The organism is Kitasatospora cineracea (assembly GCF_003751605.1).
In the GTDB taxonomy this organism is placed as follows: domain Bacteria; phylum Actinomycetota; class Actinomycetes; order Streptomycetales; family Streptomycetaceae; genus Kitasatospora; species Kitasatospora cineracea.
In genome coordinates this window covers 1-56,590 of the sequence record NZ_RJVJ01000005.1, presented here as the reverse complement: position 1 = coordinate 56,590, position 56,590 = coordinate 1, and the positions used below count along the sequence as shown (strand labels likewise).

Genomic DNA, 56,590 nt, shown 5'->3' with positions numbered 1-56,590 from the left:
GAACGTCAGTCATCCGGGCAGGCTACCGGCCGGCACTGACAGCCCCTCAGCGCGCCCCCGCCCAGGCCAGCAGGTGGTCCACCGACCACGCCGTGATCACCCGTTCCGCGTCCAGGCCGAGTTCCGCGGCCCGTTCGCAGCCGTCGATCTGCCGGTCCAGCTGGCCGGGCGCGTGCGCGTCGGTGTCGACGGCGAACAGGCAGCCCAGGTCGGCGGCGAGGGCGAGCAGGTCGTCGGGCGGGTCCTGGCGGTCGGGGCGGCAGTTGATCTCGACCGCGGTGTCGTGCTCGCGGCAGGCGGTGAAGACGGCCTCGGCGTCGAACGCGGACGGCGGGCGGGGCTTGTCGCCGAGCCGCCGGCCGGTGCAGTGGCCCAGGACGTCGACCAGCGGGCTGCGGACGGCGGCGAGCAGGCGGTGGGTCATCGCGTCGGGTTCCGTCCGCAGTTCGGAGTGGACCGAGGCGACCACCACGTCGAGACGGCCGAGCAGGTCCTCGTCCTGGTCGAGCCCGCCGTCGGGGAGGACGTCGCACTCGATGCCGGTGAGCAGCCGGAACGGGGCGAGCCGGCCGTTGAGCTCCTCGACCAGGTCGAGCTGTTCGCGCAGGCGCTCCGCGCTGAGGCCGTGGGCGACGGTGAGGCGGGGCGAGTGGTCGGTGAGGACGGCCCAGTGGTGGCCGAGGGAGCGGGCGGTGCGGGCCATCCGTTCGACCGGGACGGTGCCGTCGGACCAGTCGGAGTGCAGGTGGCAGTCGCCCTGGAGCTTCTCGCGCAGCCGGAGCGCGGCGGCGAAGGGGGCCGGTCCGGCGGCGGCGCGGGCCTCGGTCTCCAGCAGGTACTGGGGGGTGCGGCCGGCGGTGGCGTCGGCGATCACCCGGGCGGTGACGGGGCCGACGCCGGGGAGGCGTTCGGCCTCGGCGGCGGAGACCGGTCCGGGGGGCAGCGCGGCGGCGGCCCCGGCGGCGGCGCGGAACGCCTTGGTCCGGTGGGGGGAGGCCAGTTCGCGCTCCAGCAGGAAGGCGATGCGCTCCAGGGCGGTGACCGGGTCCATGCGGCCAGTCTGCGCGGGGCCGGGCGGGGCCGCACGCGGGCGGGCCCGCCGCCGCCGATCCGCCCGGGCCGATCTGCCCGAGCCCCTTGTTGACAGTCTGTCTCATTGGTTTACTCCTCCTGGAGCCCCCGTCGCCCCCCACCCTCCGGAGCCCGCCCGTGTCCGACACCGCCACCCCGCCGCAGAGCCCCGCCGCCCCGTCCCGGACCGCCGTCCCGCCGCAGGGCGCCGCCCGGCAGCGCAACGCCGACCGCGAGCTCAACGCCGCCCGCCTGCTGCGGGCCTCCGCCAAGCACTCCCACGACCCGCTCACCGAGATCGACTGGTCCGCGCCCCTCGACCCGGACCACTACGCGCTGCCCGCCCACCGCGTCGCGCTCTACGGCACCCCGCTGTGGGAGCGGCTGGACGAGCGGCAGCGGGCGCAGCTGAGCGTGCACCAGTTCGCCTCCACCACGGCCGCCGGGATCTGGTTCGAACTGGTGCTGATGGAGGGCCTGATCCGGCACGTCTACGCGGGCGACCTGACCACCGGGCACGCGCAGTACGCGCTGACCGAGGTCGCCGACGAGTGCCGGCACTCCACCATGTTCGCCCGCTACATCACCGCGACCGGCTACCCGTCGGCCCGGCCGACCCGGCGCGCGGACCGCCTCGGCAAGCTGCACTTCCTGCTCAACGACACCACCATGACCTTCGCCGGGGCGATCTTCGTCGAGGAGTTCACCGACGCGATGCAGCGCGAGATGGTCCGGGACGAGTCGCTGCAGCCGCTGGCCCGCTCGGTGGCCCGGATCCACGTGGTCGAGGAGGCCCGGCACATCGGCTACGCCAAGCCGGAGCTGGAGCGGCGCTGGGCGGCGATGACCCCGGCCCGGCGGGCGGTGTTCCGGCGGGCGCTGGCGCTGCTGGCCCGGCAGTCGGTGGCCGAGATCGTGCACCCGCGGGTGTACGCGCTGGCCGGGCTCGACCCGGCCGAGGCCCGCCGGGCCGCCGCGGCCAACCCGCACTGGCGGCAGGCCCGGGTCGACTGGGCCCGCAAGGCGATGGAGTTCTTCACCGACCTGGGCGTCGTCACCCCGGCCACCGCCCGCCCCTGGCAGCGCGGCGCGCTGCTGCCCTGACCGGACTGCTCCGACCGGACCGACTGCCCCGGCCGGGCCGCCCTGACCGGCCGTCACCTGCGCGCCGCACTCCCGCCGCGGCCCTTCCTGCCGGAGACTCGGAGCGTGGACGACAACGGGATCCGCCTCGGCACCGGCCGCGGCCGGTGGGTGGTGGCGGCGACGGCGCTGGGCTCCGGCATGGCGATGCTGGACGGCACGGTGGTGAACGTGGCGCTGCCGCGGATCGGCGAGGACCTGGGCGCGGGCCTGTCGGCGCTGCAGTGGACGGTCAACGCGTACATGCTGACGCTGGCGGCGCTGATCCTGCTCGGCGGGTCGCTGGGCGACCGGTACGGGCGGCGGCGGGTGTTCTTGCTGGGGGTGTGCTGGTTCGCGCTCGCCTCGGCCGGGTGCGCGGCCGCCCCCAACGTCGAACTGCTGGTGCTGGCACGGGCGTTGCAGGGCGTGGGGGGCGCGCTGCTGACGCCCGGTTCGCTGGCGATGCTGCAGGCGGTGTTCGCCGAGGAGGACCGGGCGGGCGCGGTGGGGGCCTGGTCGGGCCTCGGCGGGGTGGCGGCGGCGGTCGGCCCGTTCCTGGGCGGCTGGCTGGTGGACGGCCCCGGCTGGCGGTGGATCTTCCTGCTGAACCTGCCGCTGGCCGCGGTGGTGGTCGCGGTGACGGCCCGGCACGTGCCGGAGAGCCGGGACGCGGACGCCTCGGGGCGCTTCGACGTGCTGGGCGCGCTGCTCGCGGCGCTGGCCCTGGCCGGGATCACCTACGCGCTGACCGAGGCCGGTGCGGGGCTGACCCCGGGCGCGCTGGCGGCCGGTCTGGCGGGCCTGGCGCTGGCGGGGGCGTTCGTGCTGGTCGAGCACCGCTCGGCGAACCCGATGCTGCCGCTGTCGCTGTTCCGCTCCCGGCTGTTCACCTCGGTCAACCTGGTCACGCTGTGCGTGTACGGGGCGTTCAGCGCGGTGTTCCTGCTGCTGACGGTGCAGTTGCAGATCGTCGCCGGGTTCACGCCGCTGCTATCGGGGGTCGCCCTGGTGCCGATCACCGTGCTGATGCTGCTGTTCTCCGGCCGGGCCGGACGGCTGGGCCGGGCGGTGGGGCCGCGGCTGCCGCTGACGGTGGGGCCGCTGGTGGTGGCCGCCGGGGTGCTGCTGATGCTGCGGATCGGGCCGGACGCGGACTACTGGCTGGACGTGCTGCCCGCGGTCACCGTGCAGGGCGCCGGGATGACGCTGCTGGTCGCCCCGCTGACCGCGACCGTGCTGGCGGCCGTGGACGTCCGCCGGGCCGGCATCGCCTCGGGCGTCAACAACGCGGCCGCCCGCGCGGCCGGCCTGTTCGCGGTCGCCGCGATCCCCCCGCTGGCCGGCCTGACCGGCGACGCCTACCGCGTCCCCGCCGAGGTGGACTCCGCCTTCCGCACCGCGATGCTGATCTGCGCCGCCCTGCTGGCCGCCGGCGCCGCCCTGGCCCTCGCCACCGTCCGCTCCGACGCCCTGGCCCCGCCGCACCCGGTCGCCGAACCCGACTGCGACTGGTACTGCGCCCCGACCACGCCCCCGATCCACCCGGACGATCCCGGGCACCGGGCCGCCTAGGCCCTGTCCGGCCCATCTTGCCGGACAGGGCCTAGTCGGCGGGCGGGCCGTCCGGGTCGGGGTGGCCGGCGCGGGCGAGCAGGCGGGTGGCGGCGCGGTCGGCCGGTGGGGCGCCGAGCAGGGCGAGGGCGCCGAGGGGGAGGAAGAAGGCCAGGAAGAGCAGCAGCGGGAGGAGGCCGGCGGCGGTGCCGGCCAGGAGTCTGGCCAGGGCGCCGGAGAGCAGCAGGTCGGCCGCTCCGCACAGGCCGACGTAGGCGACGCTGATCCCGGCCCTGGGGGCGGCGGCACCGGTGGGGGCGCCGGCCGACTGTTTGGTGGCTCGCATGGCTGGCTCTCCGGTTGTGCTGGGCACCGCCGCCGTCGGCGTCCTCACCGTCCCCGCAGTGACGGACACTTCCGGTGTACCCCGCCCGGCCGCCGCCCGACCCCGACTTCGGGCCGATTCCCTCCCCCGGGCGGCGCGGCGGGCCCCGCCTCCCGCGGAAACCGGGCGCGGCCCGCCCCGGAGGTGTTCCGGGACGGGCCGCGCGGCGGCTGACGGGTCGTCAGAGGATGTCGCCGGGGGCGTACTTGGCGGCCTCCGGGCGGTCCGCGGCGACCTGCTCGATCCGGCGGACGAGCTCGCCGACCTGGGCGGCGGCGGCGCCGGTGAAGGAGAGGCGGTCGGCCAGCAGGGCGTCGAGGGCGGCGCGGTCCAGCGGGATGCGCTCGTCGGCGGCCAGCGCGGGCACCAGGGTGTTCTCGCGGGCGCCCTCGCGCATGGCGAGCGCGGCGGCCACCGCGTGCTCCTTGATGACCTCGTGCGCGGTCTCCCGGCCGACGCCGGCCCGGACCGCGCCCATCAGGACCTTGGTGGTGGCCAGGAACGGCAGGTAGCGGTCCAGTTCGGCCTCGATGACGGCGGGGAAGGCGCCGAACTCGTCGAGGACGGTCAGGAAGGTCTCCAGCAGGCCGTCGAAGGCGAAGAAGGCGTCCGGCAGCGCGACCCGGCGCACCACGGAGCAGGAGACGTCGCCCTCGTTCCACTGGTCGCCGCCGAGCTCGGCGGTCATCGAGGCGTAGCCGCGCAGGATGACGGCCAGGCCGTTGACGCGCTCGCAGGAGCGGGTGTTCATCTTGTGCGGCATCGCCGAGGAGCCGACCTGGCCGGCCTTGAAGCCCTCGGTGACCAGCTCGTGGCCGGCCATCAGGCGGATGGTCTTCGCCAGGCTGGACGGGCCGGCGGCGAGCTGGACGAGGGCGGAGACCACGTCGTAGTCGAGCGAGCGCGGGTAGACCTGGCCGACCGAGGTGAACACGTTCTCGAAGCCGAGGTGGCCGGCCACCCGGCGCTCCAGCTCGGCGAGCTTGTCGGCGTCGCCGCCCAGCAGGTCGAGCATGTCCTGGGCGGTGCCGACCGGGCCCTTGATGCCGCGCAGCGGGTAGCGGGCGATCAGCTCCTCGAGGCGGACGTAGCCGACCAGCACCTCGTCGGCGGCGGTGGCGAAGCGCTTGCCGAGGGTGGTGGCCTGGGCGGCGACGTTGTGCGAGCGGCCGGCCATGACGAGTTCGCCGTACTGGGCGGCGAGACGGCCGAGGCGGACCAGGACGGCCACCGTGCGGTCGCGGACGTGCTCCAGCGACTGGCGGATCTGCAGCTGCTCGACGTTCTCGGTGAGGTCGCGCGAGGTCATGCCCTTGTGGATCTGCTCGTGCCCGGCGAGCTCGGAGAACTCCTCGATCCGGGCCTTCACGTCGTGCCGGGTGACCTTCTCGCGCTCGGCGATGGACGCCAGGTCGACCTGGTCGATCACCCGCTCGTAGTCGGCGATCGCGGTGGGCGGCACCTCGATGCCGAGGTCCTGCTGCGCCTTGAGGACGGCCAGCCACAGGTGGCGCTCCAGGACCACCTTGTGCTCGGGGGACCACAGCTGGGCCAGGGTCGCCGAGGCGTACCGGGAGGCCAGGACATTGGGGATCTTGGGCTTCGCGCTCACGTTTCGCAAGCCTAACAGTCGAGGTCGGGCGAGGACGAAGCGCGTCCGGAAACCGGGATGAGCGCGGCGGGCCCGGCGGGTTAGGGTCCGGGCATGACCAAGCGCACCTTCCGGATCACGGTCCGCGGCTCCTTCGACGCCCTGACGGACGAGCAGCGGGCCGAGTTGCAGGCCGCGGCCGCCGAACACGACGTGCTGCGGGCGGAGTTCACCGAGGAGGGGCACCTGACGTACGACCTGTCGGCGCGCCCGTTCTTCACCTTCCGCTTCCTCGAGCACGGGGAGGCGGAGGAGGACGTGGTGGCGGCGTCGGTGCGGGCCGAGACGGCGGCGGAGCTGTGGCTGACGGACCGCGGGTACGGCTACAAGAACCTGAAGTCGCAGGCGCAGGACATGGCGCTGGCGGCGGTCGGGGCGCGGCAGAAGCAGGAGGCCCGGAAGAAGGGCTGACCTTCGGGGCGGCGGGCGGCCGGCTCAGAACAGGGCGTCCTGTTCGGCGGCGGGGCGGGTCCTGGGGAGCAGGGCCAGGCCCTCGCAGCCGTCGGCGTCGGGTGCGGCGTGCAGCGTCCAGCCGGTGAGCAGGCGGGTGTCGAGCAGCAGCGGGGGGCCGTCGGGCCGGTCGAGGAAGAGGTGGCCGCCGATCGGGCGGCGCAGCCGGCCGGCCAGCCGGGCGCCGTCGGTGAGCGCCTTGACCTGCTGGTAGTGGTCGGGGGCGCCGTCGCCGAGGCCGTAGAGCTCGACCTGGTCGACCACGGGGTGGTCGGCGAGCAGTTCCAGCCGTTCGGGCCCGCGGCCGGGCTCGGCGAGCAGCCGGTGGACGCGGGTGCGGGCGGCCGTGAGCGCGTCGTGCCGCTGCGCGGGGGCGGGCAGGCTCCACCAGGCCGGGTACTTGGCGGCGGCGGGGATCCGCTCGCGGGCCAGTTTGGCGTGCGCGACGGCGAGTTCGGCCCGGCGGACGGCCGGGAGCGGGCCGCGGGCGACGAACGTCCAGGTGAGGGCGGCCTGTTCGAGCAGGCGGACGGTGCCGCGCTCCTCGGCGGTGAGGCCGACCTTGAGCAGGCCGGGGGCGAACCAGGCGAGGTAGAGCCGGTAGTCGCGGCCGTCGTCGAGGATGCGGTCCCGGGCGAGCTGGAGGCCGCGGTCGGCGTTCTGGCAGCTCGGGCACTGGCTGGTGGTGCCCTCGGGGGCGACCTCGGCGCGGTGCGGGCAGGGCCGGTGGCCGCGCTCGGTGTGCGCGCCGGTGCAGCGGCGGGGGCCGGCGATCCGCCAGGCGACGGCCAGGCCGTCGGTGAGCGGCCGGTCGTGGCGCTCGCGGCCGTCGGTGGCGGTGAGGCGGGGCGCGCCGTCCCGCCAGTGCAGCCCGGTGGCGGTCCATCCGTTGCCCTGGTCCTGGTGCATCCGGTGAGCGTACGGCACGCCACCGACAGTCACTGCGGGGGCGGGGTGCAGGGGCGCAGCAGCAGCGGCAGGACCTGGTCACAGAGGCCGGCCAGGGCGGTGCGCTGGTCGGGGTCGAGGCTGTCGAAGGCGGCGCGGGCGCGGGTCATGTCGTCGCGGATCCGGCCGAGCACCTCGCTGCCCTGGTCGGTGATGGTGACGATCTTGACCCGGCGGTCGGCGGCGGCGGCCTCGCGGCGGGCATAGCCGAGCGCCTCGAGGCGGTCGACGATGCCGGTGACGTTGGAGGCGTCGCAGCCGAGGCGGCCGGCCAGGGCGCGCATCGGGACGGGTTCGAGGACCGCCTTGAGCGCCTTGGCCTGCGAGGAGTTGAGGCCGTGGCGGGCCGCGGCGACGGCGTAGTCCTGGAAGTAGGCGGTGCCGACGGCCGCGATCTGTTCCATCAGCTCGGTGGTGGAGGGTGCGGTGCCGGTGGCGCCGGTGCCTGTGGTGCTGCCCATGGCGGTCAGGGTACGCCCATTCGTTTCAGTGACTCCAGTATTGAGTCTGGCAAGTAGTTTGCGGATCCCGTGGACGGCCGGTGGACGCCGTGCCGCCCTCGGAGCACGTGCCGCCCTCAGAGCACCAGACGGTCGAACAGGTGGTGCAGTTCCGCGGCCGGGTCGCTGGTCAGCCCGGTGTGCACGGGGCCGGGCTGGACGACGGCGCTGCGCGGGGCGGTCAGCCAGCGGAAGCGCTGCCCGGCGGTGTCCCGGGCGGCCGGCCCGGCGGCCTCGCCGCCCGCGCAGACCGCCTCGATGCCGCGCAGCGCCCGCCGCACCCCGGCGACGTCGGCCAGCGCGTCCAGGGCGAGCAGCCGGCCCTGGTCGAGGTGGGTGCGGGCGCCCAGGTACTCGGCGCCCCGGCAGTACAGCAGCACCCCGATGTTGACGCACTCGCCGCGCTCGACCCGGGGCACCGCCCGGATCAGCGCGTACTCGTAGTCGTGGGCGGGCCGGTCCTCCATCAGGACGCCACCTCCGGGAGCCAGTCGCGGGGCCCGGCGAGGCGGGCGGTGAGTTGTTCGGTGTACGCGGCGCGGACGTCCGCGGGGGTGGCGAAACCGGGTTCGTCGGCCAGCCAGACGTCGGGGACGGCGGCGACCGCGGCGGGCAGCGCCCGCTCGGCGAGCGCGGCGAGTTCGGCGTCGACGGCGGGCAGGTGGGCGGCGGCGTGCCGCAGCGCGTGGTCGGAGGCGTCGTAGGGCTTGCGGCGCCACTTCTCGGCGCCCGGCCAGCTGTGGTGGAAGATCAGGCTGGCGCCGTGGTCGATCAGCCGCAGGCCGCCGGCCGCGACCAGCAGGTTGGGGTTGCGCCAGGAGCGGTCGACGTTGCCGATCAGGGCGTCGAACCAGAGCACCCGGGCGGCGAAGGCGTCCTCGACCTCGAAGCACAGCGGGTCGAAGTTCAGCGCCCCGGAGACGTACGCCATGCCGAGGTTGGTGCCGCCGCTGGCCCGCATCTGGTCCTGGATCTGCACCTCGGGCTCGCTGCGGGCGAGCACCGGGTCCAGGTCGACCAGGGCGAGTTCGGGCACCGGCAGGCCGAGCCGGCGGCCGAGCTCGCCGGCCAGCACCTCGGCCACCAGCGCCTTGCGGCCCTGGGCCGCGCCGACCCACTTCAGGACGTACAGGCGGCGGTCGTCGGCCTCGATGAGGCCGGGCATCGAACCGCCTTCGCGCAGCGGCGTCGCGTAGCGGACGGCCGTCACCTCGGAGAGCATCCGGACAGCCTAGCGGCCCCGGCGGGGGCATGGTCGCGCGCCCGCCGGGCAGGCGTCCGGCAGCCGTTGGAGATGCACCCGCCGTTACCCCGTGCGAGTGTGGCCAACAGTCGTCCTTGCCACTCACGGACCTGCACACAGTAGGGGATGAAGATGGAACGACCTCGGATCCTGATCGTCGGCGGCGGCTTCGCCGGACTCGAGTGCGCGCGCCGCCTGGAGCGCAAGCTCGCCCCCTCCGAGGCGGAGATCTCCCTGGTCACGCCGTTCTCGTACCAGCTGTACCTGCCGCTGCTGCCGCACGTCGCGGCCGGGGTGCTGACCCCGCAGTCGGTGGCGATCTCGCTGCGGCGCTCGCTGCGGCGCACCCACATCGTGCCGGGCGGGGCGATCGGCATCGATCCGCGGTCGAAGGTCGCCGTGGTCCGCAAGATCACCGACGAGGTGGTCGCGGTGAAGTACGACTACCTGGTGCTCGCGCCGGGCAGCGTCACCCGGACCTTCGACATCCCCGGCCTGCCGGACTACGCGCGCGGCATGAAGACGCTCGCCGAGGCCACCTACATCCGCGACCACGTGATCGCCCAACTCGACCTGGCGTCCGCGTCGATGGACGAGAACGAGCGGGCCTCCCGGCTGCAGTTCGTGGTGGTCGGCGGCGGGTACGCGGGCACCGAGACGGCGGCCTGCCTGCAGCGGCTGACCACGGCGGCGATCCGGCGCTACCCGCGGCTGGACCCGCACCTGATCAAGTGGCACCTGATCGACATCGCCCCGAAGCTGATGCCCGAGCTCGGCGACAAGCTGGGCGTCACGGCGATGGAGATCCTGCGCCGGCGCGGCGTGGACGTGTCGCTGGGCGTGTCGATCGCCGAAGTCGGCCCGGAGACGGTCAAGTTCACCGACGGGCGCACCCTGCCCTGCCGGACCCTGATCTGGACGGCCGGCGTGGCCGCCTCCCCGCTGGTCGGCACGCTGGACGCGGAGACGGTGCGCGGGCGGCTCGCGGTGACCGCGGAGATGCGGGTCCCGCAGTTCGAGGGCGTGTTCGCGCTCGGCGACGCGGCGGCGGTGCCGGACCTGGCCAAGGGCGACGGGGCGGTGTGCCCGCCGACCGCGCAGCACTCGGCCCGGCAGGGCAAGCGGGTCGCCGAGAACCTGGTCGCGGCGCTGCGCAACCAGCCGCTGCAGCCGTACTTCCACAAGGACCTCGGGCTGGTCGTCGACCTCGGCGGCAAGGACGCGGTGTCCAAGCCCCTGGGCGTGGAGCTGCACGGCGCGCCCGCCCAGGCGGTGGCCCGCGGCTACCACGTGATGGCGATGCGCACCAACACCGCGAAGTACCGCACGGCGGCGAACTGGCTGCTGAACGCCACCGCGGGCGACGACTTCGTCCGCACCGGCTTCCTGGCCCGCCAGCCCGCCCGGCTGCGGGACTTCGAGTACACCGACGCGTACCTGTCGCGCGACGAGGTGCGCGAGCACGCGCAGGCGCTGCTGGCCAAGGGCTGAGGCCCGGCGGTGCACGCGAAGGCCCCGCCCGGGGACGTCCGGGCGGGGCCTCGCTCCGCGTTCAGCCCTGGCGGGCCTTGAAGCGCGGGTCCTTCCGGTTGATCACGAAGGTGCGCCCGCGCCGGCGGACCACCTGCGCGCCGGGCTTGGCCTTCAGGGAGCGGAGCGAGTTTCGGACGCGCATGGCGGGATCCTTCCCGGTCGTCTGGTCACTGCGTCCTGCTGCAACCGGGACGGGCCGCCCGCTATTCCTTGCGGACATGACAGTCGCTGGAGGGGGTACGGGTGGCCGGGGCGGAGGCGGGTCAGGTGGATCGGCACGGGGGTCAGGTGAGGCGGGAGTCGGTGGTGGGGGTGGTGGAGAGGGCGGCGGCGAGGTCGGCGGCGAGGGTGGTGGCCTCGGCCGGGGTGAGGGTGGAGACGGTGATCCGCAGGCCGGGCGGGGAGGCGAGGCGGAAGCGGGAGCCGGGGGCGGTGACCCAGCCGCGTTGGAGCAGGGCGGCGGCGGTGGCGGTCTCGTCGGGGACGGGGACCCAGACGTTGAGGCCGCTGACGCCGTGGGCGCGGATGCCGTGGGCGGCCAGGGCGGTGAGCAGGGCCTCGCGGCGGGCCCGGTAGACGGGGGCGGGGTCGGGCGGGTCGCGGCGCAGGGCGAGGACGGCGCGCTGCAGCAGGTGGCTGACCCAGCCGGCGTCCAGGCGCTGGCGGCCCAGGACGCGGGCGACGGTGTCGGCGTTGCCGGTGCTGACGGCGACCCGCAGGTCGGGGGCGAGCGCCTTGGAGGCGGAGCGGACCAGCGTCCAGTGCGTGACGGTGCCGGCGGCCAGCGAGTGGAAGGGCTGGTCGATCAGGTCGTGGCCGTGGTCGTCCTCGATCAGGACGGTGGTGGGGCGCTCGGCCAGGACGGCGCGCAGTTCGGCGGCGCGGGCGGGGGTGAGGGCGGCGCCGGTGGGGTTCTGGGCGCGGCTGGTGACGATCAGGGCGCGGGCGCCGTGGTCGAGGGCGGCGGCGACCGGGCCGGGCAGCGGGCCCTGGTCGTCGACCGGGACGGGGGCGGTGCGCAGGCCGAGGGCGGGCAGCAGGTCGAGCAGGCTGCCCCAGCCCGGGTCCTCGACGGCGACGGTGTCGCCGGGGCGCAGGTGGGCCGAGAGCACTCGGGCGATGGTGTCCAACGCGCCGGAGCAGACGGCGAGTTCGCCGTCGGGGACGCCGTCGGCGCGGAACTCGGCGCGGCACCGGGCGAGCAGTTCGGGCTCGGCGACCGGGTCTCCGTACAGGACGGTGGGCCCGGCGGCCGCGGCGGCCAGGGCGGGGCCGAGCGGGGGCAGCAGGGCCGGGTCGGGGTTGCCGTCCGACAGGTCGCGGGCTCCGGGCGGGACGGGCAGCCGGGCCTGGTCGCGGGGGGTGGTGGCGGGGCGGGGGCGGATCCGGCTGCCGCGCCGCCCGGCGGTCTCGATGACGCCGCGCTCGCGCAGCAGGCGGTAGGCGGCGGCGACGGTGTTGGGGTTCACGCCGAGCTCGCCGGCCAGCTCGCGCAGCGGGGGCAGCGCGCCGCCCGGGGCCAACTGACCTGCGGCGACGGCGCGTTCGACGTCGGCGGCAATCTCGTTGGCCCGCCGCCCGGTGATCCGATACTCTCCTAGCACAAAGAAGATTATGCACTAGTACAGAGGAGTTGTCATGTCGGACAGCCCCGGCGGGTCGTACACCCGCGACGACCTCACCACCCCGACCCGCTCCAAGGAGCGCGCCGCCTGGGACGAGGAGGCGGTGCACGCGGTCCTGGACGCCGGGTACCTGTGCCACCTCGGCTTCGTCCGGGACGGCGCGCCGGTGGTGCTGCCCACCCTGTACGCCCGGGTCGGCCGCCGGCTGTACCTGCACGGCTCCACCGGCAGCCGGCCGCTGCACGGGGCGCGGGGCGAGCGGGGGCTGCCGGTGTGCGTGACGGTGACGCACCTGGACGGGCTGGTGCTGGCCAAGTCCGCCTTCCACCACTCCGTCAACTACCGCTCGGTGGTGGCGCACGGCACCGCCCACCAGGTCACCGACCCCGCGGAGCTGCGGCTGGCGCTGGACGCGATCGTCGACCAGGTGGTGCCGGGCCGCTCCGCCGAGTGCCGGCCGGGCAACGCCAAGGAGCTGGCGGCCACCGCGGTGATCCGGCTGGAGCTGGACCAGGTCTCGGCCAAAACCCGCACCGGCGGCGTCAACGACGAGCCGGAGGACCTCGGCCTGCCGTACTGGGCGGGCGTGCTGCCGGTCGCCCCGGCCTACGGCGCGCCGCTGCCCTCCCCGCACACCGACGTCGAACCGCCGCGCAACGTCCGGGAGCTGGCGTGCTGATCCGGGGCTGGGACCGCGGCGCCGAGGCGGAGTGGCGCCAGTGGCTGGCGGCCGGGCGAGACTTCGGGACGCTGGCCGCCAACGGGCCCGAGGGCCCCGTCCTGGTGCCCACGCACTTCCTGCTGGACGCCGACGCGGGCGAGGTGCTGCTGCACCTGGCCGCCCCCAACCCGCTGTTCGCGGCGGTGCGCACCGACCCGCGCGTGACGCTGGCCGTCACCGACGACTACGCCTTCGCCCCCGGCCGCTGGCGCGGCGCGCCGTACACGCCGACCAGCTACTACGCGTCCGTGCAGTTCTCCTGCACCGCCGAGCCGGTCGACGACCCGGCGGGCAAGGCGGCGATCCTCAACCGGCAGCTGGCGCACTTCCAGCCCGAGTGGCCCACCGACCGGGTCGAGCCCGGCAACGCGTACTGGGCGCAGCTGACCGGCGTGCGCGGACTGCGGCTGACGGTGCGCAAGGTGCGGGCCAAGTTCAAGTACGACGACAAGAAGCCGGTCGAGCTGCAGGGCGAGGTCGCCGAGCGGCTGGCCGGGCGGCACGCGGCCACCGGGAACCCGCAGGACGCCGGGGCGCGGGCCCAGCTGCTGCGGCGGATGGCGGCACGGACGGACCGCCCCGGCCGGTCGTCCGGCTGACGGTCCATCGGTTCTGGCGTGTCGGACGCGCGCGGCGGGGTAGCCGCTGGTCGAATTACCTCTGGATATTTCCGCCCGTACCCGGACGGATCGTCACGTAGGGAGAGACCGCTGGCTACCCAATCCGCCGCCGGGGACGAGCACCTCGGCCATGTGGTGTTCATCTCCGCCGCCGCCGCGATGGGCGGGTTCCTGTTCGGCTACGACAGTGCGGTGATCAACGGCGCGGTCACCGGCATCCAGAAGCACTTCGGGGTGGGCAACGGCGAGACCGCGTTCGTGGTCGCCATCGCCCTGCTCGGCTCGGCGGCCGGCGCGGTGGTGGCCGGCTGGCTCGCCGACCACTACGGGCGGGTGCGCACCATGCTGCTGGCCGCGACGCTGTTCGCCATCAGCGGCGTCGGGTCGATGTTCCCGCCCAGCATCGAGGTGCTCGGGGTGTGGCGCGTGCTCGGCGGCATCGCCATCGGCATCGCCTCGGTGATCGCCCCCACCTACATCGCCGAGGTCGCGCCGACCGCGTACCGGGGCCGGCTGGCCTCCTTCCAGCAGATGGCGATCGTGCTCGGCATCACCGTCTCGCAGCTCGCCAACTGGGCGCTCAACCAGGCCGCCGGCGGCGAGTCCACCAACCACCTGGCGGGCATCCAGGCCTGGCAGTGGATGCTCGGCGTGGAGACCGTGCCCGCCCTCGTCTACGGGCTGATGGCGCTGTCCATCCCCGAGTCGCCGCGCTACCTGATCAGCGACGGGCGCGAGGCGCAGGCCCGCAAGGTGCTCGCCGAGGTCGAGGGCTCGGACGTCGACCTGGACGCCCGGCTCGCCGAGATCCGGCGGGTGCTGCACACCGAGCACAAGCCGCGGCTCAAGGACCTGCTCGGCGGGCGGTTCGGGCTGCTGCCGATCGTCTGGGTCGGCATCGGCGCCTCGGTGTTCCAACAGTTCGTCGGCATCAACGTGATCTTCTACTACTCGTCGTTCCTGTGGCAGTCGGTCGGCATCGACGAGTCCAACTCGCTGCTGATCTCGCTCTCCACCTCGATCGTCAACGTGGTCGGCACCGTGGTCGCCATGCTGCTGGTCGACCGGATCGGCCGCAAACCGCTCGCCCTGGCCGGCTCCGCGGGCATGGCGGTCGCGCTCGGCCTGGCCGCCTGGGCGTTCTCCTTCCGGCACGGCACCGGCGACAGCGCGACCCTGGCCAACGCGTACGCCACCACGGCGCTGGTCGCCGCGCACGTCTTCGTGTTCTGCTTCGCCTTCTCCTGGGGCGTGGTGGTCTGGGTGCTGCTCGGCGAGATGTTCCCCAACCGGATCCGGGCGCTCGCCCTGTCGGTGGCCGCCTCCGCGCAGTGGATCGCCAACTGGGCGATCACCGTCACCTTCCCCAACCTCTCCGACTGGAACCTGTCGGCGACGTACGTCATCTACGCCTGCTTCGCCCTGCTGTCCATCCCGTTCGTGGCCTTCTGCATCAAGGAGACCAAGGGCAAGGCCCTGGAAGAGATGGGCTGAGCGACCCCCGTCGGCCCGCCGACGGAACCGCCCGCGGCGGGTGGCGGCCCCGGTGGCCGCCACCCGCCGCGCCCGGAGTGCCAGTCGAACCCCCGCTGCCCGCCGCGAGCTGCCGCACGCGGCCGTCCCGACGGAGAGGCCATGGGCGCCGCCCGCCAGAACACCAGCTTCCCCGGCCCCGGAAGCACCCTGCACGGCTACCTCGCCCTCCCGCCCGCCGGCACCGGCCCCGGCGTCCTGGTCGTCCAGGAGTGGTGGGGCCTCACCCGGCACGTCGCCGACCTCACCGACCGCTTCGCCGCGGCCGGCTTCGTCGCGCTCGCCCCCGACCTGTACGGCGGCACCGTCACCCACGACCGGGCCGAGGCCGCGAAGATGAAGCGGGCCCTGCCGGTGGACCGGGCCGCCGCCCAACTCTCCGCCGCCGTCGACCACCTGCTCGACCACCCGGCGACGGTCGGCGACGCGATCGGCGCCGTCGGCCTCTGCATGGGCGGCGCCCTCGCCCTCCACCTCGCCACCCGGGAAGGCGACCGGATCGCCGCGGTCGTCCCCTTCTACGGGCTGCCGGACCAGGACCACTCCTACACCGGCCTGACCGCCCACGTCCTCGGCCACTACGGCGAACGGGACGCGTCGCTGCCGGTCGGGACCGTCGACGAGGCCGCGATCCGCATCGGCGAGGCGACCGGGCGCCGACCCGAGATCCACTTCTACCCGGCCGGGCACGCCTTCCTCAACGACGAGAAGACGCCCAGCACGTACGACCCGCTGCAGGCCGAGATCGCCTGGCGGCGCACGGTGAGCTTCCTGTGGGGGCACCTGGGCTGAGCCGCCTCCGACAGGGGGTGCAGGGCGCGCCTCCGGCGGGGAGGGGTGGGGAGGGGAAAAGGGGATCGCCTGGCGGCGCACGGTGAGCTTCCTGTGGGGGCACCTGGGCTGAGCCGCCTCCGACAGGGGGTGCAGGGCGCGCCTCCGGCGGGGAGGGGTGGGGAGGGGAAAAGGGGATCGCCTGGCGGCGCACGGTGAGCTTCCTGTGGGGGCACCTGGGCTGAGCCGCCTCCGACAGGGGGTGCAGGGCGCGCCTCCGGCGGGGAGGGGTGGGGAGGGGAAAAGGGGATCGCCTGGCGGCGCACGGTGAGCTTCCTGTGGGGGCACCTGGGCTGAGAGCCGCCTGCGGCGGGGGTGCGGGGGGGCGCCTCCGGCGAGGGGGGATGGGGTGGGGTGGGGGCGGGTGTGGTGGGGAAAAGCGCTGGACAGGGGGGTGGGGTGGGGTCATGGTCGGGCGGTGATGTTCCTTGATTCGGCCTGGGCCGGGCGTAATTACCGTATTCAGACTGCGGCGACGGTGGTGAGCGGGCTCGGCAATGCGGCTGCGCCGATTGCCACGGCGTTCGCGGTGTTGCACTCGGGGCCGGGTGGGGCAGTGCCGAGGTGGGGTACGTGACGGCGGCTCGGACGGTGCCGTTGGTGGTGCTGTTGCTGGTGGGCGGGGCGGTGGCGGACCGGTTGCCGCGGCACTGGGTGATGGTCGGGGCGAACGTGTTCAACGCCGTCTCGCAGGCGGTGCTGGCGGCGTTGGTGCTGCTGGGGCAGCCGAGTCTGTGGGCGTTGATGGTGCTGTCGGCGGCGGGCGGGGCCGGGCAGGCGTTCTACGCGCCGGCCGCGGAGGGGGTGATCCTGCAGGCGGTGCCGGTCGAGCACGCGGCGAAGGCGTTCTCGGTGTTCAAGATGGCGATGAACGGCGCGTCGATCGCGGGCGCCGCGCTCGGCGGGGTGCTGGTCGCGGTGATCGGGCCCGGGTGGGTGCTGGCGGTGGACGCGGCGTGTTTCGCCGTGGCGGCGGCGCTGCGGGTCGGGCTGGAGCAGGTGGCCGTCGGACGGGAGGCCGGCGGGCCGGGGCTGGTGCACGAACTGCGGGTCGGCTGGCGGGAGTTCCGGGCCCGGCGGTGGCTGTGGGCGATCGTGGTGCAGTTCGGGATGATGAACGCCTGCGTGCTCGCGGTGGAGGCGGTGTACGGGCCGGTGGTCGCCGAGGACCGGATGGGCGGTGCCGGGGCGTGGGGTGCGGCGATGGCCGCGCTGAGCGTCGGCATGGTCGCGGCGGGCCCGTTGATGACGCGCTGGCAGCCGCGCCGGCTGCTGCTGGTGGGCAACGGCGGGGTGTGCCTGTTCGGGCTGCCGCCGCTGGCGCTGGCGCTGGGCCTGCCGCTGGTGCCGGTGGCGCTGGCGATGTTCCTGGCGGGCGTGGGCACCACGGTGTTCGTGGTGGGCTGGATGGTGACGCTCCAGCAGGAGATCCCGGAGGAGCTGCTGTCGCGGATGTCGGCGTACGACGCGTTCGGCTCGTTCGCGCTGCTGCCGCTGGGCACCGCGCTGGCCGGTCCGGCGGCGTCGGCGTTCGGGCTGTCCGGGGCGCTGTGGGGGTGCGCGCTGATCTGTGCGGTGCTGGCCGGGCTGGTGCTGCTGGTGCCGGAGGTGCGGCGGTTGGAGCGTGCGGTTTCCGCGGCGGTCGGCGGGGTGCCCGAACCGGAACCCGTCACTTCCGGGTGACAGTCGCTGACAGCTTGCAACCTCCCGGGGTCCCGGCTCGTCCGATCAGGTAACCGGCCGCGACCCTGGGAGGCCCGGATGGGCAAGCCACTGCTGTACCTCGACGTCGACGGGGTGCTGAACCCGGTGTTCCCGCACCCCGACGGCGACTTCGACACCCACACCCTGCTCGGCTACTCCGTGCTGCTGTCACCGCGCCACGGCGACTGGCTGCGCGAACTGGCCGACCACTACGCCCTCGTCTGGGCCACCACTTGGGAGGAGCGGGCCAACGAGCACATCGCCCCGCTGCTCGGGCTGCCCGAGCTGCCGGTGGTGGTGTTCAGCGGGTACGTGCCGCAGCCGGGCGACCCGCGGGTGCCGCTGATGGAGCTGTTCTCGGCCACCAAGTGGGCGCCGATCCTGCGGCACGCGCAGGGCCGCCCGTTCGCCTGGGTGGACGACTGCATCCCGCCGCGGCTGGTGCGGCGCAGCGTGCTGCGGGCGGACCGGCTGCTGCTGCCGGTCGACCCGGCGCAGGGGCTGCAGCGCGAGCACGTGGACCGGCTGCTGCGGCGGCCCCCGTCGCGGGCCTGGCCGAACCCGTGGGCCTGCTGAGGACCGGGGCGCGGTCAGTTCCGGGGCGGGTCGGGGCGGTCGGCGATCTCGACCCAGATGTGCGGCCAGCGGGCGTTGTCGCTGTGGCCGAAGCGGTCGCCGAGGCCGAGCACGCGCAGCACCGCCAGGGTCTGGGTGCGGTCGGGCTGTTCGACCACCCGGACGGAGAGCCGGGTGGCCCCGGTGCGGGTGCGGTCGACGACCGGCGGGCGGCCGGTGAGCTTGTGCAGGGCGTCCGAGATCCGGCGCACCCGTTCGCTGCTGCGGTCCGGTTCCCCGTCCATCCGCCGCTCCCCCGTTCCGCGTAGCCGTCCTCGTCCGGGACACCCTACCGCCGTGCGGTGACGGGGTGTCAGGTCGTGGGCGGCGGGGCGGGCGCGGATGGGTCAGGGCAGCCAGCTGACGTGGCCGGCCAGCAGGGCGTAGCCGACGAAGGCGGTGGTGTCGATCAGGGCGTGCGCGGCGACCAGCGGGCCGACCCGCTGCCAGCGGCGGTAGAGCAGGCAGAAGACCACGCCCATCACCATGTTGCCGACCAGGCCGCCGACGCCCTGGTAGAGGTGGTACGAGCCGCGCAGCACCGCGCTGGCGACGATCGTCGCGGGCCAGCTCCAGCCGAGCTGGTGCAGGCGGCGCAGCAGGTAGCCGACCACCACGACCTCCTCCAGGATGGCGTTCTGCCAGGCGGAGGCGACCAGGACCGGGATCCGCCACCAGACCTCGGGCAGGCCGGAGGGGGCGACGGTGAGGTTGAAGCCGGCCGCCTGGGCACCGAGGTAGAGGGCGAGGCCGGAGCCGCCGATGCAGGCGGCGACCACGGCGCCGCGGCCGAGGTCGGAGAGCTTGTGGCGCAGGTCGAAGCCGAGGACGCGCAGCGCGGCGCCCTCGCGGACCAGCAGGTAGCCGACCAGGACGACGGGCATCAGGCCGCGGGCGACGTAGTAGAGCTGCCAGGCGAGGTCGAGCCAGGGGCGGCCGGGCGCGCGGGAGGCGTTGAGGGTGGCGACCTGGCTGCCGAGCGCGGCGGGTTCGGTGAGCGAGCCGACGAAGCTGATCAGTGAGCTGATGCCGCTGGCGCCGAGGGAGAGGCCGAGGACGATCAGCAGTTCGGCGGCGAGCAGCCGGCGCGAGGGGGTCTGGGGCGTGGTGGCGGGCTCGGCCGAGGCGGTGGTCACGGGTCTCCCGGGGGCGGACGATCGGCCCGGGGCGTGCTGCTGCCCCGGGCCGATCATCCTTTCACAGGAAGATGAGGCTCCCGTGAAACGCCGCAAGCGGGGGGAGGGGGACGGGGGCCGGGGGTCAGTCGAGGGGCCAGGTGTGGACGGGTTCGCCGGTGCGCATGCAGTCGATGTAGCGGCGGGTCATGGCGGCGATGGCCTCGTTGGGGTCGAGGTTGTGGTGTTCGCGCAGGCGGTGGACGGTGGCGGCCTGCCAGGCGGCGCCGTTGGTGCGGCGGAGGCAGCGTTGTTCGATGATGCCGAGGTAGCGGTCGCGGTCGCGGGGTTCGATGCCCCACTCGTCCAGGCCCTGGTGGGCGAGCGGGAGCAGTTCGTTCAGGACCAGGTCGGTGGCCGGGAGTTCGACCAGGCCGCGGGCGCCGCGGCCGCTGCGGGGCCACCACTGGACGGCGTCGATGCCGTGGCGGGCGCCGTTCTGGAAGTTCTGGTCGGCCCGTTCGAAGGGGAGCCTGGTCCAGATCGGGCGGGGCTGTTCGGCGAGCACCCGGACCAGGCCGTAGTAGAAGGCGGCGTTGGCGAGAGTGTCGACGACGGTGGGGCCGGCGGGCAGGCAGCGGTTCTCCACCCGCAGGTGGGCGACGCCGTCGGCGACGTCGTACACGGGGCGGTTCCAGCGGTAGACGGTGCCGTTGTGCAGGCGCATCTCGCCGAGCCGGGGGACGCCGCCGGAGGCCAGCACCTTGACCGGGTCCTCGTCGTCGCAGATCGGGAGCAGGGCCGGGAAGTAGCGCAGGTTCTCGGCGAACAGGTCGAGCGCGGAGTCGACCCAGCGCTCCCCGAACCAGGTGATGGGACGCACGCCCTGGGCCTTGAGCTCGGCCGAACGGGTGTCGCAGGCCTGTTGGAAGAGGACCGGGCGGGTCTCGCGCCACAGTTCGCGACCGAACAGGAACGGGGAGTTCGCGCCGAGCGCGAGCTGGGCGCCGCAGATCGACTGGGCCGCGTTCCAGACCGAGGCGAACCGGGCGGGGGTGACCTGGAGGTGCAGTTGCAGCGAGGTGGCGGCGGCTTCGGCGACCATCGACACCGAGTCGACGGCGAGGCGTTCCACGCCGTCGATGTCGAGGGCGATGTCCTCGCCGCGGGCGGCCAGGATCTGGTCGCTGAGCAGGGTGTAGCGGTTGTTGCGGCTCATCGCGTCCAGCCCGGCGTGCTCGAGGCCGAGGGTCGGCAGGATGCCGACCATCACGATCCGGGCGCCCGCGGCGGCGGCCCGGCGGTCGGCGTAGCGCAGGCCGGTGTCGAGTTCCTCGCGGAGGTCCTCGAAGACGTGGCCGCCGAGCCGGCGCGGGGCGATGTTGACCTCGATGTTGAACCGGCCGAGCTCGGTCTGGAAGTCGGCGGAGGAGATCGCGTCCAGGACCTGTTCGTTGCCGAGCACCGGGAGTCCGCGCTCGTCGGCCAGGTTGAGTTCGATCTCCAGGCCCATCATCGCTCTCGGGCGGTCGAACCGTTCCTCCCTGAGCATCCGCCCCAGCACGTCCTGGCAGGACTGGAGCTTGCGGCGGTACAGCTGCCGGTCGGCCAGTTCCGCCCGGGTCGCCACGACCTTCTCGCCCACGGGTGCCTTCCCTCCCCTCGGTCGACAGTGCCTGAGCATCATGCCCAGGTCGAAGATCGATAGCCCGCGATGCGAACACCCGGACGAGACAGGCTTTCTGACGGTGGATCAGGCCGGACTCGAGTTGTGCTGGACAACGGAACGTGATATGAAGGTCACCCTGCGCACCTGTTCGAATGAATTCGCACGCCGCTCAGGCCCGGTCCAGGCCGTCCGAGACGCCCACGATGTCGAGGGAACTCGTCGACGACCCGCCCACCCACTCGGCGCTCATGCACAACCGGACACGGCCAGACCTCCCTCATGTCGGCGCCATGCCGGTATGCCGCATCGCCCGCCGATCTCGCACGGAGAGGCGACTCAGCCATGACCTTGCACCTGTCCCAGCCCCCGGCCGGCGCACTGCGCGCCGCGCTGTCCGCCCTCGCCCCCGAGGCGGCGCTGTCGCCGCCCTCGGCCGCCGTCCTGCGGCGCGGCGCCGGGCGTCCGCGCCCGTTGCTCGCGCTACCCGTCCACGCCCTGCGCGGGCCCGCACCCCGGCTGGCCGGGGCCGACTGCACGGGCTGGCGCTTCCTGCTGAGCGGGGGCGGCCCCGAGGACGCCGCACCCGCGCCCTGCGGGCACGACGGCTGCACCGGCGGCAGCCGGAGTGCCGACGGCGGGCCGGAGTACGGGCCGCTGGCCGTCGGCGAGTTCACCGAGGACGGACTGGACGGGGTGGTGGCCTCCGCCGAGGTGGTCAACGGGCCGGACGGCCCGGTCTTCTCCCACCTGAGCGCCGGCCCGTTCCTCGACTCCACCGTGCGGGCGCTGCGCCAGGCCTGGCAGCTCACCCACGGCACGCCCGTCCGGTACGAGCCCCGGCTGCTGCCGCTGCCCGAGCACTACGCCTCGGCGCTGTGGCTGCACGGCGGCCAGCCCGGGGAGGACCTGCTGATCCCGCTGGCGCCCTCGCCGCTCGGGGTGGCGGCGCACCAGGCGCTGCCCGCCGCCGAGCTGCTGGCCCGGCTGGAGCGCTCGCCGGCGGCGCGGCCGACCGCGCTGATCGGCTGACGCCCACCCGGAACCGACCCGCACCACCCGGACGGGCCATGCCGTGCTGATCCGATCGGATCAGCACGGCATGGCCCGTCCGTGCGCGGATCGGGGCGAATCCCGCCCGCTAGGGTGATCTCGCGCGTTCTTCTGTGGCGCATGTCACCAAATGGCTGCGCGAGCGCCCGTGGAGTCGGACACTGGTGTCGGTTGGGTGGAGGACCAATCGTCCTACCCGGCTGACGCCGTTTCACACCTGATCCGGTGCAAATTTTCAGCGAAGCGAGGTACAAGGATGTGCCAGCACCGAACCGAGTGTCCGTCCTCCGACTCGGCGGACCGGGAGGCGGCCGTCCCGGTCGCCCGCCACCCCGAGCAGGGCTGGAGCCTGCTGTGCAACGGGGTGCTGCTGTTCGACGACACCGGTGAGCTGCTGCCGGACGGCCGGGTGATCGCCCCCCGCCGGAGCCTGCTGATCGCCGCCTGATCCTCCGCTCCGCTTTTTCTGGTGCCCGCCCGGAGTTGCGCCCTCCCGGCGGGCACCGGCGCGTCCGGGCGGGGTAGCGGGTCAGGAGCCGCCGGGCGGGCGGCCGGTGGGGGTGGCGGGGTCGTACCAGAGGCTGGCCATCGGGGAGCGCAGCGTCCAGCCGAGGCTGGTGTAGAGGGCGCGGCCCTCGGTGGTGCCGACCAGCAGGGCGGTGCGCGCGCCGGCCGCGTGCGCCTCGTGCTGCAGGGTGCGCATCAGGAGCGAGCCGAGGCCGCGGCGGCGGTGCTCGGGGTCGGTCTCGATCTGGTCGGCGACGGCGACCAGCGGGGCGTCGGTGCGGCCGCCGAGCGGGACGGCGGGGGCCAGGCCGAGCTGGCCGCGGGCGGCGAAGGCGCCGTCGGCGGTGCGGACCAGGGCCCGGACGGTGCCGCCGCGGTGCCAGGTGGTGATCCGGTAGCCGGCCGGGACGGCGGGGTGCTCAGGGCGCAGCGGGAGGGTCATCAGGTACCCGGGGACGTCCTGGTGCCAGCCGGGGCCGACCCAGGGCAGGACGCGCTCCTCCTCGGCGAACAGTTTGAGCCACGTCCAGGGGACGGTGGTGCCCTCGGTGAGCTTGCGGACGTCGGCCTCGGCGGGGGCGGGCAGCACGTGCCGCCACACGTGGCGCGGCTGGCCGACGTCGATGCTCCAGCCCCAGGGTTCGGGGGCGGGGTCGGCAGCGCCGCGGGAGGCCGTCCAGCCGCCGATCCAGGCCCGGACGAGTTCGGGGACGGTGGCTTCGTCGGGCACGGGCACGCTCCAGGGCGGGTAAGGGACTCTGGCGGAGTTCGGAGCTTACCTGGTCGGATGCGGGCAGGTCACGGGGGTTTCCGCAGCGGTGGTGACGGAGTCAGATCCGGTGGGCGGCGACGTAGCGGGCGGGGTCGGTGCGCAGGTCGCCGTGCCAGCGCTCCAGGCACTGGTGGGCGAAGGTGCGGCCGGTGGCGGCGATCTCGTCGAGCGGGTCGAGGTGGGCGGGGACGTGCGGGGGCTCCAGTCCGGCGGCGACCCGGGCCTCCAGGCCGGTGCGGGCCAGGCGGAGCAGCTCGGCGGCCAGGGCGCGGACGGGGGTGTCGCCGAGGCGGGTGTCCGGGCCGCGGGCGGGCAGTTCGGCCCGGGCGGCGCGGTGCTCCTCGGCGGTGTGTCCCCGCGTCAACTCCCAGGCGGCCTCCCGTGATGGCGGGTGGTAGGTGAGGCCGGTCCACAGCGCGGGCAGGGCGGCGAGGTGCGGGGCGGGCGGGCCGTCGGCGCCGCGCAGTTCCAGGGTGCGGCGCACCCGGGTGTCGGTCCACAGCTGGGAGAGGTGGGCGGCCCAGTGCGCGGCGGTGGGCCCGGTGCCGTCGGGCAGGCCGTCGCGGAGCAGGTCGGCGAAGGTGCCGTCGGGGGCGCGGTGGTAGCGGCCGTCGGCGGTGCGGTAGTGGATCAGCGGGATGCCGAGCGCCCAGTCGACGAGGTCCTCGGCGCTCACGTCGGGTCGTAGGGCGGGCGGCAGCAGGCCGCCTCGGCGCGGGTCCGTCCGCAGCCAGGCCCAGCTGCGGTGGGACAGCAGGCCGCACGGGCGGCCTTCCAGCAGGGGGGAGTTGACGAGGAGCGCGGAGACCACGGGGGCGGCGGCGGTCTGCATCCGCAGCTTGCGGGTGAGGTCCTCGGGGCCGAGGAAGTCGAGGGTGGCCTGGGTGGACAGCGAGAGCGCCATCACGTGCGGCGCCCGCTCCCCCGCCGGGCCGAGGCCGGCGAAGTAGCGGCGCATGGCCGCGCCGCGGGTCATCGGCACCCACTCGACGTCCGCGAGCCGGCCGAAGGGCAGGTTGCCGCCCGGGACGAGGGCCAGGCCGAAGCCGGCCGCCAGGTCGGCCAGCCGCTCCAGTGCCGCCCGCACCTCGTCCACGGCGCCGCCGACGCCGGGCGCGGGCGTCGAGGAGTACTCGATCTGGCCGCCGTGCTCCAGGGTGACGCTGCTGCCGTCGGGCAGCCGGACGCCGGTCAACTGCCCGCTGTCGTCCTCGGGTTCGCCGCCCCAGCGCTCCAGCACGGCGGCCAGCACGGCCCGCACGCCGCGCGGGCCCGAGTAGCGGGCCCCGGTGCCGGTGGCCGGGTCGAGCAGGGCGCACTCGACCTCCACGCCGACCCGCTCGACGGCCCCCGGCGCGGGGGTCAGCGGGGCGAGCAGGTCGGCGCGGCCGAGCGGCTGCGGCCGGCTCACCGGGCGTCCACCGGTGCGGCGGCGGCCTGTCCGGCGTGCGCGAGCAGGGTGCGGACCGCGCCGAGCGCGGACTGCACCGCGCCCTGGCACCAGGCGTGGGCGCCGGACAGGTGCTCGCCCGCGAAGAAGAGCCGCGGGCGCCCGGCCGGGTGCGGGGCGCCGAGCACGGACAGGTACCTGGCGTGCTCGCCGGGCGTGAGGTGGGCGAACGCGCCGCCGCCCATGCCGGTCTGCACGTCCCAGTTGCAGTGCACGATGTCGTCGACGTCCGCGGCGATGCCCGGGTGGAGCTTCTCCAGGCACTCCAGCACCAGCGCGTCCCGGTCGGCCCGCTCCAGCGCGGCGAAGCGTCGGGCGTTGGCGCCCCACAGGTAGGCGCCGAGCAGGGCGGCGGGTTCGGCCGCGCGCAGCGGGTCGCGGGCCTCCCAGCGGGGCGTGCCGGAGCCGTTGACGCCGCCGTCGGTGCGCACCGCGTTGTCGGACGGGTACCAGACCTGCTGGACGGGCAGGTCGGTGAAGCTGCCGCCGCCGTGGATGCCGTCCTGGCTCTCCCAGCGCCGCCGGGTCACGTGCAGCACGGTCTTGGCACTGCTGGCGTAGCTGATGCCGCGCACGGCGTGGCGCTGCGGGTGGGGCAGGCCGGGGGTGAGGGTGATCTGGTCGAGCGCGGGAGCGGGGACGCAGCAGACCGCGAAGTCGGCGCGGTCGTCGAGCCGTCCGCCGATCCGCCGGCCGCGCAGGCGCACCCCGTCGGCGGTCAGGGCGAGTTCGTCGACCCGGGTGGACAGCCGCAGCGTGCCCGGGCGCAGGGCCCGGACGAAGCCGTGGACCAACGAGTCGAACCCGTCGGCGAGTTCGACCTGTCCGCGGTGGAACAGGCCGAAGTGGTCGACCAGGACCTCCAGCAGCGAGGACTGCTCGTAGTGGGCGAGGCCGCTGGCGTGGCCGAACAGGTCCCAGGCGTCCTGGGAGAGGTGCTCGTGGACGAACTGCCACAGCGACACCGAGGCGGCCCGTTCCAGCGCGGGGTCGTCCCAGCGGCCGTCCAGGGCGGAGCGCTGCTGCTCGGCGCTGAAGGAGCGCCACAGCGGTCCGAGCACCCGGTCGAGCAGCACGGACGGCGCGCGGCGCTCGTCCGGGCGCAGCGCGAAGGCGGGGAAGAGCGAGGCGACCTCCTGCACCCGGACCCGGCGGCCGCGCAGGTGGTAGTAGGCCCGGGGGTTGTGGTTGACGAAGGTGCGGGTCGCCAGGCGGAAGCGCGCCACGTAGTGCAGCACGCAGTGGTGGTTGGAGGGGATCCGCATCGCGCCGAGGTCGGCGTGGGTGCCGTCCCAGAACCGGTGGGTGCGCACCCGCCCGCCGGGGCGGTTGCCGCGTTCGTAGACCGCGACGTCGAAGCCGCGCCGCTGCAGCTCGTACGCGCACACCAGCCCGGCGGCGCCCGCGCCGATCACGGCGACCCGGCCGCCCGGGCCGGCCGTCGGCCGCAGCAGGTCGTCGGGGAAGGCGAAGCTGGTGTCGAACATCGGTGGCGGCCCTTCGGCGGAGCATCGGGGGGATCGGCGGTGGGGGGCGGTCCGGGGTCCCGCGGGGCGGGGCGGCGGCGCGGGACCCCGGTGGTGGCACTAGCCCTTCTTGTTGAGGGAGGTGTTGTTCCACCAGCCCTGGCGGCCGGCGGTGAAGGAGACCGGGCGGTCGCCGATCCGGCCCTCGTAGCGGGTGCCGGGGGTCAGCGGGCTCTTCGGGGCGGCGGCGTGCGGGTCCTTGAGCGAGGGGACGGTGAGCGTCGCGGCGGGGGCCAGGTCGGCGGGCTGGAAGCCCCGGGGGTCGACGGTGGTGATGACCTCGTCCCAGTTCGGGGCGCCGGCCAGGGCGTGGGCGAGGTGCACCTCGTCGCCCCGGCCGAAGACCAGCTCGGTCACGAAGTCGGGGTAGCCGGCGTCGGGGTCCAGCGGCCGGTAGTGGACGACGTCGTCCTTGTGGCAGCCGGCGTCGACGGCGTCCAGGAGGGGGGTGAACTTCCGCTTGCCCTCGGCGTCGACGGTGACGCGCTCCAACTCGACCGGCAGCGAGGTGCGGGTGCCCTCGACGATCTCGCTCAGCGGCCAGTGGCCCTCGGAGAACAGCGAGTAGTAGACCTGCTGGTTCTCGTGCGCGGCCAGGTCGGCCAGGTACGTCTCGCGCAGGGTGTCGGGCAGTCCGAACCGGGTGATCAGCTGGAAGGCGTGGATCGGGACGTAGTACAGGCCGAGGTGGTAGCTGAAGATCGTCGTCTTGCCGATCAGCAGGAAGCGGTGGCCGTGCCGGTCGGCGCTGACGGTGTCGGCGAGGGGTGCGGTGCTCATGCGGGGGCCTCCTGGGGGGTGGGGGTGTGGCGGCGCTGCCAGAACGGCCGGTCGGGCCAGCGCTGTTCGGCGGCGTAGTGGGTGCGGTGGTTGCGCAGGTAGGTGGTGCGGACCTGGTCGACGGTGCGGGCGTAGCCGGGCAGCGCACCGGGGTCGCCGGCCAGGTGGGCGTGCACGGCCGTGCCCGCGCTCAGGCCGGTGAACAGGGCGGTGAGGATGCCCTGCGAGGACAGCGGGTCGAAGGCGAGGGCGGCGTCGCCGGCGGCGGTCCAGCCCTCGCCGTGGACGGTGTCGAGGCGGGCGGTGTGGGCGGGCGCGCGCCGGGGCGCGGCGGCCGGGGGCCACGGGTGGGCGGCCGCGAGGGGGCCGATGTGCCGGGTGGCCGCGAGGCCGGCCGGCAGGGCGGTCCGGTGGGCGGCGGGCAGGTCGGCGTCGGTGTACCGGGCGAGCAGGCGGCGGCCGGCGGGCAGCGGGGCGGTGTACCACCAGCCGTCGGGGGCCGCTTCGACCGTGGTGGTGGTGTCGGCGGGGTGCGCGGTGGGGCCGAGGGTGAGGTGGACGGCGAGCAGCCGGTCGCGGACCAGCCGGCGCGCCCCGCAGGCGGTGGCGACGGCGGCCCGGCGGCCGGTGGCGTCCACGATCCACCGGCAGCGGACCGGCTCCCGTTCGCCCAGCCGCACCGTCCACCCGCCGTCGGGGGTGCGGTCCAGCGGGCGGGCGGTGGTGCGCTCGGCGAGCTGGGCGCCCAGGGCCCGGGCCCGGTCGCGCAGTTGGCGGTCGAACAGCGGGCGGTCGAGGTGCCAGCCGTGGCCGTGCGGGTCGAGGATGCTGTCGGTGGAGGCGAGGGCCGGGCCGCCCCAGGCGGAGCGGTTGGCCAGGCAGGGCAGGTGGCCGTGCGTCAGGACGCCGTCCGCGCCGAGGTCGCGCAGCAGGACGCGGGCGGCGGCGGGCAGTGCCTCGCCGACCGGGGCCGGGCCGCGTCCGGCGTCGGCCAGCAGCACCGTCCGGCCCGCCCGGGCCAGGGCGAGGGCGGCGGCCGCACCCGCCGGGCCGCCGCCCGCCACGACCACGTCGACGGACGGGACGCGGGAGGCGCGGGAGACGCGGGAGGCGCGGGAGGCGCGGGCCGCGGCGGGTGCGGCCGGGTTCACCCGCGGCCGTCCGCGGGACGGGCGCCGCCGCCGTTGGCGGACTCCTCGCCGAACGGGTCGAGCTTGTCGATGTAGCCGACCGTGATCTCCTCGGCGCTGTAGCCGGTCCGTTCGGCGACGTCGCCGAGCACGCCGCTGTAGGCAGCGCTGTCGAGTGCGGTGGCCTCGGGGACGTGCACGGTCACCAGGTTGCGGTCGGGCGAGACGCCCTCCAGCGGGAAGCCCGGCTTCGACTCGACCTGGACGGTGGCGGGGAACTTGCCGTCGCCGACCGTGTAGCGGCGGGTCTCCACGATGCCGAAGTGGTGCCACTCCTTCGCCGCCTGGGCGAGCTGCTCCTTGTACTCGCCGCGCAGGCCGCGCAGCCAGGAGGCCCGGCGGGCGAACGCGTCCAGCCGGGCGTCCTCCGAACTCCCGCCGCCACCTTCCTGGTTGACGATCCGGAAGTCCTCCTCGGTGAGCACGTGGTTGGGCACCCGGGCGGGCCAGAAGGTCGGCAGGTGCGGGTCGTAGCGGCCCTTGGGCAGGGCGTTGGACTCGTAGCCGGAGCGGCAACTGGCGGTGTCGGTCTGCCACGGGATCGCCATCCAGCGGGTCAGCCCGCCGGGCGGCTGGGCGTGCAGCGGGCCGTCCGCGCCCAGGGCCCGCTCGGCGCTCAACTGCGGGCCGTAGTCGGGCTCGGGGTCGTTCTCGGCGCGGTGCAGGATCCGGAACGGCTCCTGGTACACGGTGGTGTGCCGGATCGGCCAGGTGACCTCGCAGCCGGGGTGGAAGGCGTCGGCCAGGCAGAAGTCCAGGGCGGCGCGGTCCAGCAGGCCGGGCTGCTCGGCGAGGGGCGCGTCCTCGATCCGGCTCGGGAAGTCGGGGACGGCGGCGGTGCCGAACTCCCCGTTCGCCCACTTCTCCAACTGATCAATCTGGGTGGGGGACAGCGTCATGTACTGCAGTTGCGACTTGGGCTTGCTCGCCATGCCGTCGCCGTAGAACCACGGCCAGGGCAGCGGGGAGCGGCCGCCGTCGCGCTCGTAGTCGCGCATCGCGGTGTAGACCTGGCGGCGCAGTTCGCGGTTGCGCTCGGCCTTGCCGGCGAGCCGGTCGTACAGCGCGGGGGCCATGAAGTCCTCGGGGCCGCCGAAGCCGTAGTGGGTGGCGTAGCCCTTGTTGACCCACTGGAGTTCGCAGAAGCGGTGCAGGATCGGCTTGATGTCCCGCTCGAAGACCACCTCCTCGGTGGCCCCGACCGGCTGCTCGGGCCGGAAGACGTCGTGCAGCAGGTCCCACAGGGTGCGCGGGGTCTTCACGTCCGGGGCGAAGTTGGGCGGGCCGACCACCACCCAGGCGCCCTTGACCTCGACGTCCCTGCCGTCCAGCTTCAGCGTGGCGGTGACCGGGCCGTCGGAGGTGTCGTCGTACCAGCCGTCGTTGTTGCCGAAGGAGTGCAGTTCCTCCCCGCCCGGCGCGCCCGAGGTGCCGCTGCCGCCGAGGACGACCAGCCGGCCCTCCTCGTCGGTCTGCATCCGGCCCAGCGGGACGGGGACGCCGAGGAAGGTGCCGCCGGTGAACTCCACTTCCTGCTTGCTGCCGGGGACGAGCGTCTTGCGGCCGGGGTCGATGACGAGCTTCTCGCGGCCGTTCTCGTCGTCGGTCTTGGCGTTGCGGCGCAGGGACGCCTTGCCCTGCATGTCGGGGATGTCGAGGGCGAGGTCGAAGTTGTACCAGGCGGCCTTGCGGTTGGCCACGTGCACGGCCCACTCGACCTCCACCCCGGCCTCGGCGGGCTTCAACTCCCGCACCACCCGGCCCTGGGCGTCGTAGCCGTAGAGCCGGAACCGGGCGGCCTGGCGCTTGACCGCCCCGGCGGCGTCCTTGTAGAAGCCGACCGGCGCCGGCTCGGGCGCGGGCGTCTCGGGGCCGTAGAACCAGCCGTCCCCGGCGGTGCTGTTGCCCACCCGGGCCACCCCGATCGCGGGGTGGATCTTCGCGTAGGCGATCTCGTCTGTCATCGGTTGCGCTGTCCTCTCGTGGACGGGCGGTGGAGGGGCGGGGGGAACCCGCAGGCCGCCGGCCGGCCGACCCGTCGTGGCACGCTCTCCTCGCCCCCGGAAAGGCCGTGCGTAAGCGATCAGTCGGGTGACACCCTGCCGCGACCACCTCTACGGCTATCAGGCGACACCCCCCGCCACGCGCCACCGACTACGCAATGTCATCCCAATGGGCGGCGCACCGGCGCGCGAGAACCCCCGCCCCGCCCGGGCGTGCCGAGTGGGGCCGGGGACCGGGCGCCCGGGGCGTCAGGTGTCGGTCGTGACGCCGGTGCAGGCGAGGGACTCGGCGCGAGCGCAGCCGGCCCGGACGGGCCCCGGCAGTCGGCGGCGCGGGTGTCGGACACTCCGTTGTCCGTTGTCCGTTTTCGCTGGGCGGACGGCGGCGGGTGACGCGGGCGGGTCGGCGGGAGCTGAACGGCTCGGGGCGTCAACGTGCTGGCGGGGCAGGAGAGTTGGCGCGTCGGGCGGGGGTCAGCCCTGGCGGCCGGGGAGCATCGACAGGGCACGGGCGCGCTGGGCGACCAGGCCGTCGTAGGTGCCGTCGCGTTCGGCCCAGCGGTGCATCCGGACGCCCTCGACCAGGATCTCGTGCGGGGTGGGGTCCTGGGCGAGCAGTTCCATCACCTCGGTGGCGAAGCCGTCGAGCGGCAGCGCGTGCGGGTTCACCCGCTCCTGCCCGGCGGTGGCGACGGCCGGGGGCACCAGCTCGACCACGTCGACGCCGGTGCCCGCCAGCTGCGCGCGCAGCGCCTCGGTGTAGGCGTGCACCCCGGCCTTCGAGGCGGCGTAGCTGGGCATCGGCGGGAACGGCAGGAAGGCGATGCCCGAGCTGACGGTGACGAGCGTGCCCGCGCCCCGCCGGACCAGGTGCGGGGTGAAGGCGTCGAGCACCCGGACGGTGCCGAGCAGGTTGGTGTCGACGGTGGTCCGGGCCGCCGCGAAGTGCGCGGGGTTGCGCAGGTCCTCCAGCAGCATGACGCCGGACATGGTCACCACGGTGTCCAGTTCCGGGTGGCGGGCGAGCACGGCGTCCCGGGCGGCGGTGACGGAGGCGTCGTCGGTGACGTCGACGGCGAAGGCGTCGAAGCCCTCCCCGGCGAGGTCGGCGAGCGCCTGCGGGTCGCGGCCGCCGACGGCCACGGTGCTGCCCGCGGCGGCGAACCGGCGGGCCAGTTCGCGGCCGATGCCCGAGGTGCCGCCGACGACGAGGACGGTGCGCTTGGAGAGGTCCACGGGGGTCTTCCCTTCGGTGGGGCGCCGGGGCCGGGCGGGCCCGCGGCGCGGGCGGCGGGGCGCCGCCCGGGGTGTCCGCCGCCCCTCGGTCGGGGCGGCTCCGCTCCCCAGCCTGGGCGCGTTCCGGCGGGCGCGGGGAGGCCCCCGTCCTCCCTGGTCCTGACAGGGCCCCCGCTGGGCGGCGGGCGCCGCACTACGGTGGCGGTATGAAGGACGAGGAATCCGGCAACCGGCTCGGCCGCTACCTGCGGGCCCGGCGCGAGCTGGTCTCCCCCGCGCAGGCGGGGCTGCCGCCGGGCGGGAACCGCCGGGTGCCGGGCCTGCGCCGGGAGGAGGTCGCGCTGCTCGCCGGGATCAGCCCCGACTACTACCTGCGCCTGGAGCGGGGGCGCGACAGGAACCCCTCGCCGCAGGTCCTCGACGCGCTCGCCCGGGTGCTGCGGCTCGACGACGTCGAGCGGACGTACCTGCTCGGCCTGGTCGCGGCCCGTCCGCGCGCACCGCGGCGCCGGCGGCCCGAGCAGGCGCCGGCCCGGGTGCACCAGTTGCTCGCGCACCTGCCGGTGCCCGCGTTCGTCGAGGGGCGCGCGTTCGACGTGCTGGCCGCCAACCCGATGGCGCTGGCGCTCTCCCCGCGCCTGCGGCCCGGCGAGAACCGGCTCCGCTCCCTGCTGCTCGACCCGGCGGAGCAGTCCTTCCACCAGGACTGGGCGAAGGCCACCGCCGACTTCGTCGCCGCCCTACGCACCTCGATCGGGGACGACACCGACAACCCCCGGTTCGTCGAGCTGGTCGGGGAACTCGCGCTGTCCAGCCAGCGGTTCCGCACCCTGTGGGCCCGCCACGACGTCCGCGACCTCGGCGGCGGCACCACCACGCTGCACCACCCGGTGGTCGGCGAGCTGCGGCTGCACCGCGACAAGCTGCCCGTGGACGACGTCATCCTGGTCGTCTACTACCCGGACCGGGGCAGCGACAGCGACGGGAAGCTGCGGCGGCTGGCCGAGATCGCCGGGGACGGTGGGACCGGTAGGGACGGTGGGACCGGTAGGGACGGCGGGGACGGTAGGGACGGCGGGGACGGCGAGACCGGTAGGGACGGCGGGGACGCCGGGGACGGCGGGACCGGTAGGGGCTGACGGTACGGGCCGTCTGGCGGGGCGATGGGGTGGGCGCGGGCCTCGGCACTCGGCACGGTGGCGGTGGAGGCGGCGGCAGCGGCAGCGGCAGCGGCAGCGGCAAAGGCCGGCGCTGCCGAGCAGGCGGCCCGCTCGGTCCTCGAGGACACGGGATCTCCTGGGAGACCTCAGCGCGCCGTCCCGGACACGAACCGGCGGCGCGCCGCTTCACCCGTTCGCGTCCGCAGCGTAGAACGGCGACTGGTCGAGGGGGCGGGCCAGGAAGGCGAGTTGGAGGCCCTGGTCGAGGCGCAGGCGCAGGGCCTGGTCGGTGGCGAGGGCCTGGCCGAGGCGGTTGGCGAGGGCCTGGACGGCGGCCGGCTCGGTGGCGGGGTCGGCCAGGACCAGGGCCAGGGTGGCGTCGGCGTCCGCGGCCGGGGCGAGGTGGGCGGCGGTGACGGCCGGTTCGGCGGCGAGCAGGGCGCGCAGGGCCCGGTGCACCTCGGGGTCGCGGTGCGGGGGGAGGTAGCGGCGGTTCTCCGCGACGGCGCGCAGCCGGGCGCCGGAGAGCTGGTAGGTGACCGGGCCGGCCGGGTCGATCAGCAGGGTGTCGGCGCGCTCGGCGAAGGCCACCATCGCGGCCTGCGGGGCGACCACCGGGGCCGGGCGGGCGTCCGCGCGCCAACTGGCCATCGCGGCCAGCGAGGTGAACGCGGGCAGGGCGCGCCGGCCGTCCGGGGCCTCGACGAGGGGGACCGCCATGTCGCTGGTCTTCTCGTGCTTGTGCCCGTCGGCGCCCACCTCCACCTCGCCGAGCAGCGCCACGATGGGCACCATCAGCCGGCTCGGGGTGAGGGCGGCGAGCAGGTCGGGCTCGGTGGCCGGGTCCTGCTGCCAGGCGGTGAGGGCGGCGACGAGGGCGGGGTCGGCGGTGCCGTCGTCCTCGGCGAACCCGGGATCGGGGATGTTCTTGCGCTCCACCCCGAGAGCGTATGCCACGTTTACCCCGGGGCCGGTCGGGGCGGCGGGGCATGTGGTGCTCGGCGACGGGATGGGGCGGGGCGGGGTGGGGTGGGGCGGGGTGAGGCGGGATGGGGCGGCCGGGATTGGGGGTCCGATGGATCTACCGTCCAGTAGGGGGATGTGGCAGTCTGCGCCCATGGCACTCGTTGAAGCCGCCGCGACCGGTGGCACCGTCTCCGACCGGGCCCGTTACGACCGGGCGACGGCGCACCTGGACGCGCCGCTGGCCGTCGTCGACCTGGCCGCGTTCGACGCGAACGCGGCGGACCTGGTGCGGCGGGCCGGCGGGAAGCCGATCCGGGTGGCGTCGAAGTCGGTGCGGTGCCGGGCGCTGCTGGAGCGGGTGCTCGGGATGGACGGCTTCGCGGGGGTGATGAGCTTCACGCTGGCGGAGACGCTGTGGCTGGTGGAGTCCGGGTTCACCGACGTGCTGCTGGCGTACCCGTCGGCGGACCGGGCCTCGTTCGGGCGGCTGACCGCGGACCCGGAACTGGCCCGGCAGGTCAGCGTGGTGGTCGACGACGTGGCGCAGCTGGACCTGATCGACGCGGCCCGGGAGGGCTCGGCGACGGTGCGGGTCTGCCTGGAGCTGGACACCTCGCTGCAACTGCTGGGCGGCCGGATCCGGGTGGGGGCGCGGCGCTCGCCGCTGCGGACGCCCGAGCAGCTCGGCCGGTTCGCCGAACTGGTGGGCCGCCGCCGGGGGTTCGAGGTGGTCGGGCTGATGGCGTACGAGGGCCACGTGGCGGGCGTCGGGGACGCGGTGGCGGGGCGGCCGCTGCGGTCGGCGGCGGTGCGGCTGATGCAGGCGAAGGCCCGCGCGGAGCTGGCGGTGCGGCGCGCCGAGGTGGTGCAACGGGTGCGCCGGGTCGCCGAGTTGGAGTTCGTGAACGGCGGCGGCACGGGCAGCGTGGAGTCGACGGTCGCGGAGCGCGCGGTGACCGAGGTGGCGGCCGGGTCGGGGCTGTTCGTGCCCCGGCTGTTCGACAACTACCGCGCGTTCCGGGGCCGTCCGGCGGCGCTGTTCGCCCAGCCGGTGGTGCGGCGGCCCGGGGTGGGCGTGGTGACGGTGCTGGGCGGCGGCTACCCGGCGTCCGGCCCGGCGGGGGCGGACCGCTCCCCCGTCCCGTACCTGCCGGCCGGGCTGCGGTACGACCCGCAGGAGGGCGCGGGCGAGGTGCAGACGCCGCTGCTGGGATCGGCCGCCGACGACCTGCTGATCGGCGACCGGGTCTGGTTCCGGCACGCGAAGGCTGGTGAACTCTGCGAGCGCTTCGAGCAGTTGCACCTGGTCGAGGGCGACGCGGTGAGCGCGACGGTGCCGACCTACCGGGGCGAGGGCCGCACCTTCCTGTGACCGGCGGCGGTACCGTGACCGTGGTCCGGAACGGAACGGCGGTGCGGGGTGCTGGCGGTGGACGGCGACGCGGCGGTGCCGGGCTTCGGACCGGTGCGGCGGCTGCGGGTGCTGGCCGAGGCCGGACGGTACCCGATGACCGCGGAACGGACGCTGGCCGCACCGTTCGGCCCGGTGTGGTCGGTGGCCGCCGACCTGGAGGGTGAACTCCCGCACGTCGCCGGGCAGCTCCGGGTCGGCGGCGGAGCGCAGGTCGTGGGCGAGGGTGTCGGACGGGACGTGCCGGCGGGCCCGGCGGGCGGTGCGGACGGCCTCCCGGGCGGTGACGGTGCGCACCCAGCCGTACAGGGCGCGCGGGTCGGCCAGGCCGGGCAGGCCGGGCAGGCCGGGCAGGCCGCACAGCACCGCGATCAGCGCCTCCTGGGCGGCGTCCGGGGCGTCGGCGAGCGCGATCGGCCCGCACAGCCGGGTGACGTACGGCAGCAGCAGGGTCAGCAGCCGGTCCATCGCGAGGGCGTCCCCGGCCCGGGCGGCGGCCACCAGCGGGGCGGCGGTCTCCCACGGCGGGCGGGGGCCGGCGGCGTCGGGGGCGGAGGCGTCGGGGGCGGGAGCGGAGGCGGGCGGCGGCGGTTCGACGGTGTTCACACCGGGAAAAGGAGCCGACCGCACCGGGCGATCCACGGCCGCGAAAAAATCTTGGCGGAATCCTCCGCGGTCGTGTCGAGAACCCGGGAGCGGCTCCGTCCAGGGGTGGAGGCGGCCACAATGGACCGCACCGGAAGCTAGGAGTGAGACCCATGGCGAAGTACCTGATGCTGAAGCACTACCGCGGCGCCCCGACCCCGGAGGGCTTCGTGCCGATGGACCAGTGGACGCCCGCGGAGGTCAACGCGCACATCCAGTACATGCGGGACTTCGCCGCCAAGCTGGAGCAGACCGGCGAGTTCGTGGACGCGCAGGGGCTCGCGCCCGAGGGGACGTGGGTGCAGTACGGCGGGGAGGGGAAGCCGCCGGTGACCGACGGGCCGTTCGCGGAGACCAAGGACCTGATCGCCGGCTGGATGATCATCGACGTGGACAGCCGGGAGCGGGCGCTGGAGCTGGCCGCCGAGCTGTCGGCGGCGCCGGGCGCGGGCGGGGAGCCGATCCGCGAGTGGCTGGAGCTGCGCCCGGTGATGTCCGAGCCGCCGACCGTCACGGAGTGAGCGGGACGACGTCCTCGGCCGTGGACGAGTCGCTGCTGCGCGTCCTCACCCCGGAGGTGCTGTCCGTCCTGGTCCGCCGCGGGGCCGACTTCGCGGCGGCCGAGGACGCCGTCCAGGAAGCCCTGGTGGAGGCCGTCCGGCGCTGGCCGGACGAGCCCCCGCGGGACCCGAAGGGCTGGCTGGTGACCGTCGCGTGGCGGCGCTTCCTGGACGCGGCCCGGGCCGACACCGCGCGCCGCCGCCGCGAGGACGCGGTGGAGGAGGAGCCCGGGCCCGGGCCGGTGCCGGACCGCGACGACTCGCTGCGGCTGTACTTCCTGTGCGCGCACCCGTCGCTGACGCCGTCCTCGGCGGTGGCGCTGACGCTGCGCGCGGTCGGCGGGCTCACCACCCGGCAGATCGCCGCGGCGTACCTGGTGCCGGAGGCCACCGTGGCGCAGCGGATCTCCCGGGCCAAGCGCACCGTCTCGGGGGTGCGGCTGGACCGGCCCGGGGACGTGGCGACGGTGCTGCGGGTGCTGTACCTGGTCTTCAACGAGGGTTACTCGGGAAACGTCGACCTGGCCGCGGAGGCGATCCGGCTGACCAGGCAGCTGGCGGCCCGGATCGACCACCCGGAGGTGTCCGGCCTGCTGGCGCTGATGCTGCTGCACCACGCCCGCCGGGCCGGGCGGACCGCGCCGGACGGCAGCCTGGTGCCGCTGGCCGAGCAGGACCGGACCCGCTGGGACACCGCCGCGATCGCCGAGGGCGTCGCCGTCCTGCAGGCGGCGCTGGCCCGCGACCGGCTCGGCGAGTTCCAGGCCCAGGCGGCGATCGCCGCGCTGCACGCGGACGCGCCGACCGCCGCCGAGACCGACTGGGTGCAGATCGTCGAGTGGTACGACGAACTGGCCGCGTTGACCGACAACCCCGTGGTGCGCCTGAACCGGGCGGTCGCCGTCGGCGAGGCGGACGGCCCCCGCGCGGGCCTGGCCGCGCTCGCCGCGCTGGACGGGTCGCTGCCCCGGCACACCGCCGCCCGCGCGTACCTGCACGAGCGGGCCGGCGACCTGCCGACCGCCGCCGAGCTGTACGCCCGGGCCGCCGGGGCGGCCGGGACGGAGGCCGAGCGGAACCACCTGATCCGGCAGGCCGCCCGGCTCAACACCCTCCTGCGCGAAGGGGGTTGAGCGTCCCGGACGGCAAGGCTGCGGCCCGGCGCGGTGCCCCCACCGGGTGGTGGGGGCGGTGCGCCGGGCCGTGGTGCAGACGGGTGGCCGGTCAGGTCGCGGTGCCGCCGGTCAGGTCGCGGTGCCGCCGGTCAGGTCGCGGTGCCGCCGGTCAGGTCGCGGTGCCGCCGGTCAGGTGGTGGTGCCGCCGGTCAGGTGGTGGTGCCGCCCGAGCCGCCCGGGAAGGAGCCGGCGTCGACCTTGGTGATGCTCTTCACGATGCTGTCCATCTGGTCCGGGCCGGGGGCCTTGTCGGCGATGTCGAAGCCGAAGTGGACGGCGGTCAGCGCCTTGCCGTCGGCGGTCGGGAAGACCACCGTCTCCACGTAGCCCGGGTTGCCCTTCGCCGCGTCGACCTGCCAGCGCACCAGGTAGCCGGAGCGGCCGGCCACCGTGACCGCCTCGTTCTTCAGCTCCTTGTGGCCCTTCAGGTCGCCGTAGGATTCCTTCGCGGCCGCGGCGATGTCGTCCTGCGCGGCCTGCTTGGCGTCGGTGCCGCTGATCTTGCCGGTGGTGACCCCGCCCAGCGAGCAGTTGTCCGCGCCGTCGACGCAGGTGTAGCTGCCGGTGTAGATGCCGGCGTAGCCGTCCTGGGTGGTGCCGCCGGTCCAGCCGCTCGGGATCGGCAGCGAGATGCCGTTGACCATGTCGATCGCGGTCTTGGCGTTCGTCCCGCTGCCACCGCCGTTCCCGCCCAGGCCGCCGCCCGGGCCACCGCCGGTGCCGCCCTGGCCGCCACCACCGGTGCCGCCGTTGCCGTTCCCGCTGCCGCCGCCGAAGTCGAACGGGTTGCTGGGGTTGCCGTTCTCGCTGCCGTTCCCGTTCCCGTTGCCGTTGCCGTTCCGGCTGCCGCCGCCCTGGCCGCCGCCGAAGCCGTTGCCGCCGTAGTGGCGCCCGTCCGAGCTCGGGGCGGCCGCGGACTTGGTGCCGTCCCGGTGGCCGTCCATCGCCAGGTAGGTGACGCCGGAGCCGACCGCGAGGCCGAGCACGGCGGCGACCGAGGCGGCCACCAGGACCGGCTTGGACGGCTTGGACGACTTGCGGGGGGCCGGCTCGGCCGCGAACTGCCCGGCGTACGGGGGCAGCGGCGGGTAGTGCACGGTCTGCCCGGAGGCGTCCAGCACGGTGCCCTCCAGGACGGCGGTGTCCTCGGGGCCGGGAGCGCCCGTGCCCGCGGCGGGGCCCGGGGCCGGTGCGGCGTCCGCGGGCTCCGGCTGCGCTGCGGGGGCCGGGCGGGTCTCGGCGGTCCAACCCTTGCCGTCCCACCAGCGCTGGGGGCGGGGGTCGCTGTCGGTGTCGACTGGGTCCGGGTACCACCCGGCCGGAATCTGCTGCTCGCTCACGGTAGAGACCCTAGGGGGCTGCGGATAAGCGGGAAATCAGCGCGGGGCCGCAAATGGGTGTCCGGCGATGAGATTCCGGTGAGAATCGCCCGATCGCCCCCGCCGGGCCCCCGCCGGCCCCCGCCGGGCCGTTCCCGGGGCGGTCCCGGGGCGGTCCCGGCCCGGCCCCTTGTGCCGTCCCGGCTCCGGCGGGGGGCGTGTGCTGTGCTCCACGCGCCTGATGGGGCGCGTGCGGGTGGTGGGTCGCGCGGCAGGGGGCGTGCACGGGCGGCAGAATGCGCGCCATGACTTCTCGCCCCGTGATCGGCATCAGCACCTTCCTCACCGACGCCGGCTGGGGGCGGTGGGACAGCATGCGTTCCGTCCTGCTCCCCGCGCGCTACCCCGAGCTGGTGCGCGAGGCCGGCGGGATCGCCCTGATGCTGCCGCCGGACGCCCCGGAGCACGCCGCGGCCGTGGTGGCCCGGCTGGACGGCCTGGTGATCGCGGGCGGCGAGGACGTCGACCCGGCCCTGTACGGCGAGCGCCCCCACCCGGCGACGGTGGCCTGCGCCCCCGAGCGCGACCTGTGGGAGGCCGCGCTGATCCGCGCCGCGCTCGCCGCCGGCACCCCGCTGCTGGGCATCTGCCGGGGCATGCAGCTGCTGAACGTGGTCTGCGGCGGCTCGCTGTTCCAGCACCTGCCGGACGTGGTCGGCGAGGAGCTCAGCCACCTCGGCGCGCCCGGCGAGTACGGGCGGCACGCGGTCCGCCCGGTCCCCGGCACGCTGCTCGCGGACCTGCTGCCGGAGGAGTCGGTCTCCGTCCCGACCTTCCACCACCAGGCGGTGGCCCGCCTCGGCGAGGGCCTGACCGTCAGCGCGTACGCCGAGGACGGCACCGTCGAGGCGGTCGAGGGCGCGGGCTTCACCGTCGGCGTCCAGTGGCACCCCGAGCAGGGCGAGGACCTGCGGGTGGCCCGCGCCCTGGTCCACGCGACCCGGCTGGCCCCGCTCACCGCCCCGGCCGTCCCGGTCGTCCCGGCCGCTCCCGTGCGCTGAGGTCCCACCCGCCGGGGCTCCGCGTCCGGTCGGCCCAGTGCGGTGTCCCCCGTTGGGCTGGTTCCCGCCGGGGTGCGGTGCGACCTGCGCCGATGCGGGGCGCGCGGGAGAACGACAACGGTCACCACTGCAGCCTTTGGATCTTCCTCCGATCTGGGGTTCACTGCCGGTACGGGCAGCAGAGCGGAGGGACCCCGATGGCCGGACACGACCACGACCACGAGCACGGCGGGCACGGCGGCCACGCCGGGCACAGCCACGCGGTCTCGGCGGACGCGGACCGCAAGTGGCTGTGGAGCGCCCTGGTCCTGCTGGTGGTGTTCATGGCGGGCGAGGTGGTGGTCGGTTTCGCGGCCCGCTCGCTGGCGCTGATCTCGGACGCGGCGCACATGCTGACCGACGCCGCGTCGATCGCGCTGGCCCTGGTGGCGATGCGGCTGGCGGCGCGTCCGGCGCGCGGCGGCTACACGTACGGGTTGAAGCGGGCCGAGATCCTCTCCGCGCAGGCGAACGGGGTGACGCTGCTGGTGCTGTCGGCCTGGCTGGGCTACGAGGCGGTGACCCGGCTGGTCTCGCCGCCCGCGGTGCAGGGCTCGCTGGTGCTGGTGACGGCGCTGGTGGGCGTGGTGGTGAACGTCGCGGCGACCTGGTGCCTGTCGAGGGCGAACCGGTCCTCGTTGAACGTGGAGGGCGCGTTCCAGCACGTGCTGACCGACCTGTACGCGTTCGTGGCGACGGCGGTGGCGGGCGCGGTGGTGCTGTTCACCGGCTTCGTCCGGGCCGACGCGATCGCCTCGCTGGTGGTGGTGGCGCTGATGCTGCGGGCCGGGACCGGGCTGGTCCGGGACTCCGCGCGGATCTTCCTGGAGGCCGCGCCGGCCGGCATCGACCCGGACGCGGTGGCGGACCGGCTGGTGGCCGTCCCGCAGGTGGAGGAGATCCACGACCTGCACATCTGGGAGATCACCTCCAACCAGCCCGCGCTGTCGGCGCACGTCCTGGTCACCCCGGGCGGCGACTGCCACGCGGTGCAGCACGAGCTGCAGCGCCGGCTGCGCGAGGAGTACCGGATCACCCACGCCACCCTCCAGGTCGACCACGTCGGCGAGGACGGCCCGGACGGGCTGCTGCAGATCTCCCCGAACAGCGCGGCCGCCGCGGCCTCGGCCGGGGAGCAGGCCCGCGACCACTGCGGGGACACCCACGGGCCGGTGCACCGCTCGGGCCCGCACCCGCACTGACGGCGCATCACCCCGGGGCTGTCGGCGGGATGCGGCATGATCGGGGGGTGACCGCACCGACCGCTCCGAGCGCCCCGACCGCGCCCCGCCTGATGCTGCTGGACACCGCCAGCCTCTACTTCCGCGCCTACTTCGGCGTCCCGGACTCGCTGCGCTCCCCGCAGGGCGAGCCGGTGAACGCGGTGCGCGGCCTGCTCGACTTCATCTCCCGCCTGGTCCACGACCACGGCCCGGACCAGTTGGTCGCCTGCACGGACGCCGACTGGCGCCCGCAGTGGCGGGTCGACCTGATCCCCACCTACAAGACCCACCGGGTCGCCGAGGCCGCGCAGGACGGCGAGGAGGAGGTCCCGGACACCCTGGCCCCGCAGGTCCCGGTGATCGAGCAGGTGCTGGACGCCCTGGGCATCGCCCGGGTCGGCGTCCCCGGCTACGAGGCCGACGACGTGATCGGCACCCTGGCCACCCGCGCCACCGGCCCGGTCCGGATCGTCACCGGCGACCGGGAGACTGCAGATTACCAACCCGCGCGCGTCCTGATCGTGACAGGCGACAGAGACCTCTTCCAGCTCGTCGACGACGCCCGCGGCGTCCAGGTCATCTACCCGATCAAGGGCGTCGGCAACGCCGAGGTCATCAACGAGGCCTTCCTGCGTGAGAAGTACGGCGTCACCGGCTCCGAGTACTCCGACATGGCGGCCCTGCGCGGCGACCCCAGCGACGGCCTCCCGGGGGTGAAGGGCATCGGTGAGAAGACCGCCGTGCAACTCATCCGCGAGTACGGCGACCTGGCCGGCATCCGTGCCGCCGCCGCCGACCCGCTCTCCAAGCTCACCCCGGCCCGCCGCAAGAACATCCTCGAAGGCGCCGCCTACCTCGACGTCGCCCCCACCGTCGTCCGCGTCGCCACCGACATCCCCCTCCCGGAGTTCGACCCCACCCTTCCCACCGAACCCCGCGACCCCATGGCCTTGGAAGACCTCTCCGCCCGCTGGGGCCTAGGCACCTCCCTCACCCGCCTCCTCGACACCCTCACAGCCACCTGCTAAGAACGGAGCCCGCGTCCGTCTCCGCGCGGGCTCCCCGGCACGTCCCGAGACTCGGTGCCCCTTCCATGCGACGGCTCCAATAGTCAGGCGCAACAGGTTCGAGCTGTGCTACGACTTCTGAACCGGCCTCCAAGTGCCATCTGGTCAGGCCCCCATTCCATGGCGCCTGACCTGCGCATATGCATCTCATGAGCTCTCGCTGTTACTCACCCTCCTCGCCCTCATGTGAAATGGCTGTGAAATGACGGCGGTGAAAGCTGACTGCGGATCAGCAAGGTGAAGCAGACCACGGGGGCTGCTTCACCACCCACGGAGCGTGACAGTCCTCGTGTGCGCTCACCGCATCCCGCCCAACGCAGTCACGGCGATCGCGACCCATCAGGTCTTTCGGCCACGGCTATCGCTGAGTGTCACACGGATCCTTCCTGGAGGTCCTCAAAGGCCCTGAGAGGTACAGCCGAGCTCGCAGCACCGCTTCCGAAGACGCAGAGCGCAGCAGGGAATCTGGCAAGGAGCTGCGGATTCTGAACGAGCCCGTCAGGCGTCAGAGCTCCAGTCGGTAACCGCGCTGCTGTTCATTGGCCTGCGAAGGTGAGCATCAGCGTGGCAGGGTGTCGCCCATGAATCCAGGTGCAGCGGCAAGTTACGGGGCGTTGTTCACGGCTACGGTGCGCCCGGCTCGGGCCGTCTACCTCATTGCAGAGGCGAGTGAGGAAGGATTCCGGCGCGCTGTACGAGAGGCTTGCACCCGGTGGGCCGGGGCGTGCGAGGTGATCGTTGAGGTCAGGTCCGACGGTTCTATCAGTGACGAGCACCGTCGAGTGGTCGAACTGGCCGAGCCCGAAGGAGCGGTGAACGTCAATGCCTCGGTCGAAGCGGCAACGACGGCAGCCGAATCGCTCGGGTTGGAACTCGTGTCTTCGATCGAACACATCGACCAGTTGGGGTGGACCGCCTTCTCCTGCAACCCTTCCGATCTGGGGCTGCCTTCAACAGTGGACGGCACCAACGGCCATGTGATCGCCTCGGCTGGCGGAAGCCTGTGGGAGGCGACCGCGGCAGGTGACTTGAGCCATGAAGTCGAGCAGGCGCTCCGCTGGGAAAGTCTTGTGGTGCGCCGGCCACGTTCACCTGACGAGATCGGCCGCGCGCAGCTGTGGCAGCACACTTTGCTGGACCGCACGGTGGCGTACTTCGGCGAGAACACGGCTACCAGGATCGCCAATGGCCCCACAGTGCTCTGGCTGACCGGCGATGACGGTGAGCTGGCGGACTGCCTGGCATTCTGGAACGTCCGGGCCCTGCGTCCGCTGCGCTTCGCAGCAGTTCCCATGTACTTGTTGCCAGCCACGCAGCTGAAGGACTGGGCGGGATTCCCGGAACAACTCGCCTCCCAGCTTCGACGCTTGGACGAGTTCTCGGTGGATGTCGTCATGACGAGCCGGAGCCTGGACTTCACCGTGCTGGACGAAGTCGCCGCCTACCTCGGCCTGCACAAGCCGACGGAGGATGGGCTCGTGCTGAAGCACGATCTCCCCCGAACCGAGAGCCTGCGCACCGCACCGTTCACCTACCTCAATCGCCGTGATGCGACCGTCTTCTCGTCCTTCACCCGGATATACGGCGAGCAGTGCTATGTAGATGTCCCAGTGGTCCAAGACAAGATCACCTTGCGTTTCACGAGTCCCGTTCCCTTCAGCTCTACGGTCAACGTGCTCATCGGCTTTGAGGGAGCTCCTTTCGCGGCTCTACCGAAGACCGACTCCGTGGCCCGGCTTGTCGACAGGAACGCCCGCTGGCGCAACGGCGCCATCGAGCTGGCGACCTTCGTGCGGCAGGAGTGCCGGTTGGAGCTGAACGTTCCGACCTTGGCCTCGGCAGGGGCAGCACTTCTCACCGAACGAACGGAACGGTACGAGGTGTCCGAGAAGGGCGCGGTGGGAGTCGGGCTCACGGACGATGCCGCCATGTCGGTACTGAGCGCCTCGGGGGTCCTGGAGAGCATCCAGAGACTCACGACGCCGCGTACCGAGCACATGGCGAAAGCCCTGCGAAGGCTCCTGCCGAACACGCAGGATGATCTGAGCGAGGCGGAGCGGGAGTTCGTGGAACGGTGGGGCAGTCGGAGCGAACGCGTCTTCAAGAGCTCGGCCAGTCTCGGATACGGAACGCACGCGGATGCTGCTGACCGGCTGGAGCGGCTGGCCGGCATCAGTTGGGTCGAACGCGGCCTGACCATCAAGTGCGCCGCGTGCGGGATCAGCAGTTTCCTCCCGCTCTCCCGTGTGCCGGAGCGAGGGCCAGGCACCTGCCCTGGATGTGACACCCTCGGCGGCTACGTTGGCTCCACTCAAGGCCCCACGCTGTTCTACCGACTTGACTCCCGCATCGACCGGGCTAGCGACCAGGGGGTACTACCCCATCTGCTGACGATCGCGGCTCTGAGCCGGAGGTTCGAGCGCAGCTGGTTCCTGCCTGGCCTCGATCTGTGGTTTCCCGGGCAGCCAAAGAAATCGGAGGCCGATCTGTTCGGCATCGCGGACGGCAAGGTCATCACAGGCGAGGTCAAAGCGTCCGGCGCTTCGTTCACCGAACCTGGCCAGATCGAGAAGGACCTCAACATCGCCGCCGGACTCAACGCTGACATCTACGTCATGGCAGCGATCACGCCCATCCCCAATGACGCCCAAACGCTGGCCGAAGCCCGTTCCAAGGAGAGAGGGATCGAAATCATGATCATGGGGCCAGCCGAACTATGCATGTAAGACCGTCCGCCTCTGCTGCAGCCAAGCGTGCCGGGTCCACCCAGCAACATGGCAGGCCGACGCTGACGACATCCTCCCCCGCTGACCTGACTGACACCGACTTCGGAGAACCCCGAGGGGGTTGGCTAGGAGCCAGGATCAGCCGGGGGACTCTCCGATGTAGGCGGTCCGCATTCGGATCTGCTTGATCGTTTTCATGGCTCCGGGCACTGGAACTGCCTGGGTGGAGATGACCTGGGCGCCTGTCTCCTCGGCAGCCTTTGCGATGTCCCGTAGGACGCCGTGAACAACCTCGTTGGCGATGCCCTGCTGGAACGGGTTATCGAGCATCAGCAGCCCGGGGTACGGGCAGTCGCCGTCCATGTCCTTGGCGAGGAAGAGCAGAGCTCTGCTGTAGGCGAGGAAGAAGAGCACCGTTGCTTCTGCCCCGAGGGCTTGGTGCCAGGGCCGAGTGCCCACGTAGAAGGTCAAGTCGTCGGCGCTGATCGCCACGTTGCCGTCCACCCACACGTCGGCGCGGTGACGGTCGAGGAACTCGTTCATCCTCTCGGCGAACAGTGCGCAGCGATCGAGCGGCGTCTTGCCGGGGCGGGGTGCGTCATCAGCCTGACGCTGGTGGTGCTCAAGGCGTCGGGCTGCCGCCGCAGTCGCTTCGGTGGCGGCGGCCTTGCGGGCGATCATCTCGTCCACGGCGGGCAGCGCCGTGAGCTTCTGCTGTAGTCGGGCGATTCGGGCCGCCATCTCTTCGAGTGTCGTCATGAAGGGTGCGAGACGGGCGGCCCGCTCGGTGTTCAGCCGTGCTGCGAGTTCGTGGCGACGGTCCTGGGCCTGCTGACGATCCGTCTTGGCTTGTCCGAGGTCCCGGCGGGTGCGGGTGATGGCCTCTTCGAGGTCTTCGTCCTCGGCGGTCAGTGACCGCTGTTCCAGTTCCCCGCGGCGCCGGCGCTGGTCGTGGGTCACGGGCTGCGTGCAGACGTAGCACGTTCCCTCCGGGTGGTCCCGGTGAATATCGATCTTCTGTTCGCAAGCGGGGCAGAGCCGTACCGGTAGGCTGCCGAAGACGTCCACCGAGGCGATCAGCCGGTCCATGCGGGAGATCTCGGCCTTAACGGTGTTCTGGGACTGGACGTGAGCCGCGAGAACCTGTTCGAGGTCGGCGATCCTCTCGGCTGCCTGGACGAGTTCCTGGGTCGCCCGCTCGTACTGGCTGGCGAGCGTGGCGTCGTAGCCCGGTGTCGTGCCCTCGGGACGGCCGGGGACCAGGAGGAGTTCGATCTCGCCGGTGAGCCGGCGACGCTCCTCGTGGACGAAGTCGAGTTCGGCTCTGAGGTCGGCCCGGACGGAGTCGACCTGGCGCTGGGTCCTGGCGATGGGAATCTGCAGGTTCTCACACACCGCAGCGACGGCCCGGTCCGTGCTGTCGTGAACTTCCCTCTCAGCCGCTTGTGCTTGGAGGAGGTTGCGCTCTGCTGCCGCGAGGGCGAAGTCGTTGTTGTCGTAGCGCGTGGGGGCGAACCCGAGGAGGTAGCTGATCACTGCTCGCCGGAGGTACTCCTGCTCCTTATCCGCGAACTGGATCCAGGAGTCCTCGTTGCGGTGGATGTGGCGCAGCACGCTACGGAAGCTGAGGGGTACGAGCTCGGTGGCGGTCGCGGCACGGATGCCCTTGGGAACGTTGATCCTGGGCCAGCCGAGTACGTGCAGGATCCGGTCGGAGAACTCGGCAACGGGAAATTCGTTGCCGTTCACCGTGACCTTGCCCCGGTGTCCGTACTGCAGGTTCCGGCGGATCTCGGTCGGATTCCCGTTGATGGTCAGCTCGGTGATGATCTCGACGTACTCGTCGGCGACCGCCGCCTTCAGGGCGTCGGCGGGGCTGTCTGAGTTGCCGAGGCAGTAGTCGATGGCCCTGAGCGTGGTGGTCTTCGAGCTGTTCCTGACGCCCTGGATGATGTTCAGGCCGGCCGTGTTGAAGTCATACCTGTCGATCTCGCCCGATGTGTGAACCAGGGTGACGGCGTTGACCCGGAGCCCGGGTCGGGAGAGTGCCGTGGGCTCGGTCATGGCCTGATCTCCTGGTGGTAGGCGAGTTCTGCGACCTCAGCGGGGAAGAGCCGGTAGACGAGGTCCTTCAAGTCGGTGCCGGACCAGTCGGCGAGGTTGCCACGCATGGCGTGGCAACGCATGACTATGGGGCGGAACTCGTCCATCGCCGCCAAGGTGGTGGCGGCCTGCTTCCCCTTGGCCGTCAGGCGGACCCGTTCCGGTTTGTGGCTCGTGGTGACGGTGATGAGTTCGCGGGCTGCGAGGAACGCCAGAAACTGCCGGTAGCGGGGATCCCAGGGGCCGAAGCGGTAACGGATCATCGGCGCCTCGACCTCCTCCGGCATGAACGCGCGGAAAGCCGTTTCGTGGTGGACCTCGTCCGCGAGAGCCCGGTGCGCGCGTTCGAGGAAGATGGGGTAGCGGAGGAAGAAGTCGAGCTTGGCGAGCTTGGTGCGACCGGCGATGTGCGGTCCGGGCTGGCTACCGCATTCGGCGAGCAGGAGGAGTAGCCGGGAGGCGTGGAAGTCGGGCGAGTCGTCCGGGTCCCAGGGCCGGTGGAGCGGCGGGATGGCGCTCCTGCCGATGCTAGGAGGCATCGGCGTACCGGTTCTGGCAGCGGGCGGTGATGTCCGCGAGGACCGCGTGTGCTCGGGCAAGGGTCACCGCCCCGCTGCTCACCGCCGGAAGGTTCTCGACCCGGGAGAGCGTCTCGAAGTACGCTTCCGATCCTGCCTGGATCCGTCCGGCCCGGCGCTCGGCCATAACCCGGGTGCAGACCGCGAACACTTCGTCAGCGAAGACATCCATCTGCTCACTCACTGGACCGACACTGGCCCGCTGAGCTCTGCGGTACCTGAAGACCTTCTCCTTTTGGGCCTCTGCCTCCTCGGCCGACACCCCAGCGACCGCGAGCTTGTCCGCGAGTTTCGTCAACGGGGCGGTAGTGCCGTCCTGCCGTCGGCCCGTGGACTGCGTGATGGCCAGCAGGATCATGTCGCGGAAATCCATGGCCGACACGGCACGCGGCTGCGGAGCCATCGCGTCGCGGGCGATGCGCACCAGAAGCCGCACCATGATGTCCTCGACCTCGGTGCTCAGCGGTGCCTGTCCGAGGTGGCTGCCCACGATGGGGCTGAGCCTCCGTATCGCACGGTCTTCCACCTCATCGATGGTCCTGCCCGCGACCAAAACCTCAAGGCGGTCAACGCACCAGCCGATGTCGCGCTCATTCGGCAGGACGACGCCACGGAGCCGCTTGACGATGTTTTCTCGGGTCTCCGGCGGGATAGGACCCCGGGGCTTGCCGCGCTCGGTGACGAACACGTGGAAGTCGGCATGCGGGCTCTCGTTGACGATGAAGGTGAAGCGGGCGTTGTCAGAGAGGGGTTTACCGAGGAACAGCTTTCCCAAGTAGCTGCTTTCGGGGTTCTTCTTCAACCGAGGCAGGCACACACCGGCGACGCTGTGGCGCTTGCCAGCTTCTTCGATGGTCTTCACCTGGCGGTAGACCGGCGCGTCTCCGTCGACGCAGACGATGTCTTCCAGGTCTTCCCAGGAGACTTGCGTCCACATGCCTTCATGCATGTCGAGGCAGTCGAGGAGGGTAACCGCGTCCTGGTACGCGAAGCCGCGCCGGCTTCGGCGCCCGCCGTCAGCTGGCGCCGAAGACACTCGTACTCCGCCCTGCTGCAGGAGGCCACGTCGAGACAGCCATTGGCTGCGTTGGCCGACGGCGCACCAACACCACCCCTTAGATGATCCGTTGAGGATCGGCCAAGTAGACCATCGGGCGACAGAACGTGGCAACGGTTATGACGGGTACCCATTGCCGATCCTTCACAAGCGCCTGCCTCCTCATGCACAGGTCAGTCTGGCTCTGAGGAGCGACCACCGGTTCTGTCGCTGGAGGGTCTTGGGCTTGATCTGCTATGACGAACACCCCCAATCCATGGGCTTCGACCCCGGAGGGATGATGTCCATGATGGAGAGTACGGGGAAGACGCCACACCCTCGCCTCTCGTTCGCTCCAGAGTTCAAGACCGGGATCGTCGAGCTGTGCCAACGAGGTGGCCACTCGGTCGGTCAAGTCTGCAAGAAGATGTTCGTTGACAAACTCTTGCGGAGATTCATCTCAAGGCGCACCGCTTTCTGCTCCACTTGCTTGACACCGACTCCACGCTGATGTCCTCGGCAGCGGAGCAGATCGTCCACAATTGAAGCCCTGACCGGCAGACGTCGGGCGTCAGCACAAAATGTCGTGGATCGCGTCGAAGGCGTTCGGGTTGACGCCGCACCAGGCCCAGGTGCCATGGTCTGCAGATTTACGAGTCAGTCCCTCACGGCCGCAGGAAGCAGCCCCGCAGCAAAGTGGCAGGGTGCACGCCCCAATAACCGGTTTCACTCCGAAAAAATTTTTTACTTTGAAGCTTCGTGTCGAATTTGAACCAATGACCCCAGCTTTACAAGTTTTCGGCAGGCAAGCCCCTGACCTGCACAGATGCGACTGACAGGCCATCTGACCTGCGAAAGTCGCTCTCGGTAACTCTCCTGACCTCCCACCGTCTCTCGCCCTCATGTGTGCCGATTCCGTGCCGCGACGTGGTCCCCGGTCACTGCCGCTCCCCTGCCGCGCCGTCCGTCGGCGACCTGCGCACGTGCCGCAGAACCAGTGCCCCACCGTGGACACTGGGCGAGGCTGGACTCCACCGCACGCCCATGAAGATCACCTTTTCACCGCCCAACCGATTACGGACTGCAACCAGAGGAGTAGAAGTGGACGTACACAACGTGATCACTGGAGGCGTCTTCGGCTCTCCCGTGATCCAAGTGGGTGTCGTTTCGGAAAATAAGAGCACTGCGGGCAAGCATTTCCCGGAGAGCAGCCATCGACAGTTTCCGGAGGACGTCGCCTCGGCTCTCGCCACCGATGGCGAAGCGGTGAGGCTCAGCCGTGGCGAGTACGCCGCTGTAATCGCCGTACTGCAGCACTTCAGCACGGCCAGCTCGCCGGAAGGCGAAACGGTTCAGCTGCTGGCCAGCCGCTTGGAAGGACGCTGAGCAACTGGGGCGCGGCGAGCAGGCGCTCGCCGCGCCCCCAGTTCGAGAAGCAGCTTGGCGGCGGTCCGGCTACTGGGATCGCGGCCGGCGGGGGCGGGCGAAAGGAATCGCAGACCATCCCTGCTCCAGGACCGCGTTGTGCTCCAGGAAGTCGTACCGGGAGAACATCTGGCGCAGGTACGCGACGTTGGCGTCGATGGCGGCGTGCAGCATCTCGGCCAGGCTGGCGCCGGTGATGGTGACCGCCTGCTCCAGTTCGGTGATGGAGGCGAAGATCACCGGGATCTCCGGCGCGGGGGCCAGGGTCGCCCGCTGTGCGGGAGTGTTGATCTGGTGGAACTGCTCGGCCACCAGCACCATCGCGATCATCGGGCGGTCGTTCGGGATCTCCGCGAGTTCCGGGTGGTTGCCGGAGCGAATGAAGTCGACCGACCTGTTGATCTACTCAAGGACGCGTTCGAAGTGTTTGGCCAGCTTGGTGGGGAAGTCCTCTCCGCCGAGGCGGAGCTTTTCGCTGGGGCGGGTGGACTTCACTTCGACCAGCAGGACCAGGTCGGGGAAGACGACGAAGAAATCGATGGTCTTCTTGGACTGGTTCTTGGACAGCTTGACCACGATCTCGGGGTGGACCTCGGCGTCCGGGATCAGGGCGAGTTGGCGGCCGACGTAGCGCTCGAAGAGCCGGCCGACGTCACGGGTGAACGCCTTGCCCCACTCCGAGTTGTTGTCGCCCCCGGTGTAGTAGAGGCCGAGCGGGGTGGCCTTGCCCAGCACCGCGGCCGGCACCGGCACGACGTAGCCGCCCGGGATGCCGCCGACCAGCGGGCGGGACCGGAGCGGGTTGCGGGTGTAGCGGCGCAGCAGGGGGTCGCTGTTGGTCGGGAAGGCCGCGCGGAGCTTGGTCTTGGTCGTGACGAAGTGCCGGTTCAGCACGGCCTTCGCCTGGGCTGGGGTGCGGAGTCCGTCGAACTGGTCGTACTCCTCGACGGGGTACCGGTCCAGGGTGAACCGGCCGCGGCGGCGCAGGTTCGGGTCGTTGGTGGCGCAGGCCCAGACGAGGTTCGCGATGCCGATGTAGTCCGCCAGGGAGCAGCCGAGCAGTTTGTGGTCCCAGCCGGGGAGGACGACCTCCAGGGGGTCGTCCGAGTCGTCCGGGTAGGGGGTCTGCTCCAGCAGGGCGATGGAGCGGCTGAGCTGCGAGTAGTCGTCCTCCTGCCAGGGGCCTTGGAGGTGGAGGGTCCGCTGGAGGTAGTCGTTCCAGCGCTCCATGCCTTCCGGGGCGCGGGTGACCGGGTCGTCCAGGGCCAGGTAGAGGTCGAGGATCTGCCGGAGGTCCGGGCTGGTGGCGTGGGGGCGGCCGTCCCGGCCCAGGGCCAGGGAGACCAAGGCCGCGTCGAGCAGGGCCCACGGCGTGTACAGGCCGAGACCGCGGTCGGTCAGGTCGCGAACGGCTGGGAGTTCGGCGCTGGTTGCCGCGATCAGCTGCGTCAGCGAGTTCGGGTCGTACCGCAGGACCCGTTCGAAGTACTCGGCCTCGGAGACGGGGTAGGGGGAGAGGATTCGCCGCATATCTGTGGATTGTCCGCCTCCACGGGGCGGTGCGCATCGGGTTTTCACTTCACGGGCCGGGGCCAGGTGGGCTGTTGGGAAACCTGTGATTGCTCCGGCTGCCCCGCACTACGATTCGCGGATGAACGAGATGGCGCCGACCGGACGGCGCACCCTGCACCAACGTGGGCTGCTGCGTCGTGCGCTGTTGGACACCTCTGTCCTGACCACCGACATCATCGCGGCCACCCGGCGGCCGAGCCCGTCTTCGTTCGTCGCCGGAGCGCGGGCCGGAACAGTGCGCTGCCTGGTGCCGGTGCACGTGTCGGAGGAGGTCCCGCGGGTGCTGGCCGACCGGCACCGCGAGGGCGGCCGGTTCGACCTGGAGCGGGCGCTGGAACTGTGGCGGTCCCGGTACGCGCCCGTCCTGTACATCGTGGATACCGCCGGCCTGCCGATGACCGCGCAGGGCAGGGTTCTCGCGGGCCGGGACGCCTCCGACGTACCGATGCTGCTGCTGGCTTCGGTGATCGCCCCGGTGGTCATCATCGGCACCGACGCGGACCTGGTCGACAGCGGACTGGCGAGCGCCAACTGGGTCGCGCTGCGCAAGGCCCTGGGCGACGTGGGGGTGACGGAGGGGCAGATGGCCGACATCGAGCGCTTGACCGACACCCTGGTGGGCGGCTTGGCCCGGGGGATCGCGGGAGGAGTCGACCGCGGGTTGACCCAGATCGTCAAGCCGACGCCGAAGCAGTGGGCGGCGATCGCGGCGGTGGGTGCCGGGACGGCCGGAGCCCTGTACTGGTGGAACAGGAAGCGCCCGCGCACCTCCTCCCAGCGGTCGCCGGTGCTGTCCGTGCTGATCTCCCGCTTCTCCACGCAGATGACGGAGCTCTCCGAGCGACATGCCCGGGGTGAAGACCTTTGGAGTCAGGCGGAGTTGGGGACGCCCGGCAATTCACTGCTGCACCAGGTGGCCCGTACGCTGGTCGGCTCCCGTACCCCGCTGACCCGCACGGCGCTCGTGAAGCGGCTGGGCGAGGGCATCCCCGGCACCGGGCACACCGAACGGATGGCCGCTGTTCGGGAGGTGCTGAACAGTTACCCGATGTTCGTGGACACCACGGGCCAAGGACACTGGCAGGTCGGTCGACTCGGTGGCGGGTAAACGGGAAATTGCTTGGCAGATCCACCTTCGAGAGAGCTCGATGCCACTGCCGAGCAGTGGCATCACATCGTCCACAGCCCGTGAATAACACCGAGGTTGAGCAAGCTCCACCCGCCGGCGACATGGGACGCCAACGGATTCGGGGCCGTACCCGGTCCGGACGGACCTGCTGCGAGCACCGTTGGAGTCGCTGCTCGGCAGGGCGCTGTCGACGGCGAGCCGGCAAGGGCCTGCTGGTCGGTCGCTGTCCGCAGTGCCCGCCGAGGTGTTAGGCGGGCTGTCGGCCTTCCAGGTGAGCTGGGAGCACCGATCTCCGGATTCGCCGGACGCGCGGGGTGCGAACTGGTAGGTGTGTGAGGTCTTTAGCCGGTTGGGTGCTTTCGCCTGTCGTGGGGGTGGGTTCGTGGCTCGGGTGGTGTGTGTGCACGGGATGGGGCAGCAGGTTCAGGGGGAGGACCGGCTGCGGTCCGTGTGGTTTCCGGCGCTGAGTGACGGGCTGCGCCGGGCCGAGGCCGACGGCCTGTTGTCGGAGTCGGATGTGGCGATGGGGTTCTACGGGGACCTGTTCCGGCCGGCCGGACAACTGCTCGCGGCGGGTGATCCGCCCTACACGGCCGGGGACGTCGAAGTCGGCTTCGAGCAGGAGCTCCTGGCCGCCTGGTGGCAGGCAGCGGCCGAGACGGACCCCGCGGTGGTGGCGCCGGACGCCGACGAAACTCTGGTGGCGATTCCCCGAACGGTGCAGGCTGCCCTGCGGGCCCTCTCCGGTTCGAAGTTCTTCGCGAATCTGGCACTGCGGGCTGTGGTCGCGGACCTGAAGCAGGTACGCGCGTACCTGACGGACCAACAGACGCGCGAGCAGGCTCGGGAGCGGGTGATGGCGCAGATCAGCCCCGACACACGGGTGGTCGTGGCGCACTCGCTGGGATCGGTGGTGGCCTACGAGGCGCTGTGCGCGCTGCCGGGGCACGGGGTGCGGGCGCTGGTGACGATCGGCTCGCCGCTGGGCATCCCGAACCTGGTCGTGCACCGCTTGCAGCCCACCCCGGAGCAGGACGGCAAGGCCGTACGCGGAGCGTGGCCGGGCGGCGAGCAGTTGGTGTGGACGAACCTGGCTGCGACCGGTGACGTGGTGGCGCTGGTGAAGGACCTGCGCCCGGTCTTCGGGGAGCAGTTGCGCTCGGCGGTGCTGTCCAACGGAACGCACGCGCACGACGCGACCTCCTACCTGACCGACGCGTTGTGCGGGAAGGCGATCGCCGAGGGCCTGGCGTGAGCGGTGCGGGTGACGGAGGGCCGCGGCGATACCTGATCGCCGCGGCGGTGGCCGGCTACCCGAAAAACCGGGAGTGGGATCGGCCGGGCCTGGCCCAGGCCCGTGAACAGGTGGTCGAGCTGTTCACCACGACGCTCGGCTACCAACTCCACGACCCGCTGCCGCTCAGCCCGACCAAGCAGCAGCTGACCGACGCCCTGCGCGCGTTCTGCGCCTCCCCGGAGCGCCGGGAGGACGACCTGCTGGCGCTCTACCTGTCCTGCCACGGCGAGATCCTCGGCGACGGCGAGGAGCATGTCCTGCTCACCGCCGACACCGACCCCGAGGACCTCGCCTACACTGCGCTGCCCACTGCGGAGCTGACCCGGGTGCTGCTGCGCGGCACCCGAGTCCGGCGGGTGTTGCTGATGCTGGACGCCTGCTACGTGGGCCAGGGCGGCAATGAGATGGTCGCCGCCGCGCTGGAGCGCGTGGGCGCGCTGTGGGGCAAGGGCACCGGGTCGGGGCTGGTGGTGGTCTCCTCCGCGCAGCCGCACCAGCCGGCCCTGGCCGGGGCGTTCCCGCAGTTGCTGCAGGACGCGGTCGCCAGCCTGCCGGTGGCCGGGCACGGCCCGCAGGCACTGTCGGTGAACGCGCTCATCCAGCACATGAACGACTCCAAGGACCGCCCCGGCCACCAGCGCATCGGCCTGACCATGGTCGGGTTGGACGGCGAGGTACCGCCGTTCTTCCCCAACCCCCGCCACGACGTACGTCTGACCGAAGTCGACCTCGCCCTGCAACAGGCCGCCGCCTTCAACGAACAGGACCAGCGCCGGGAGACCGAACTCGTCTCCCGCCTGCTGGTGCGCGCCATGGGCTACCACCAACCCGCCGACGAAGACGTAGACCCCGCGTGGTGGTTCAGCGGACGCCACACCGCCCTCCACGACCTAGCTGTCTGGCTCAACCACCCCGCCGCCCAAGACGACGCGGCCTGCCGGGTCGTCACCGCAGCCCCCGGCTCCGGGAAGACGGCCGTTCTCGGACTGATCGCGGCTCTCTCCCACCCCGAACGCCACCGCACCGTCCCCACCCACACCCTCGGCCTGCCCGCCGACCTGATCCAACCGGGGACTCTCGACGCCGCTGTCTACGCCCAGCGCCTGAGCGATGCCGACGTCTTGGACGCCCTGAACGCCGCCGCCCGCACCCGCGCCACCAGCGTCGGCGAACTCCTCGAAGCCCTCACCCACCGCCCCCGACCGCTGACCGTCCTCATCGACGCCCTCGACGAAGCCGCCACCCCCGACACCCTCACCGCCGGCCTCCTGCGCCCCCTCATCGAACACTCCCAGGGCCGCATCCGCCTGCTGCTCGGCACCCGCCCCTACCTCCTACCCCGCCTCGGCACCACCCCCGAACAGGAAATCGACCTCGACCACGACCGCTACGCCGACACCCAGGCGATCACGGCCTACGCCATCCGCACCCTCCTAGAGGCCCACCGCCGCTCCCCCTACCGCCGCCGCCCTTCTATGCTCCGGCCCGTCGCCGAGGCCGTCGCCGAAGCAGCAGGCCGCTCCTTCCTCGTCGCCCGCATCACCGCCGCCACCCTCGCCGCCACCCCCACCATCCCTGACCCCACCGACCGTGCCTGGCGCGCCACCCTGCCCCGCCACGCCGGCGACGCCATGCACCGCGACCTCCATCGGCGCCTCGGCGACCAAGCCCAACGCGCCATCGACCTCCTGCGCCCCCTCGCCTACACCCAAGGCCAGGGCCTGCCCTGGGAGGACATCTGGGCACCCCTCGCCACCGAAACCTCCGGCCGGCCCTACACCGACAACGACATCCTGTGGCTGCGCCACCAGGCCGGTTCTTACATCGTGGAGGCCACCGAGAACGGCCGTTCCGCCTACCGGCTCTACCACGAAGCAATGGCCGAGTACCTGCGCCAGGACACCGACCCCCGAGACATCCACGCCGCCTACACGAACGTCCTGACCGACCGTGTCCCCTACCGGGCCGACGCCACCCGCGACTGGTCTCGCGCACACCCCTACGCCCTCGCGCACCTCGCCCACCACGCCACCCAGGCCGGGCTCCTCGACCAGGTTCTCACCGACACCGAATACCTCGTCCACGCCGAACCCCGCAGCCTCACCCCCCACCTCCACCACGCCGACAACCCCGAGGCCCGCCTAAACGCCGCCGTCTACCGCACCGGCCTCCACCTCCACCATGAAGGTGCGCCGTCTGTCCGACGGCAAGTGCTCGCCCTGGACGCCGCCCGCGCCGGCGCCACCGACCTCCACCGCGACCTCACCCACCGCATCCCAGTGGGAACCTGGACACCCCGTTGGGCCACCGGCAGCGCCTTCAGCCCCGCCCTCCGCCACACCTTCACCGGCCACAACAGCAGCGTGACCGCGGTGGCGTGCACCGAACTCGACGGCCGCACCCTCGCCGTCACCCGGCAGCCGGGACGGGACAGTGCGGGTATGGGACCTGGCCACCGGCCGGCCCGTCGGCGAACCCCTCACCAACCACACCGGCAGTGTGTCGGCGTTGGCGTGCACCGAACTCGACGGCCACACCGTCACCGTCACCGTCGACGCGGCCGGCACCGTGCGAGTATGGGACCTGGCCACCGTCGGCCCATCGGCGAACCCTCACCGGCCACACCGACGAGGTGTCGGCGGTGGCGTGCACCGAACTCGACGGGCCGCACCGTCGCCGTCACAACCGGCACGG

At 73.1% G+C, this 56,590-nt stretch carries 51 protein-coding genes (1 of these 51 cut by a window edge); 24 read left to right on the top strand and 27 right to left on the bottom strand.

The window, feature by feature from the left end:
- Together EDD39_RS38375 and EDD39_RS38370 are read right to left on the bottom strand one after the other, a co-directional pair.
- Positions 1-13, bottom strand: the 5' portion of a protein-coding gene (locus EDD39_RS38375) for a VOC family protein (protein WP_162870364.1). 662 nt of this gene lie to the left of the window's left edge; the window shows 13 of its 675 coding nt (coding positions 1-13); it begins with the start codon at positions 11-13; its stop codon lies off the left edge, out of view.
- A gap of 33 nt (positions 14-46) precedes the next feature.
- Complete coding sequence (locus EDD39_RS38370; RefSeq protein WP_123564249.1) at positions 47-1,051, bottom strand: PHP domain-containing protein; 1,005 nt, start codon at positions 1,049-1,051, stop codon at positions 47-49.
- Between the two features lie 158 nt (positions 1,052-1,209).
- Here EDD39_RS38370 and EDD39_RS38360 point away from each other — a divergent pair, with 158 nt between their 5' ends.
- Positions 1,210-2,175 carry an AurF N-oxygenase family protein gene (locus tag EDD39_RS38360; protein ID WP_244257536.1) on the top strand — a complete coding sequence of 322 codons (966 nt, stop codon included), beginning with the start codon at positions 1,210-1,212 and terminating at the stop codon, positions 2,173-2,175.
- A 105-nt stretch (positions 2,176-2,280) separates the two neighbouring features.
- The gene (locus EDD39_RS38355; protein ID WP_244257535.1) at positions 2,281-3,768 is read left to right on the top strand and encodes an MFS transporter; all 1,488 of its coding nucleotides are present in this window, start codon (positions 2,281-2,283) and stop codon (positions 3,766-3,768) included.
- A gap of 31 nt (positions 3,769-3,799) precedes the next feature.
- Here the strand turns inward: EDD39_RS38355 and EDD39_RS38350 are convergent, their stop codons facing one another.
- Positions 3,800-4,093 carry a hypothetical protein gene (locus EDD39_RS38350; protein WP_030461582.1) on the bottom strand — a complete coding sequence of 98 codons (294 nt, stop codon included), beginning with the start codon at positions 4,091-4,093 and terminating at the stop codon, positions 3,800-3,802.
- Positions 4,094-4,313: 220 nt separating this feature from the next.
- Positions 4,314-5,744, bottom strand: coding sequence for an adenylosuccinate lyase (gene purB, locus EDD39_RS38345; RefSeq protein WP_123564246.1), 1,431 nt, complete (start codon positions 5,742-5,744; stop codon positions 4,314-4,316).
- Between the two features lie 93 nt (positions 5,745-5,837).
- Here purB and EDD39_RS38340 point away from each other — a divergent pair, with 93 nt between their 5' ends.
- Entirely contained in the window at positions 5,838-6,194 is a 357-nt protein-coding gene (locus tag EDD39_RS38340) for a DUF6204 family protein (RefSeq protein WP_123564245.1), read from the top strand.
- Positions 6,195-6,218: 24 nt separating this feature from the next.
- On the opposite strand, the gene EDD39_RS38335 is transcribed toward EDD39_RS38340, so the two are convergent.
- From EDD39_RS38335 to EDD39_RS38320, 4 genes are all read right to left on the bottom strand, one after another.
- The gene (locus EDD39_RS38335; RefSeq protein ID WP_123564244.1) at positions 6,219-7,142 is read right to left on the bottom strand and encodes a DUF2797 domain-containing protein; all 924 of its coding nucleotides are present in this window, start codon (positions 7,140-7,142) and stop codon (positions 6,219-6,221) included.
- A 29-nt stretch (positions 7,143-7,171) separates the two neighbouring features.
- Positions 7,172-7,642 (bottom strand): MarR family winged helix-turn-helix transcriptional regulator, encoded by a 471-nt coding sequence (locus tag EDD39_RS38330; RefSeq protein WP_123564243.1) that lies wholly within the window; start codon positions 7,640-7,642, stop codon positions 7,172-7,174.
- 116 nt (positions 7,643-7,758) lie between these two features.
- Positions 7,759-8,148, bottom strand: a complete 390-nt coding sequence (locus EDD39_RS38325; RefSeq protein ID WP_123564242.1) for a DUF3037 domain-containing protein — start codon at positions 8,146-8,148, stop codon at positions 7,759-7,761.
- Positions 8,148-8,903, bottom strand: coding sequence for a HipA family kinase (locus EDD39_RS38320; protein WP_123564241.1), 756 nt, complete (start codon positions 8,901-8,903; stop codon positions 8,148-8,150). The genes EDD39_RS38325 and EDD39_RS38320 overlap by 1 nt, the downstream gene beginning before the upstream one ends.
- 153 nt (positions 8,904-9,056) lie before the next feature.
- On the opposite strand from EDD39_RS38320, the gene EDD39_RS38315 reads away from it, so the two are divergent.
- A complete protein-coding gene (locus EDD39_RS38315) occupies positions 9,057-10,415 on the top strand; it encodes an NAD(P)/FAD-dependent oxidoreductase (protein WP_123564325.1) in 1,359 nt (452 codons plus the stop codon).
- Positions 10,416-10,476: 61 nt separating this feature from the next.
- On the opposite strand, the gene ykgO is transcribed toward EDD39_RS38315, so the two are convergent.
- Both ykgO and EDD39_RS38305 read right to left on the bottom strand, forming a co-directional pair.
- The gene (gene ykgO / locus EDD39_RS40105; RefSeq protein ID WP_030918741.1) at positions 10,477-10,599 is read right to left on the bottom strand and encodes a type B 50S ribosomal protein L36; all 123 of its coding nucleotides are present in this window, start codon (positions 10,597-10,599) and stop codon (positions 10,477-10,479) included.
- 142 nt (positions 10,600-10,741) lie between these two features.
- Positions 10,742-12,061 carry an aminotransferase class I/II-fold pyridoxal phosphate-dependent enzyme gene (locus EDD39_RS38305; RefSeq protein ID WP_123564239.1) on the bottom strand — a complete coding sequence of 440 codons (1,320 nt, stop codon included), beginning with the start codon at positions 12,059-12,061 and terminating at the stop codon, positions 10,742-10,744.
- 34 nt (positions 12,062-12,095) lie between these two features.
- On the opposite strand from EDD39_RS38305, the gene EDD39_RS38300 reads away from it, so the two are divergent.
- The 6 genes from EDD39_RS38300 (at position 12,096) to EDD39_RS38275 (ending at position 18,067) form a co-directional block, all read left to right on the top strand.
- On the top strand, positions 12,096-12,761 hold the full coding sequence (locus EDD39_RS38300) for a pyridoxamine 5'-phosphate oxidase family protein (protein WP_123564238.1): 666 nt from the start codon (positions 12,096-12,098) through the stop codon (positions 12,759-12,761).
- A complete protein-coding gene (locus tag EDD39_RS38295; protein WP_123564237.1) occupies positions 12,755-13,402 on the top strand; it encodes an FMN-binding negative transcriptional regulator in 648 nt (215 codons plus the stop codon). Before EDD39_RS38300 ends, EDD39_RS38295 begins: the two co-directional genes overlap by 7 nt.
- A gap of 153 nt (positions 13,403-13,555) precedes the next feature.
- Positions 13,556-14,917 (top strand): sugar porter family MFS transporter, encoded by a 1,362-nt coding sequence (locus EDD39_RS38290; RefSeq protein ID WP_425269818.1) that lies wholly within the window; start codon positions 13,556-13,558, stop codon positions 14,915-14,917.
- 141 nt (positions 14,918-15,058) lie between these two features.
- Positions 15,059-15,748 carry a dienelactone hydrolase family protein gene (locus EDD39_RS38285; RefSeq protein ID WP_123564236.1) on the top strand — a complete coding sequence of 230 codons (690 nt, stop codon included), beginning with the start codon at positions 15,059-15,061 and terminating at the stop codon, positions 15,746-15,748.
- Positions 15,749-16,360: 612 nt separating this feature from the next.
- Positions 16,361-17,470, top strand: coding sequence for an MFS transporter (locus tag EDD39_RS38280; RefSeq protein ID WP_244257534.1), 1,110 nt, complete (start codon positions 16,361-16,363; stop codon positions 17,468-17,470).
- Between the two features lie 78 nt (positions 17,471-17,548).
- Entirely contained in the window at positions 17,549-18,067 is a 519-nt protein-coding gene (locus tag EDD39_RS38275) for an HAD domain-containing protein (RefSeq protein ID WP_123564235.1), read from the top strand.
- A 14-nt stretch (positions 18,068-18,081) separates the two neighbouring features.
- On the opposite strand, the gene EDD39_RS38270 is transcribed toward EDD39_RS38275, so the two are convergent.
- From EDD39_RS38270 to EDD39_RS38260, 3 genes are all read right to left on the bottom strand, one after another.
- On the bottom strand, positions 18,082-18,351 hold the full coding sequence (locus tag EDD39_RS38270; protein WP_123564234.1) for a hypothetical protein: 270 nt from the start codon (positions 18,349-18,351) through the stop codon (positions 18,082-18,084).
- A gap of 102 nt (positions 18,352-18,453) precedes the next feature.
- Entirely contained in the window at positions 18,454-19,242 is a 789-nt protein-coding gene (locus tag EDD39_RS38265; RefSeq protein ID WP_123564233.1) for a CPBP family intramembrane glutamic endopeptidase, read from the bottom strand.
- A 124-nt stretch (positions 19,243-19,366) separates the two neighbouring features.
- The gene (locus EDD39_RS38260) at positions 19,367-20,866 is read right to left on the bottom strand and encodes a glutamate-cysteine ligase family protein (RefSeq protein WP_123564232.1); all 1,500 of its coding nucleotides are present in this window, start codon (positions 20,864-20,866) and stop codon (positions 19,367-19,369) included.
- Positions 20,867-21,232: 366 nt separating this feature from the next.
- Between EDD39_RS38260 and EDD39_RS38255 the strand changes: the two genes are divergently transcribed.
- The gene (locus EDD39_RS38255) at positions 21,233-21,919 is read left to right on the top strand and encodes a hypothetical protein (protein ID WP_123564231.1); all 687 of its coding nucleotides are present in this window, start codon (positions 21,233-21,235) and stop codon (positions 21,917-21,919) included.
- Between the two features lie 277 nt (positions 21,920-22,196).
- The gene (locus tag EDD39_RS38250) at positions 22,197-22,388 is read left to right on the top strand and encodes a DUF5999 family protein (protein ID WP_030461562.1); all 192 of its coding nucleotides are present in this window, start codon (positions 22,197-22,199) and stop codon (positions 22,386-22,388) included.
- 81 nt (positions 22,389-22,469) lie between these two features.
- Here the strand turns inward: EDD39_RS38250 and EDD39_RS38245 are convergent, their stop codons facing one another.
- From EDD39_RS38245 to EDD39_RS38215, 7 genes are all read right to left on the bottom strand, one after another.
- Positions 22,470-23,177 (bottom strand): GNAT family N-acetyltransferase, encoded by a 708-nt coding sequence (locus EDD39_RS38245; protein ID WP_123564230.1) that lies wholly within the window; start codon positions 23,175-23,177, stop codon positions 22,470-22,472.
- A 100-nt stretch (positions 23,178-23,277) separates the two neighbouring features.
- Positions 23,278-24,630 (bottom strand): glutamate-cysteine ligase family protein, encoded by a 1,353-nt coding sequence (locus EDD39_RS42470; protein WP_162870363.1) that lies wholly within the window; start codon positions 24,628-24,630, stop codon positions 23,278-23,280.
- A complete protein-coding gene (locus tag EDD39_RS38235) occupies positions 24,627-26,156 on the bottom strand; it encodes a flavin monoamine oxidase family protein (RefSeq protein ID WP_123564228.1) in 1,530 nt (509 codons plus the stop codon). The genes EDD39_RS42470 and EDD39_RS38235 overlap by 4 nt, the downstream gene beginning before the upstream one ends.
- Before the next feature lie 99 nt (positions 26,157-26,255).
- Positions 26,256-26,975, bottom strand: coding sequence for a hypothetical protein (locus tag EDD39_RS38230; protein WP_123564227.1), 720 nt, complete (start codon positions 26,973-26,975; stop codon positions 26,256-26,258).
- Positions 26,972-28,126: a tryptophan 7-halogenase gene (locus tag EDD39_RS38225; RefSeq protein ID WP_123564226.1), complete on the bottom strand. Its 1,155-nt coding sequence runs from the start codon at positions 28,124-28,126 to the stop codon at positions 26,972-26,974. The genes EDD39_RS38230 and EDD39_RS38225 overlap by 4 nt, the downstream gene beginning before the upstream one ends.
- A complete protein-coding gene (locus tag EDD39_RS38220; protein WP_123564225.1) occupies positions 28,123-30,129 on the bottom strand; it encodes a LodA/GoxA family CTQ-dependent oxidase in 2,007 nt (668 codons plus the stop codon). The genes EDD39_RS38225 and EDD39_RS38220 overlap by 4 nt, the downstream gene beginning before the upstream one ends.
- Before the next feature lie 513 nt (positions 30,130-30,642).
- Positions 30,643-31,404 (bottom strand): SDR family oxidoreductase, encoded by a 762-nt coding sequence (locus EDD39_RS38215; RefSeq protein ID WP_123564224.1) that lies wholly within the window; start codon positions 31,402-31,404, stop codon positions 30,643-30,645.
- 206 nt (positions 31,405-31,610) lie between these two features.
- Between EDD39_RS38215 and EDD39_RS38210 the strand changes: the two genes are divergently transcribed.
- The gene (locus EDD39_RS38210) at positions 31,611-32,543 is read left to right on the top strand and encodes a helix-turn-helix transcriptional regulator (RefSeq protein ID WP_208765787.1); all 933 of its coding nucleotides are present in this window, start codon (positions 31,611-31,613) and stop codon (positions 32,541-32,543) included.
- 207 nt (positions 32,544-32,750) lie between these two features.
- Here EDD39_RS38210 and EDD39_RS38205 read toward each other — a convergent pair whose 3' ends face one another.
- The gene (locus EDD39_RS38205; protein ID WP_123564223.1) at positions 32,751-33,503 is read right to left on the bottom strand and encodes an SseB family protein; all 753 of its coding nucleotides are present in this window, start codon (positions 33,501-33,503) and stop codon (positions 32,751-32,753) included.
- A 178-nt stretch (positions 33,504-33,681) separates the two neighbouring features.
- Here EDD39_RS38205 and EDD39_RS38200 point away from each other — a divergent pair, with 178 nt between their 5' ends.
- From EDD39_RS38200 to EDD39_RS38185, 3 genes are all read left to right on the top strand, one after another.
- Positions 33,682-34,902 (top strand): amino acid deaminase/aldolase, encoded by a 1,221-nt coding sequence (locus EDD39_RS38200; protein WP_123564222.1) that lies wholly within the window; start codon positions 33,682-33,684, stop codon positions 34,900-34,902.
- 797 nt (positions 34,903-35,699) lie between these two features.
- Positions 35,700-36,107, top strand: a complete 408-nt coding sequence (locus EDD39_RS38190) for a YciI family protein (protein ID WP_123564220.1) — start codon at positions 35,700-35,702, stop codon at positions 36,105-36,107.
- A gap of 20 nt (positions 36,108-36,127) precedes the next feature.
- A complete protein-coding gene (locus EDD39_RS38185) occupies positions 36,128-37,279 on the top strand; it encodes an RNA polymerase sigma factor (protein WP_123564219.1) in 1,152 nt (383 codons plus the stop codon).
- Positions 37,280-37,470: 191 nt separating this feature from the next.
- On the opposite strand, the gene EDD39_RS40505 is transcribed toward EDD39_RS38185, so the two are convergent.
- The gene (locus tag EDD39_RS40505; protein WP_244257533.1) at positions 37,471-38,661 is read right to left on the bottom strand and encodes a DUF2510 domain-containing protein; all 1,191 of its coding nucleotides are present in this window, start codon (positions 38,659-38,661) and stop codon (positions 37,471-37,473) included.
- A gap of 284 nt (positions 38,662-38,945) precedes the next feature.
- Here EDD39_RS40505 and EDD39_RS38175 point away from each other — a divergent pair, with 284 nt between their 5' ends.
- From EDD39_RS38175 to EDD39_RS38160, 4 genes are all read left to right on the top strand, one after another.
- Complete coding sequence (locus EDD39_RS38175; RefSeq protein WP_123564323.1) at positions 38,946-39,701, top strand: gamma-glutamyl-gamma-aminobutyrate hydrolase family protein; 756 nt, start codon at positions 38,946-38,948, stop codon at positions 39,699-39,701.
- Between the two features lie 197 nt (positions 39,702-39,898).
- Positions 39,899-40,942, top strand: coding sequence for a cation diffusion facilitator family transporter (locus tag EDD39_RS38170; protein WP_123564218.1), 1,044 nt, complete (start codon positions 39,899-39,901; stop codon positions 40,940-40,942).
- A gap of 92 nt (positions 40,943-41,034) precedes the next feature.
- Positions 41,035-41,991 carry a 5'-3' exonuclease gene (locus tag EDD39_RS38165; RefSeq protein WP_123564322.1) on the top strand — a complete coding sequence of 319 codons (957 nt, stop codon included), beginning with the start codon at positions 41,035-41,037 and terminating at the stop codon, positions 41,989-41,991.
- 770 nt (positions 41,992-42,761) lie between these two features.
- The gene (locus tag EDD39_RS38160) at positions 42,762-44,756 is read left to right on the top strand and encodes a hypothetical protein (RefSeq protein WP_148089612.1); all 1,995 of its coding nucleotides are present in this window, start codon (positions 42,762-42,764) and stop codon (positions 44,754-44,756) included.
- Between the two features lie 138 nt (positions 44,757-44,894).
- Here the strand turns inward: EDD39_RS38160 and EDD39_RS38155 are convergent, their stop codons facing one another.
- Genes EDD39_RS38155 through EDD39_RS38145 form a run of 3 tightly spaced genes read right to left on the bottom strand, consistent with a single transcriptional unit; the run spans position 44,895 to position 48,473 of the window.
- Complete coding sequence (locus EDD39_RS38155; RefSeq protein ID WP_123564216.1) at positions 44,895-46,820, bottom strand: hypothetical protein; 1,926 nt, start codon at positions 46,818-46,820, stop codon at positions 44,895-44,897.
- Complete coding sequence (locus EDD39_RS38150) at positions 46,817-47,398, bottom strand: hypothetical protein (RefSeq protein WP_123564215.1); 582 nt, start codon at positions 47,396-47,398, stop codon at positions 46,817-46,819. The genes EDD39_RS38155 and EDD39_RS38150 overlap by 4 nt, the downstream gene beginning before the upstream one ends.
- A complete protein-coding gene (locus EDD39_RS38145) occupies positions 47,388-48,473 on the bottom strand; it encodes a dsDNA nuclease domain-containing protein (protein WP_162870362.1) in 1,086 nt (361 codons plus the stop codon). Before EDD39_RS38145 ends, EDD39_RS38150 begins: the two co-directional genes overlap by 11 nt.
- Positions 48,474-49,574: 1,101 nt before the next feature.
- Between EDD39_RS38145 and EDD39_RS38140 the strand changes: the two genes are divergently transcribed.
- A complete protein-coding gene (locus EDD39_RS38140) occupies positions 49,575-49,859 on the top strand; it encodes a hypothetical protein (protein ID WP_123564213.1) in 285 nt (94 codons plus the stop codon).
- Between the two features lie 69 nt (positions 49,860-49,928).
- Here EDD39_RS38140 and EDD39_RS38135 read toward each other — a convergent pair whose 3' ends face one another.
- Positions 49,929-50,228 carry a hypothetical protein gene (locus tag EDD39_RS38135; RefSeq protein WP_123564212.1) on the bottom strand — a complete coding sequence of 100 codons (300 nt, stop codon included), beginning with the start codon at positions 50,226-50,228 and terminating at the stop codon, positions 49,929-49,931.
- 72 nt (positions 50,229-50,300) lie between these two features.
- Positions 50,301-51,428: a hypothetical protein gene (locus EDD39_RS40100; RefSeq protein ID WP_162870361.1), complete on the bottom strand. Its 1,128-nt coding sequence runs from the start codon at positions 51,426-51,428 to the stop codon at positions 50,301-50,303.
- Between the two features lie 121 nt (positions 51,429-51,549).
- On the opposite strand from EDD39_RS40100, the gene EDD39_RS38125 reads away from it, so the two are divergent.
- The 3 genes from EDD39_RS38125 to EDD39_RS38115 form a co-directional block, all read left to right on the top strand.
- Positions 51,550-52,578, top strand: a complete 1,029-nt coding sequence (locus tag EDD39_RS38125; protein ID WP_123564211.1) for a PIN domain-containing protein — start codon at positions 51,550-51,552, stop codon at positions 52,576-52,578.
- A 430-nt stretch (positions 52,579-53,008) separates the two neighbouring features.
- Positions 53,009-53,854, top strand: coding sequence for a lipase family protein (locus tag EDD39_RS38120; RefSeq protein WP_208765786.1), 846 nt, complete (start codon positions 53,009-53,011; stop codon positions 53,852-53,854).
- Between the two features lie 47 nt (positions 53,855-53,901).
- Positions 53,902-56,590: caspase family protein (locus tag EDD39_RS38115; RefSeq protein WP_208765785.1), on the top strand; the 2,689-nt coding region annotated here is incomplete at its 3' end.

What these genes read in the sequence shown, in the direction of transcription:
- EDD39_RS38370 (WP_123564249.1), bottom strand. Translation starts at nt 1,051, where the DNA reads ATGGACCCGGTCACCGCCCTGGAGCGCATCGCCTTCCTGCTGGAGCGC.
- EDD39_RS38350 (WP_030461582.1), bottom strand. Translation starts at nt 4,093, where the DNA reads ATGCGAGCCACCAAACAGTCGGCCGGCGCCCCCACCGGTGCCGCCGCC.
- EDD39_RS38340 (WP_123564245.1), top strand. Translation starts at nt 5,838, where the DNA reads ATGACCAAGCGCACCTTCCGGATCACGGTCCGCGGCTCCTTCGACGCC.
- EDD39_RS38335 (WP_123564244.1), bottom strand. Translation starts at nt 7,142, where the DNA reads ATGCACCAGGACCAGGGCAACGGATGGACCGCCACCGGGCTGCACTGG.
- EDD39_RS38330 (WP_123564243.1), bottom strand. Translation starts at nt 7,642, where the DNA reads ATGGGCAGCACCACAGGCACCGGCGCCACCGGCACCGCACCCTCCACC.
- EDD39_RS38325 (WP_123564242.1), bottom strand. Translation starts at nt 8,148, where the DNA reads ATGGAGGACCGGCCCGCCCACGACTACGAGTACGCGCTGATCCGGGCG.
- EDD39_RS38320 (WP_123564241.1), bottom strand. Translation starts at nt 8,903, where the DNA reads ATGCTCTCCGAGGTGACGGCCGTCCGCTACGCGACGCCGCTGCGCGAA.
- EDD39_RS38315 (WP_123564325.1), top strand. Translation starts at nt 9,057, where the DNA reads ATGGAACGACCTCGGATCCTGATCGTCGGCGGCGGCTTCGCCGGACTC.
- ykgO (WP_030918741.1), bottom strand. Translation starts at nt 10,599, where the DNA reads ATGCGCGTCCGAAACTCGCTCCGCTCCCTGAAGGCCAAGCCCGGCGCG.
- EDD39_RS38300 (WP_123564238.1), top strand. Translation starts at nt 12,096, where the DNA reads ATGTCGGACAGCCCCGGCGGGTCGTACACCCGCGACGACCTCACCACC.
- EDD39_RS38285 (WP_123564236.1), top strand. Translation starts at nt 15,059, where the DNA reads ATGGGCGCCGCCCGCCAGAACACCAGCTTCCCCGGCCCCGGAAGCACC.
- EDD39_RS38275 (WP_123564235.1), top strand. Translation starts at nt 17,549, where the DNA reads ATGGGCAAGCCACTGCTGTACCTCGACGTCGACGGGGTGCTGAACCCG.
- EDD39_RS38270 (WP_123564234.1), bottom strand. Translation starts at nt 18,351, where the DNA reads ATGGACGGGGAACCGGACCGCAGCAGCGAACGGGTGCGCCGGATCTCG.
- EDD39_RS38255 (WP_123564231.1), top strand. Translation starts at nt 21,233, where the DNA reads ATGACCTTGCACCTGTCCCAGCCCCCGGCCGGCGCACTGCGCGCCGCG.
- EDD39_RS38250 (WP_030461562.1), top strand. Translation starts at nt 22,197, where the DNA reads ATGTGCCAGCACCGAACCGAGTGTCCGTCCTCCGACTCGGCGGACCGG.
- EDD39_RS38235 (WP_123564228.1), bottom strand. Translation starts at nt 26,156, where the DNA reads ATGTTCGACACCAGCTTCGCCTTCCCCGACGACCTGCTGCGGCCGACG.
- EDD39_RS38230 (WP_123564227.1), bottom strand. Translation starts at nt 26,975, where the DNA reads ATGAGCACCGCACCCCTCGCCGACACCGTCAGCGCCGACCGGCACGGC.
- EDD39_RS38220 (WP_123564225.1), bottom strand. Translation starts at nt 30,129, where the DNA reads ATGACAGACGAGATCGCCTACGCGAAGATCCACCCCGCGATCGGGGTG.
- EDD39_RS38210 (WP_208765787.1), top strand. Translation starts at nt 31,611, where the DNA reads ATGAAGGACGAGGAATCCGGCAACCGGCTCGGCCGCTACCTGCGGGCC.
- EDD39_RS38200 (WP_123564222.1), top strand. Translation starts at nt 33,682, where the DNA reads ATGGCACTCGTTGAAGCCGCCGCGACCGGTGGCACCGTCTCCGACCGG.
- EDD39_RS38190 (WP_123564220.1), top strand. Translation starts at nt 35,700, where the DNA reads ATGGCGAAGTACCTGATGCTGAAGCACTACCGCGGCGCCCCGACCCCG.
- EDD39_RS38175 (WP_123564323.1), top strand. Translation starts at nt 38,946, where the DNA reads ATGACTTCTCGCCCCGTGATCGGCATCAGCACCTTCCTCACCGACGCC.
- EDD39_RS38170 (WP_123564218.1), top strand. Translation starts at nt 39,899, where the DNA reads ATGGCCGGACACGACCACGACCACGAGCACGGCGGGCACGGCGGCCAC.
- EDD39_RS38165 (WP_123564322.1), top strand. Translation starts at nt 41,035, where the DNA reads ATGCTGCTGGACACCGCCAGCCTCTACTTCCGCGCCTACTTCGGCGTC.
- EDD39_RS38155 (WP_123564216.1), bottom strand. Translation starts at nt 46,820, where the DNA reads ATGACCGAGCCCACGGCACTCTCCCGACCCGGGCTCCGGGTCAACGCC.
- EDD39_RS38150 (WP_123564215.1), bottom strand. Translation starts at nt 47,398, where the DNA reads ATGCCTCCTAGCATCGGCAGGAGCGCCATCCCGCCGCTCCACCGGCCC.
- EDD39_RS38135 (WP_123564212.1), bottom strand. Translation starts at nt 50,228, where the DNA reads ATGATCGCGATGGTGCTGGTGGCCGAGCAGTTCCACCAGATCAACACT.
- EDD39_RS40100 (WP_162870361.1), bottom strand. Translation starts at nt 51,428, where the DNA reads ATGCGGCGAATCCTCTCCCCCTACCCCGTCTCCGAGGCCGAGTACTTC.
- EDD39_RS38125 (WP_123564211.1), top strand. Translation starts at nt 51,550, where the DNA reads ATGAACGAGATGGCGCCGACCGGACGGCGCACCCTGCACCAACGTGGG.
- EDD39_RS38120 (WP_208765786.1), top strand. Translation starts at nt 53,009, where the DNA reads ATGGGGCAGCAGGTTCAGGGGGAGGACCGGCTGCGGTCCGTGTGGTTT.